Source organism: Streptomyces sp. NPDC029216 (assembly GCF_040648015.1).
Taxonomy (GTDB): Bacteria; Actinomycetota; Actinomycetes; order Streptomycetales; family Streptomycetaceae; genus Streptomyces.
The window spans coordinates 1-57,671 of record NZ_JBEZWL010000001.1; the positions used below are offsets into that span (position 1 = coordinate 1).

Annotated in this window: 48 protein-coding genes, 2 tRNA genes and 1 pseudogene (1 of these 51 running past the window's edge); 20 read left to right on the forward strand and 31 right to left on the reverse strand. The window is 70.7% G+C overall.

The window, feature by feature from the left end; translation table 11 throughout:
* The coding region (locus AB0F18_RS00005; RefSeq protein ID WP_362052662.1) for an NB-ARC domain-containing protein at positions 1–1,477 on the reverse strand (1,477 nt) is incomplete at its 3' end.
* A 275-nt stretch (positions 1,478–1,752) separates the two neighbouring features.
* Between AB0F18_RS00005 and AB0F18_RS00010 the strand changes: the two genes are divergently transcribed.
* Positions 1,753–4,812 (forward strand): BTAD domain-containing putative transcriptional regulator, encoded by a 3,060-nt coding sequence (locus tag AB0F18_RS00010; protein ID WP_362052665.1) that lies wholly within the window; start codon positions 1,753–1,755, stop codon positions 4,810–4,812.
* A 72-nt stretch (positions 4,813–4,884) separates the two neighbouring features.
* Here the strand turns inward: AB0F18_RS00010 and AB0F18_RS00015 are convergent, their stop codons facing one another.
* From AB0F18_RS00015 to AB0F18_RS00025, 3 genes are all read right to left on the reverse strand, one after another.
* The gene (locus tag AB0F18_RS00015; protein ID WP_362052668.1) at positions 4,885–5,046 is read right to left on the reverse strand and encodes a hypothetical protein; all 162 of its coding nucleotides are present in this window, start codon (positions 5,044–5,046) and stop codon (positions 4,885–4,887) included.
* Between the two features lie 164 nt (positions 5,047–5,210).
* Positions 5,211–6,083 carry a hypothetical protein gene (locus tag AB0F18_RS00020; protein ID WP_362052671.1) on the reverse strand — a complete coding sequence of 291 codons (873 nt, stop codon included), beginning with the start codon at positions 6,081–6,083 and terminating at the stop codon, positions 5,211–5,213.
* A 265-nt stretch (positions 6,084–6,348) separates the two neighbouring features.
* A tRNA-Ala gene (locus AB0F18_RS00025) sits at positions 6,349–6,421 on the reverse strand.
* A 162-nt stretch (positions 6,422–6,583) separates the two neighbouring features.
* On the opposite strand from AB0F18_RS00025, the gene AB0F18_RS00030 reads away from it, so the two are divergent.
* Positions 6,584–7,132: a DNA-binding protein gene (locus tag AB0F18_RS00030; protein ID WP_362052674.1), complete on the forward strand. Its 549-nt coding sequence runs from the start codon at positions 6,584–6,586 to the stop codon at positions 7,130–7,132.
* A gap of 238 nt (positions 7,133–7,370) precedes the next feature.
* Here the strand turns inward: AB0F18_RS00030 and AB0F18_RS00035 are convergent, their stop codons facing one another.
* The 10 genes from AB0F18_RS00035 to dnaA form a co-directional block, all read right to left on the reverse strand.
* A complete protein-coding gene (locus tag AB0F18_RS00035) occupies positions 7,371–7,505 on the reverse strand; it encodes a DLW-39 family protein (protein WP_208809277.1) in 135 nt (44 codons plus the stop codon).
* 144 nt (positions 7,506–7,649) lie between these two features.
* Positions 7,650–7,723 (reverse strand) — tRNA-Ile (locus tag AB0F18_RS00040).
* 117 nt (positions 7,724–7,840) lie between these two features.
* Positions 7,841–8,515: a DUF3566 domain-containing protein gene (locus AB0F18_RS00045; RefSeq protein WP_362052677.1), complete on the reverse strand. Its 675-nt coding sequence runs from the start codon at positions 8,513–8,515 to the stop codon at positions 7,841–7,843.
* A gap of 3 nt (positions 8,516–8,518) precedes the next feature.
* Positions 8,519–11,131 (reverse strand): DNA gyrase subunit A, encoded by a 2,613-nt coding sequence (gene gyrA, locus AB0F18_RS00050; RefSeq protein WP_362052680.1) that lies wholly within the window; start codon positions 11,129–11,131, stop codon positions 8,519–8,521.
* 41 nt (positions 11,132–11,172) lie between these two features.
* Positions 11,173–13,194 carry a DNA topoisomerase (ATP-hydrolyzing) subunit B gene (gene gyrB, locus AB0F18_RS00055; RefSeq protein ID WP_362053115.1) on the reverse strand — a complete coding sequence of 674 codons (2,022 nt, stop codon included), beginning with the start codon at positions 13,192–13,194 and terminating at the stop codon, positions 11,173–11,175.
* A 321-nt stretch (positions 13,195–13,515) separates the two neighbouring features.
* Positions 13,516–14,043, reverse strand: a complete 528-nt coding sequence (locus AB0F18_RS00060; protein ID WP_362052683.1) for a DUF721 domain-containing protein — start codon at positions 14,041–14,043, stop codon at positions 13,516–13,518.
* On the reverse strand, positions 14,040–15,176 hold the full coding sequence (gene recF / locus AB0F18_RS00065; RefSeq protein WP_362052686.1) for a DNA replication/repair protein RecF: 1,137 nt from the start codon (positions 15,174–15,176) through the stop codon (positions 14,040–14,042). Before recF ends, AB0F18_RS00060 begins: the two co-directional genes overlap by 4 nt.
* Positions 15,177–15,239: 63 nt before the next feature.
* The gene (gene gnd, locus AB0F18_RS00070) at positions 15,240–16,115 is read right to left on the reverse strand and encodes a phosphogluconate dehydrogenase (NAD(+)-dependent, decarboxylating) (RefSeq protein WP_362052689.1); all 876 of its coding nucleotides are present in this window, start codon (positions 16,113–16,115) and stop codon (positions 15,240–15,242) included.
* Between the two features lie 195 nt (positions 16,116–16,310).
* On the reverse strand, positions 16,311–17,441 hold the full coding sequence (gene dnaN, locus AB0F18_RS00075) for a DNA polymerase III subunit beta (RefSeq protein WP_079428605.1): 1,131 nt from the start codon (positions 17,439–17,441) through the stop codon (positions 16,311–16,313).
* 863 nt (positions 17,442–18,304) lie between these two features.
* Complete coding sequence (gene dnaA, locus AB0F18_RS00080; RefSeq protein ID WP_362052693.1) at positions 18,305–20,098, reverse strand: chromosomal replication initiator protein DnaA; 1,794 nt, start codon at positions 20,096–20,098, stop codon at positions 18,305–18,307.
* A 358-nt stretch (positions 20,099–20,456) separates the two neighbouring features.
* Between dnaA and rpmH the strand changes: the two genes are divergently transcribed.
* The 9 genes and pseudogenes from rpmH (at position 20,457) to AB0F18_RS00125 (ending at position 26,892) form a co-directional block, all read left to right on the forward strand.
* Complete coding sequence (gene rpmH / locus AB0F18_RS00085) at positions 20,457–20,594, forward strand: 50S ribosomal protein L34 (protein ID WP_007265229.1); 138 nt, start codon at positions 20,457–20,459, stop codon at positions 20,592–20,594.
* A gap of 21 nt (positions 20,595–20,615) precedes the next feature.
* Positions 20,616–20,990: a ribonuclease P protein component gene (gene rnpA / locus AB0F18_RS00090; RefSeq protein ID WP_362052696.1), complete on the forward strand. Its 375-nt coding sequence runs from the start codon at positions 20,616–20,618 to the stop codon at positions 20,988–20,990.
* Positions 20,987–21,241: pseudogene (yidD, locus tag AB0F18_RS00095) on the forward strand (membrane protein insertion efficiency factor YidD); the annotation flags it as partial. The gene rnpA and the pseudogene yidD, both read left to right, overlap by 4 nt.
* Before the next feature lie 30 nt (positions 21,242–21,271).
* A complete protein-coding gene (gene yidC / locus AB0F18_RS00100) occupies positions 21,272–22,378 on the forward strand; it encodes a membrane protein insertase YidC (RefSeq protein WP_362052699.1) in 1,107 nt (368 codons plus the stop codon).
* A 14-nt stretch (positions 22,379–22,392) separates the two neighbouring features.
* Positions 22,393–22,905, forward strand: coding sequence for a R3H domain-containing nucleic acid-binding protein (locus AB0F18_RS00105; protein WP_362052702.1), 513 nt, complete (start codon positions 22,393–22,395; stop codon positions 22,903–22,905).
* A gap of 116 nt (positions 22,906–23,021) precedes the next feature.
* A complete protein-coding gene (gene rsmG / locus AB0F18_RS00110) occupies positions 23,022–23,738 on the forward strand; it encodes a 16S rRNA (guanine(527)-N(7))-methyltransferase RsmG (RefSeq protein ID WP_362052705.1) in 717 nt (238 codons plus the stop codon).
* A gap of 255 nt (positions 23,739–23,993) precedes the next feature.
* The gene (locus AB0F18_RS00115; RefSeq protein WP_362052708.1) at positions 23,994–25,082 is read left to right on the forward strand and encodes a ParA family protein; all 1,089 of its coding nucleotides are present in this window, start codon (positions 23,994–23,996) and stop codon (positions 25,080–25,082) included.
* Positions 25,079–26,182 (forward strand): ParB/RepB/Spo0J family partition protein, encoded by a 1,104-nt coding sequence (locus AB0F18_RS00120; RefSeq protein WP_362052711.1) that lies wholly within the window; start codon positions 25,079–25,081, stop codon positions 26,180–26,182. The genes AB0F18_RS00115 and AB0F18_RS00120 overlap by 4 nt, the downstream gene beginning before the upstream one ends.
* Before the next feature lie 86 nt (positions 26,183–26,268).
* On the forward strand, positions 26,269–26,892 hold the full coding sequence (locus tag AB0F18_RS00125; protein ID WP_362052714.1) for a GNAT family N-acetyltransferase: 624 nt from the start codon (positions 26,269–26,271) through the stop codon (positions 26,890–26,892).
* Positions 26,893–26,989: 97 nt separating this feature from the next.
* Here AB0F18_RS00125 and trxA read toward each other — a convergent pair whose 3' ends face one another.
* The 7 genes from trxA to AB0F18_RS00160 form a co-directional block, all read right to left on the reverse strand.
* Positions 26,990–27,331 (reverse strand): thioredoxin, encoded by a 342-nt coding sequence (gene trxA, locus AB0F18_RS00130; RefSeq protein ID WP_362052717.1) that lies wholly within the window; start codon positions 27,329–27,331, stop codon positions 26,990–26,992.
* 49 nt (positions 27,332–27,380) lie between these two features.
* A complete protein-coding gene (gene trxB / locus AB0F18_RS00135; protein WP_362052720.1) occupies positions 27,381–28,340 on the reverse strand; it encodes a thioredoxin-disulfide reductase in 960 nt (319 codons plus the stop codon).
* A gap of 147 nt (positions 28,341–28,487) precedes the next feature.
* Entirely contained in the window at positions 28,488–29,438 is a 951-nt protein-coding gene (locus AB0F18_RS00140) for a hypothetical protein (RefSeq protein ID WP_362052723.1), read from the reverse strand.
* Entirely contained in the window at positions 29,435–30,136 is a 702-nt protein-coding gene (gene sigM, locus AB0F18_RS00145; RefSeq protein ID WP_362052725.1) for an RNA polymerase sigma factor SigM, read from the reverse strand. Before sigM ends, AB0F18_RS00140 begins: the two co-directional genes overlap by 4 nt.
* A gap of 25 nt (positions 30,137–30,161) precedes the next feature.
* On the reverse strand, positions 30,162–31,877 hold the full coding sequence (locus AB0F18_RS00150; protein WP_362052728.1) for a protein kinase family protein: 1,716 nt from the start codon (positions 31,875–31,877) through the stop codon (positions 30,162–30,164).
* Between the two features lie 117 nt (positions 31,878–31,994).
* The gene (gene murJ, locus AB0F18_RS00155; RefSeq protein ID WP_362052731.1) at positions 31,995–34,169 is read right to left on the reverse strand and encodes a murein biosynthesis integral membrane protein MurJ; all 2,175 of its coding nucleotides are present in this window, start codon (positions 34,167–34,169) and stop codon (positions 31,995–31,997) included.
* Positions 34,170–34,215: 46 nt separating this feature from the next.
* Complete coding sequence (locus AB0F18_RS00160) at positions 34,216–36,483, reverse strand: DUF6049 family protein (protein ID WP_362052734.1); 2,268 nt, start codon at positions 36,481–36,483, stop codon at positions 34,216–34,218.
* Between the two features lie 197 nt (positions 36,484–36,680).
* On the opposite strand from AB0F18_RS00160, the gene AB0F18_RS00165 reads away from it, so the two are divergent.
* Positions 36,681–38,156, forward strand: a complete 1,476-nt coding sequence (locus AB0F18_RS00165) for a CCA tRNA nucleotidyltransferase (RefSeq protein WP_362052737.1) — start codon at positions 36,681–36,683, stop codon at positions 38,154–38,156.
* A gap of 62 nt (positions 38,157–38,218) precedes the next feature.
* On the opposite strand, the gene AB0F18_RS00170 is transcribed toward AB0F18_RS00165, so the two are convergent.
* From AB0F18_RS00170 to AB0F18_RS00180, 3 genes are all read right to left on the reverse strand, one after another.
* Positions 38,219–39,502 (reverse strand): MFS transporter, encoded by a 1,284-nt coding sequence (locus AB0F18_RS00170; protein WP_362052740.1) that lies wholly within the window; start codon positions 39,500–39,502, stop codon positions 38,219–38,221.
* A 115-nt stretch (positions 39,503–39,617) separates the two neighbouring features.
* The gene (locus tag AB0F18_RS00175; RefSeq protein ID WP_362052743.1) at positions 39,618–40,700 is read right to left on the reverse strand and encodes an inositol-3-phosphate synthase; all 1,083 of its coding nucleotides are present in this window, start codon (positions 40,698–40,700) and stop codon (positions 39,618–39,620) included.
* A 50-nt stretch (positions 40,701–40,750) separates the two neighbouring features.
* The gene (locus AB0F18_RS00180) at positions 40,751–41,353 is read right to left on the reverse strand and encodes a helix-turn-helix transcriptional regulator (protein ID WP_358891489.1); all 603 of its coding nucleotides are present in this window, start codon (positions 41,351–41,353) and stop codon (positions 40,751–40,753) included.
* 272 nt (positions 41,354–41,625) lie between these two features.
* Here AB0F18_RS00180 and AB0F18_RS00185 point away from each other — a divergent pair, with 272 nt between their 5' ends.
* Both AB0F18_RS00185 and AB0F18_RS00190 read left to right on the forward strand, forming a co-directional pair.
* Entirely contained in the window at positions 41,626–44,193 is a 2,568-nt protein-coding gene (locus AB0F18_RS00185; protein ID WP_362052747.1) for a transglycosylase domain-containing protein, read from the forward strand.
* Positions 44,194–44,279: 86 nt separating this feature from the next.
* Entirely contained in the window at positions 44,280–45,767 is a 1,488-nt protein-coding gene (locus AB0F18_RS00190; RefSeq protein WP_362052750.1) for a glycosyltransferase 87 family protein, read from the forward strand.
* Positions 45,768–45,791: 24 nt separating this feature from the next.
* On the opposite strand, the gene AB0F18_RS00195 is transcribed toward AB0F18_RS00190, so the two are convergent.
* The 3 genes from AB0F18_RS00195 to AB0F18_RS00205 all read right to left on the reverse strand — a co-directional run bounded on the left by AB0F18_RS00195 (position 45,792) and on the right by AB0F18_RS00205 (position 48,419).
* On the reverse strand, positions 45,792–46,823 hold the full coding sequence (locus tag AB0F18_RS00195) for an alanine racemase (RefSeq protein ID WP_362052753.1): 1,032 nt from the start codon (positions 46,821–46,823) through the stop codon (positions 45,792–45,794).
* 34 nt (positions 46,824–46,857) lie between these two features.
* Entirely contained in the window at positions 46,858–47,976 is a 1,119-nt protein-coding gene (locus AB0F18_RS00200) for a peptidoglycan bridge formation glycyltransferase FemA/FemB family protein (protein ID WP_362052755.1), read from the reverse strand.
* Between the two features lie 131 nt (positions 47,977–48,107).
* Entirely contained in the window at positions 48,108–48,419 is a 312-nt protein-coding gene (locus tag AB0F18_RS00205; protein WP_362052757.1) for a hypothetical protein, read from the reverse strand.
* Positions 48,420–48,671: 252 nt separating this feature from the next.
* Between AB0F18_RS00205 and rpsF the strand changes: the two genes are divergently transcribed.
* From rpsF to rplI, 4 genes are all read left to right on the forward strand, one after another.
* A complete protein-coding gene (rpsF, locus tag AB0F18_RS00210; RefSeq protein ID WP_004950685.1) occupies positions 48,672–48,962 on the forward strand; it encodes a 30S ribosomal protein S6 in 291 nt (96 codons plus the stop codon).
* A 72-nt stretch (positions 48,963–49,034) separates the two neighbouring features.
* Positions 49,035–49,622: a single-stranded DNA-binding protein gene (locus tag AB0F18_RS00215; RefSeq protein ID WP_362052760.1), complete on the forward strand. Its 588-nt coding sequence runs from the start codon at positions 49,035–49,037 to the stop codon at positions 49,620–49,622.
* Between the two features lie 44 nt (positions 49,623–49,666).
* The gene (gene rpsR, locus AB0F18_RS00220; RefSeq protein ID WP_005315025.1) at positions 49,667–49,903 is read left to right on the forward strand and encodes a 30S ribosomal protein S18; all 237 of its coding nucleotides are present in this window, start codon (positions 49,667–49,669) and stop codon (positions 49,901–49,903) included.
* Positions 49,904–49,921: 18 nt separating this feature from the next.
* Positions 49,922–50,368 (forward strand): 50S ribosomal protein L9, encoded by a 447-nt coding sequence (gene rplI, locus AB0F18_RS00225; protein WP_362052763.1) that lies wholly within the window; start codon positions 49,922–49,924, stop codon positions 50,366–50,368.
* A 111-nt stretch (positions 50,369–50,479) separates the two neighbouring features.
* On the opposite strand, the gene AB0F18_RS00230 is transcribed toward rplI, so the two are convergent.
* Complete coding sequence (locus AB0F18_RS00230) at positions 50,480–51,817, reverse strand: MATE family efflux transporter (RefSeq protein ID WP_362052766.1); 1,338 nt, start codon at positions 51,815–51,817, stop codon at positions 50,480–50,482.
* Positions 51,818–52,268: 451 nt separating this feature from the next.
* On the opposite strand from AB0F18_RS00230, the gene dnaB reads away from it, so the two are divergent.
* On the forward strand, positions 52,269–53,732 hold the full coding sequence (dnaB, locus tag AB0F18_RS00235) for a replicative DNA helicase (protein WP_362053117.1): 1,464 nt from the start codon (positions 52,269–52,271) through the stop codon (positions 53,730–53,732).
* Positions 53,733–53,867: 135 nt separating this feature from the next.
* Positions 53,868–55,265 carry a serine hydrolase domain-containing protein gene (locus tag AB0F18_RS00240; RefSeq protein ID WP_362052769.1) on the forward strand — a complete coding sequence of 466 codons (1,398 nt, stop codon included), beginning with the start codon at positions 53,868–53,870 and terminating at the stop codon, positions 55,263–55,265.
* 31 nt (positions 55,266–55,296) lie between these two features.
* Here AB0F18_RS00240 and AB0F18_RS00245 read toward each other — a convergent pair whose 3' ends face one another.
* The 3 genes in view from AB0F18_RS00245 to AB0F18_RS00255 are tightly spaced (at most 54 nt apart) and all read right to left on the reverse strand, a layout consistent with a single transcriptional unit that may run on beyond the window.
* The gene (locus AB0F18_RS00245; RefSeq protein WP_362052772.1) at positions 55,297–56,475 is read right to left on the reverse strand and encodes a winged helix DNA-binding domain-containing protein; all 1,179 of its coding nucleotides are present in this window, start codon (positions 56,473–56,475) and stop codon (positions 55,297–55,299) included.
* A 54-nt stretch (positions 56,476–56,529) separates the two neighbouring features.
* The gene (locus AB0F18_RS00250) at positions 56,530–56,982 is read right to left on the reverse strand and encodes a GNAT family N-acetyltransferase (protein WP_362053120.1); all 453 of its coding nucleotides are present in this window, start codon (positions 56,980–56,982) and stop codon (positions 56,530–56,532) included.
* A gap of 26 nt (positions 56,983–57,008) precedes the next feature.
* On the reverse strand, positions 57,009–57,671 hold the 3' portion of the coding sequence (locus AB0F18_RS00255; RefSeq protein ID WP_362052775.1) for a GNAT family N-acetyltransferase. It continues 219 nt past the right edge of the window; the window shows 663 of its 882 coding nt (coding positions 220–882); its start codon lies beyond the right edge, outside the window — the gene reads right to left on this strand; the stop codon is at positions 57,009–57,011.

A 57,671-nucleotide genomic window follows, 5' to 3' on the forward strand; every position in this document is an offset into this window, starting at 1 on the left:
CGGTGCCGTGGGCACGGCCGCTGCTGCGCCGGATCGCCGTCTCCGGACGGCCCTCCGTGGACTCGGTGGTGTACGAGGGCGCGGCCGCCGCCGCGTCCTGCTCGGGCTGGGCCAGCGCGAACGCCCGTACCACCGGCGGCAGTCCGTACTGGCCCGGCAGGTCGGACGGCGCGAGCAGACCCGCGTCGAGCAGGCTCTCCAGCAGGTCCTCGACCGGCTCCGCGGACCGCTCGACCGAATGGACCAGCGCGTCCGCGCACTCGTACACCACCGAGTCCACGGAGGGCCGTCCGGAGACGGCGATCCGGCGCAGCAGCGGCCGTGCCCACGGCACCGCCGACCGGTAGGCGGCGTCGAGACGCCGGCTCAGGCTGTCGTCCCCGGCCCGCAGCCGGGACAGGAACAGCCCCGGCGCCTGCACGCCCTCGCCGAGCAGCTCCGCGACGCAGTCCTCCAGCATCCACTCGGGCCGGGCCGCGATCCGCCGGCCGGCCAGGTTCAGCGCGGCGGGCAGGTCCCCGCAGGCCTCCGCGAGGCGCAGGCAGGCCCGCGGCTCGGCGCCCACCCGCTCCTCGCCCAGCAGGCCCGCCAGCAGGTCCACCGACTCGTCCCGCTCCAGGGCCGGCAGCCGCATCCGGTCGACCCCGTCGAGGCCGAGCAGCCGCGAGCGGCTGGTGACGATGATCCGGCTCTCCGGCGCACCGGCCAGCAGCTCGCGCACCTGGCGCTCGTGCTGCACCCCGTCGAGGACCACCAGGACCCGGCGGCGGGCCAGCAGCGAGCGGTACAGGCCGAACCGCGGCCCGGTGTCGTTCGGGATGCGGTCGGCGGGCATGCCGAGCGCCTCCAGGAAGCCGCCCACGATCCCGTGGGCGTCCTTGCGCCCGTCGGCGGCCGCGTCGAGGTCGACGTACAGCTGCCCGTCCGGCAGGTCCGCCGCCAGCTCGTGCGCGAGCCGCAGCGCGAACGCCGACTTGCCCACACCGACCTGACCGGTGATCACCAGCGGCCTCGGCACGGCCCGCTCGCCGTCCCGGGACGCGGTCAGCACCCGGGCCCGCTGGAGCAGATGACCCCGCCCCACCAGCCGGTGCGGCTCCATCGGCAGCTGCGCGGGCGGCGGCACCGCGGCCCGTACGGCGGCGGCGCGCAGCTCCGCCTCCTGGTGCTGCTGCACGCTCTTGGCGGCCGGACGGGACACCCCTTCGGCGCCCTCCGCCCCGGCGGCCTCGCGCCAGCGGCGCTCCCAGGTCGCCCGGTCCCCGCCGCAGGCCTCCGCGAAGGCGAGGGCCACCTGGAGGGTCGGGAGCCGGTATCCGGCGGCCGCGTCGGAGAGCACCGACGCGGAGAACATCGCCCGGTTGGCCATGTCGCGGTAGCCGGGGCTGCCCGCGGCGGTCCGGAGCCTGCGCAGCTCCCGGGCGAACGCGGTGACGGGTCCCGCGTCCGGGGCGAGGGGTCTCTCCAGTCTGCCCACCTTCTGCTCCTTTGCCGCTCGCTGTGTCAAATGCGCCTGTGCCGTCGGTCGTTGTCGCCGGTCCCTTCGGCTGACACAGCCTCCGCATTCCCCTTCCCGTTCCCTTCCCGGAGCCTTACCGCCTCACAGGGGAACCGCCTATGATCCCGTTGGCAAAGGCCCCGACCTGGGGATTTGTTGGGCTGGGGGGGGATCGGCTGTCGATGACCGCGACAGAACCGGGGTCCGCAGGAAGAGGCGAGGGGATTCCCCAAGGGAATTCCCTCCGCTTCAACATGCTCGGATCCCTTGAGAGTTGGGCCGCCGGGGGGCGGCTGAGGCTGGGCGGGGCCATCCAGGAACGGGTCCTGTCCATGCTGCTGCTGGAGTCCGGCCGGGTGGTGACCGTCGCCCGGCTGGTCGAGGCCGCGTGGGAGCAGGATCCACCTGCAACGGCCGCGCACCAGGTCCGCAAAGCCGTCGCCGACCTGCGACGACGCATCCCGGACGGCAGTGCGGTGATCGTCACCGACGGCCCCGGGTACCGGGCCGCCGTGACGGCAGGGCAGCTGGACCTGCTCGAATTCGACGGACTCGTCCAGGCGGCGGGGCAGGCGGCGAAGGAGGGCCGCATGACCACGGCCGCCGAGCACCTGGCCTCCGCCCTGGCCCTGTGGCGGGGTCCCGTGCTGTCCGGCGCCGGCGGCTCGGTGATCGACACCGCCGCGACCGCGCTGGAGGAACGGCGGCTGTCCGCCGCCGAGCAGTACTTCGGCCTGCGGCTCACGCTGGGGGAGAGCGGCGAGCTGGTGTCCGGGCTGCGCGCGCTGATCACCGAGCACCCGCTGCGGGAGACCCTGCGCGGGCAGCTGATGCTGGCCCTGTACCGCACGGGACGGCAGGCCGAGGCGCTCCAGGAGTACGGGCGGGTGCGCGAGCTGCTCGTGGAGGAGCTCGGCATCGACCCGGGGCCGCAGCTGGCCAAGCTGTACGAGGCGATCCTGCGCGACGGCCCCGAACTGGCCGCGCCGGAGCGCCCGGAGCCGCCGGCCCCGCAGCCGGCGGCCCGCACGGACCCGGAACCCGCGCCGGCCCCCGTATCCGTACCCGCGCCCGAGGCGGCGCCCGCACCGCCGGCCGAGGCCCCCTGCACGCTCCCCTACGACCTGCCCGACTTCACGGGCCGCACCAAGGAGCTGAACGAGCTCTTCGAGTTCGTCCGGGAGGGCGCCCCGGGCCAGGAACGCTACTCCCGCATCGTCGCCATCGACGGCATGGGCGGCATGGGCAAGACCTCCCTCGCCGTCCGGGCCGCCCACCGGCTGGCCGACCGCTACCCGGACGGCCAGCTCCTCATCGACCTGCGCGGGTTCACCCCGGGCGAGACCCCGGTGACCCCCGCGTCCGCGCTGGACGGCCTGCTGCGCACCCTCGGCACGCCCGGCGACCGGATCCCCGAGGACCTGGAGGGCCGCGCCGCCCTGTGGCGGGCCGTCCTCGACGGCCGGCGGATCCTGCTGCTGCTCGACAACGCCGTCGACGCCGCGCAGATCCGGCCCCTGCTGCCGGCCTCGCCGGGCTGCCTCGTGCTGGTGACGAGCCGGGCCCGGCTGCTGGACCTCGACGGCGTCGAGTGGGTCTCCATCGACCTGATGAAGCCCGAGGAGAGCACCGACCTGATGACGCAGACGCTCGGCGCGGCCCGCGTGGCCGCCGAGCCGGAGGCGGCCGCGGAGCTGGCGGAGCTGTGCGGGCACCTCCCGCTGGCCCTGCGCATCGCCACCGCCCGGCTGCGCAACAGGCCGCGCTGGACGGTCCGTTACCTGGTCGAGCGGCTGCGCGACGAGACCCGCCGGATGGACGAGCTGAGCTCGGGCGAGCGCAGCGTGGCGGCGACGCTGCGGCTGTCGTACCTGGCGATGGACGAGAAGCACCGCACGGCCTTCCGCATGCTGAGCCTGCACCCGGGCGCCGACATCGACGTCCACGCGGCGGCCGCGCTCCTCGGCACGACCCTCCGGGACGCCGAGGACACCCTGGAGTTCCTGCTCGACGTGCACCTCGTCCAGCAGCCCGACATCGGCCTGTACACCTTCCACGACCTGGTGCGCAGCTTCGCCCAGAGCCTGCGGGTCCCGGCGACGGAGGCGGCCGACGCGGCGGCGGTCGAGCGGCTGCTCGGCTACTACCTGACGGCCACGGACGAGGCCTGCGAGGTGCTGTTCCCGGGCCGCAACTACCGCCCCACCGGCATCCCGCCGTACGCGGGCGAGCTGCCCGCGCTGGGGCGGGCGGACCTGGCGGGCCGGTGGTTCGACCAGGAACACGACGGCCTGCTGGCGGCCGTCAGCCTCGCGGACCGCCGCGGCCACGACCGCTACACCGCCTGCCTGAGCCGCAACCTGGCCTTCCACCTGCACGCACGCGGGCAGTTCGACGAGTTCTGGAGCCTCGGCCGCCTCTCCGTAGCGGCCGCCCGCCGACTCGACGACCCGGGCCTGCTCAGCGTCAGCCTGTCCAACCTGGGCGCCGCCTGCTGGAAGCTCGGCCGCTTCGAGGAGGGGCTGGAAGTCGCGGCCGAGGGCCGGGACACCGCCGTCCGGCTCGGCGACCGGCACATCGAGGCCCACAGCGAGTCGACCATCGGCCTGCTGCTCAGCATGCTCGGGCAGTACACGGCCGCGCTCCCCCTCATCGAGCGGGCGATCGGCATGGCCGGGGAACTCGGGGCCCTCCGTGAGGAATCCGAAGCCCTCACCATGCTCAGCTCGTTGCACGCGGCCTGCGGCCGCTACGCCGAGGCGGAGGAGGCTGCACGCCGGGCGCTGAGGATCAGCCGCGGCCTCGGATACCGGGGTGGTGAGACGACCGCCCTGACGGACCTGGCCGTCGCCCAGGCGGGCCGCGGCGCCTACGAGGAGGCGTACGCCTGCCTGCGCACCACCCGCGACCTGTGCGACTGGGACAGGGAACAGGCGGACGGCGCCCTGCTCCTCGCGCTGTCCGCCGAGGTCGCGGACCGGATGGGCAAGGAAGCGGAGGCCTCGGACTTCGCGGAGAAGGCCCTGACCCTGGCCCGGGGCGGCAGTACGCCGATCCGCCTGGCCAAGGTGGAGAACCTCCTCGGGCGACTGCGCGTGCGCCGGGGGGAGTACGAGGCCGCAGGGACCCTGCACGGCCACGCGTACACGATCGCCGCAGGGATGCGGCTGCGTCCGGAGGAGGCCGACGCGCTGATCGGCCTCGCTCTGGTCGCCGAGGCGTCGGGCGACCTCGCGACCGCGTCCGAGCACCGGGCGAAGGCCGCCGAGCTGTTCGATCTCATGGGAATGCCCGAGCAGCATCGCGGACACTGACCCTCACGCGGATGTGCCCCGCACCGGATACCGGTGCGGGGCACATCCGCGTGAGGGGTGCCGGTTCGGCCGTCACGGCGTGGGAGCGGGGGACGCAGACGCCGGGCCGCGGTCCTCGGCAAGCACCTGGGACCCGGTGGACGGGCCGGCGTCCGAGGACTGGACGGCGACGCCGAGTCCGAGAACCACAGCCGCGGCGAAGATCCCGACGAGTCGAACCAGCTTGCTGTTCATGTGCCCATCCCCCTGATGTCTGCGGTGTGCGGCCCCCCGTTGTGCGGTGGGCCGCTTTCGACATCACTGAGACTGGGCTACGCCGATCCCGAACCGTTCCCTTCCAGTTCCTTGCTCAACTCCCTTGCGGGAATGGCCGGTTACCGCTGTCCGGTAACCGGCCGTCAGGCGCCGTTCCCGTTCCCCTCCGCGGCCGTTCCCGGCTTGCCGTACGGTTCCCGCGAGGCCGCGATCCGGGATCCCCGGGCGGTGATCAGGACGTCCGTACGGGTGGTCCCGGACTCGTACCCGGCCAGGTCCAGCAGGGCCCGTACGACCGCCCGGACACCGGCCCGGTCCTCGTCGGAGAGGGGCTCCGCGTGGCCCTCGGCGGTGATGCCCGCGACCAGGTGCATCCCGTCCACCGAGAAGGTCTCCACGCTGAACTGCGGCCCGGTCAGCAGCTCCTCGACGAGGTGCGGCCCGGGGTACCGGCCGGCGACGGCCCGCCCGGCCCAGTCCGTGAGGGCCTCGTGGTCCCGCACCAGGGCGGTGTGCCACACGCCCGTCCCGTCGGCGGACTTGATCACCACCGGCAGTGGGAAGGCCTCGGCCAGCGCCCGGGCCTCGGCGACGGTGGCCGCCTCCTCGGCGCGCACGGCCGAGATCCCGCTGGCGTTCAGCACGCGCCGCATGGCCACCGCGTCCGGCAGACCGCCGGCCGCTCCCTCCCGGTCCTCCGCGAGCTCCCGGGCCACCGACTCGGCGGCGGCCGAGGCCCCGCCCGTCAGGGCTCCGGGGAGGTAGAGGATGTGCCCGATGCCGTGGTGACGCGCCGTGTCCGTCAGGACCGCGCGCAGCTCGGCCGCGTCCGCGAAGTCCACGCGCAGGATCCGCTCGGGGGGCAGCTCCGACCTGAGGTCCCGCTCCACCTCCAGCGTGTGGTCCAGGGCCGCCCAGACCTCCAGGCCCGCTGCGCGGGCCGCCCGCACGAGCCCCGGTCCGGGCATCACCAGCAGGGCCCGTCTCGCCCGCTGTGCCGTCTGGCTGTCACTCACCGTGTCCCCCTTCTCGGACTTCCCGGGAGATAGTGACGCGAGCCCTTCCCGTTCAGATCCCTCCGTGATCCTGAACGGCAGACGTCTTTTCCGGACTGTCCCGATACGCACCGGCCGGGGGTCCTGGTCCGTCCAGCGGTGCGCGAGACGTCCTCCGGAAATCCTTGAGGGGGGCCCGACCGCGGCGTGCGCGGGGCCCGCCGGGCGGGGCGGGAACGCAAAACCCCCCGACCGGCGTTTCCGCAGGTCAGGGGGTTTTTGGGAGTGGAGCCTAGGAGATTCGAACTCCTGACATCTGCCTTGCAAAAGCAGCGCTCTACCAACTGAGCTAAGGCCCCGTGCGTCCGGACGCGCGCCCTCCCCAGGGAGGGAGTGTCCGTTCCGCAGGACAGAGTACCCGGTGCACCCCCTCATCCCGCAAAATGATGGGGACTCCCGCCCCGCGACCACGCTCCGTAAGATGCTCGCGAGGTTCGCACCAGCGAAGGGGAGTAGTAAGAGTGGACGCAGTACAGCAAGAGGCCACGGCCAGAGCCAGGGAACTTCAGCGCAGTTGGTACGGGGAGCCCCTCGGCGCCCTGTTCCGACGGCTCATAGATGACCTCGGCCTGAACCAGGCCCGCCTCGCTGCCGTCCTCGGACTGTCGGCGCCGATGCTGTCCCAGCTGATGAGCGGACAGCGCGCCAAGATCGGCAACCCGGCCGTCGTCCAGCGGGTCCAGGCCCTTCAGGACCTCGCCGGGCAGGTGGCGGACGGCAGCGTCAGCGCCGCCGAGGCCACCGACCGGATGGACGAGATCAAGAACACCCAGGGAGGGTCCGTCCTCAGCAACAGCGCTCAGAGCGCCCCGAGTTCCGGCGCCCCCACCGTCAAGCGGGTCGTCCGTGAGATCCAGTCGCTGCTGAGGTCGGTCTCCGCGGCCGGCGACATCATCGACGCGGCCAACGCCCTCGCCCCCAGCCACCCCGAACTGGCGGAGTTCCTCCGCGTGTACGGCGCCGGGCGCACGGCGGAGGCGGTGGCCCACTACGAGGCCCACCAGAACTGACACACCGGGCGACGGGGGGCGGGCCGCGAAGCCGTCCCCGCGCCGCTGTGGGGGGCCATCACACATCCCCCGCACCCCGAATCCCCGAAACCGCTCCCAGACCGCCACAGGGGCACACAAGGCCCTTGCCGTGCCTACCCAGTTGCTCCGCCCCGCGGGCACACGGCGCAGGCGGCCGGAACAGCACGAAGCCCCGGCAGCAGCGGCAGCCGGGGCTTCATGAGATCAAACGTGGGGCTCACACGCCGGAACCAGAGGGCACGGAGTCGGTTGCCTCCGTCCACAGGTCCTGCTCGGCGCGGTCCGCCTGGATCTGGCGGTACACGAGGAGCCCGCCGATGGCGGCCAGTGCGACCAGGAGCAGCTTCTTCACCGCGCGACCTCGTCTTTCGTTGACGTTGGGGACTTCTGGGCGCCAACAATACACACCGACCGATACCGATCGGTTATCTGGGAGCCCCCGGACGGCCCAACGGCGAAGACCCCCAGGCCTGGGGCCTGGGGGTCTTCGACTCTGTGGGGCTAACAGGATTTGAACCTGTGGCCTCATCCTTATCAGGGATGCGCTCTAACCAACTGAGCTATAGCCCCGTCGCGCCTGCGCGCTGACTCCTGAAGATTAGCGCACAGACGCAGTGGAACCCAAATCCCCCGGGGCGGAGCCCCTGACGTCACCGTCGCGGGGCTTTCCCGCAGGTCAGTCGGCGGTCATTCGTCCTCGGCCAGCGTGAGCTCCACGCCGCCCACGAAGCCCGCGGACAGGTTGTAGATGAACGCGCCCAGCGTCGCCAGGGCAGTCATCAGCACGACGTCGATCACCGCGATCACCGAGGTGAAGATCAGCACGCGCGGCAGCGACAGGAACGACTGGAGGTCGAAGCCGTTGCCCTCGTTGGAGCCGGTGGCCTCGCTGATCGTGCCGCCGACGGTCGAGAAGATGCCCATGGCGTCCATGACCATCCACAGCACCGCGGACGCCACGATCGTGCAGACGCCCAGCGCGATGGACAGCAGGAAGCTGACCTTCATCACCGACCACGGGTCGGCCTTGGCCACCCGCAGCCGCGCCTTGCGCGTCCTGGGCGTCGTACGGACCCCCGGCACGGGTCCCCGCTGCGTGCCCGGCTTCTTGGGGGCCGCGTACGCCTGCGGGGGGTGGTAGGGCTGCTCGGCGGCGTCCTTGGCCGCGCCGGGCTTCTGCTTCTGCTTCTGCTTGGACTGGGACTGCGGCTTCGCCTGCGGCTCGGGCTGCGGTCCTCGGGTGTCCGTCACGGTTCCCCCCCTGCCTTCGGCGGGCTCGTCCCCACCCTGGGATTCCGCGGCAGGGCCACGGGCACCGTTCGCTCCAGTCTTGGCCGGTCCGGCGCCCGTGGCTCCACTCACGACTTACTCCTCGTGCTCCCGATCCGGGGACGTCTCGTCCCCGGCGGCCTCGGCGGCCGTTCCCTCGGCTGCCGCGGCCTCGATCCCTGTCTCGATCTCGTCGACCTCGTCAGCTTCCTGACCGGCCTCGGCGTTGCGGGCGATGCCCACCACGGCATCCCGCTTGCCCAGGTTGATCAGCTGGACGCCCATGGTGTCACGGCCCGTCTCCCTGACTTCGTTGACGCGCGTACGGATCACACCGCCGCCGAGCGTGATGGCGAGGATCTCATCCGATTCATCCACCACCAGCGCGCCGACGAGCGACCCGCGGTCCTCTACGATCTTGGCAGCCTTGATGCCCAGACCGCCGCGTCCCTGGACGCGGTACTCGTCCACCGCGGTCCGCTTGGCGTAGCCGCCGTCGGTCGCGGTGAACACGAACGTACCCGGCCGCACAACGCTCATCGACAGCAGTTCGTCACCCTCGCGGAAGCTCATGCCCTTCACGCCCGAGGTGGCGCGGCCCATCGGGCGCAGCGCGTCGTCGGTCGCCGTGAAACGGATCGACTGCGCCTTCTTGCTGATGAGCAGCAGGTCGTCCTCGGCGGACACCAGCTCGGCGCCGATCAGCTCGTCGTCGCTGCCGTCCTCGGTCTCCCGCAGGTTGATGGCGATGACGCCACCCGAACGGGGCGAGTCGTAGTCCTTGAGCGCCGTCTTCTTCACCAGGCCGGCCTTCGTGGCCAGGATCAGGTAGGGCGCCGCCTCGTAGTCGCGGATCGCGAGGATCTGGGCGATCTTCTCGTCCGGCTGGAAGGCCAGCAGGTTCGCCACGTGCTGCCCGCGCGCGTCACGGCCGGCGTCCGGGAGCTCGTACGCCTTGGACCGGTAGACGCGGCCCTTGTTCGTGAAGAACAGCAGCCAGTGGTGCGTGGTGGACACGAAGAAGTGGTCGACCAGGTCGTCCTGCTTCAGCTTCGTGCCGCGCACGCCCTTGCCGCCGCGCTTCTGCGAGCGGTAGTCCTCGGTCTTGGTGCGCTTGACGTAACCGCCGTGCGTGATGGTGACGACGATGTCCTCTTCGGCGATCAGGTCCTCGATGGACATGTCACCGTCGAAGGGCACCAGCTTGGAGCGCCGGTCGTCGCCGTACTTCTCGACGAGCGCGGCCAGTTCCTCGCTGACGATCGAGCGCTGCTTCTCCGGCGAGGCCAGGATCGCGTTGTACTCGTCGATCTTCGCCTGGAGCTCGTCGTGCTCGGCGACGATCTTCTGGCGCTCCAGGGCGGCCAGGCGGCGCAGCTGCATCTCCAGGATGGCGTTCGCCTGGATCTCGTCGATCTCCAGGAGGCCCATGAGGCCCTCGCGCGCGATCTCGACGGTGTTGCTGCGCCGGATGAGGGCGATGACCTCGTCGATGGCGTCCAGCGCCTTGAGCAGGCCGCGCAGGATGTGGGCCCGCTCCTCCGCCTTGCGCAGGCGGAAGCGCGTACGGCGGACGATGACCTCGATCTGGTGCTGCACCCAGTGGCGGATGAACGCGTCGATCGACAGGGTGCGCGGCACCCCGTCCACCAGCGCCAGCATGTTCGCGCCGAAGTTCGTCTGCAGGTCGGTGTGCTTGTAGAGGTTGTTCAGCACGACCTTGGCGACGGCGTCGCGCTTGAGCACGATCACCAGGCGCTGGCCCGTCCGGGACGAGGTCTCGTCGCGGACGTCGGCGATGCCGCCGATCTTGCCGTCCTTGACCAGGTCGGCGATCTTCTGCGCGAGGTTGTCCGGGTTGGTCTGGTACGGCAGCTCCGTGACCACCAGGCACTGGCGGTTCTGGATCTCCTCGACCTCGACCACGGCGCGCATCGTGATGGAGCCGCGCCCGGTGCGGTACGCCTCCTCGATGCCCTTGCGGCCCACGACCAGGGCGCCCGACGGGAAGTCCGGGCCCTTGATCCGCTCCAGCAGCGCGTCCAGGAGCTCCTCGTGCGAGGCCTCCGGGTGCTCCAGCGCCCACTGCGCGCCGGCCGCGACCTCGCGCAGGTTGTGCGGCGGGATGTTGGTGGCCATGCCGACCGCGATACCGGCACTGCCGTTGACCAGCAGGTTCGGGAAGCGCGCCGGCAGGACCGTCGGCTCCTGGTTGCGGCCGTCGTAGTTGTCCGTGAAGTCGACGGTCTCCTCGTCGATGTCCCGGAGCATCTCCATGGCCTGCGGCATGAGCTTGCACTCGGTGTAGCGCATCGCGGCCGCCGGGTCGTTGCCCGGGGAGCCGAAGTTGCCGTTCGAGTCCACCAGCGGCATGCGCATCGACCACGGCTGGGCCAGGCGGACCAGGGCGTCGTAGATGGAGCTGTCGCCGTGCGGGTGGTAGGTGCCCATGACGTCGCCGACGACGCGGGCGCACTTGTAGAAGCCCTTCTCGGGCCGGTAGCCGCCGTCGTACATCGCGTACAGCACCCGGCGGTGGACGGGCTTGAGGCCGTCCCGTACGTCGGGCAGCGCGCGGGAGACGATGACGGACATCGCGTAGTCGAGGTAGGAGCGCTGCATCTCCGTCTCGAGCCCGACGGGCTCGATGCGCAGCACGGGCTGCTCCTCCGCGGCGTTCTCTGCGGTGGGGGTGGTTTCGTCGGCCATGGCCGGTCAGGAATCCTTTCGGGCGGTCAGCGGGGGCCGACTCAGATGTCGAGGAAGCGGACGTCCTTGGCGTTGCGCTGGATGAAGGAGCGCCGCGCCTCGACGTCCTCACCCATCAGCACCGAGAACAGGTCGTCGGCCTGCGCCGCGTCGTCCAGCGTGACCTGGCCGAGCACGCGGTGGTCCACGTCCATGGTGGTGACGCGCAGTTCCTCGGCGTTCATCTCGCCCAGACCCTTGAAGCGCTGGATCGAGTCTTCCTTGATCCGCTTGCCGTTCTGCTTGCCGAGTTCGACCAGGGCGTCGCGCTCGCGGTCCGAGTACGCGTACTCGAAGTCGTCGCGGCCCCACTTGATCTTGTACAGCGGCGGGCGGGACAGGTACACGTGCCCGGCCTCGACCAGCGGCCGCATGAAGCGGAACAGGAAGGTCAGCAGCAGGGTGTTGATGTGCTGGCCGTCGACGTCGGCGTCCGCCATCAGGATGATCTTGTGATAGCGGAGCTTCTCGATGTCGAAGTCCTCGTGCACGCCGGTGCCGAAGGCGCTGATCAGCGCCTGGACCTCGGTGTTCTGGAGGATCTTGTCGATCCGGGCCTTCTCGACGTTCAGGATCTTGCCGCGGATGGGCAGGATGGCCTGGTACATCGGGTTGCGGCCGGACTTCGCGGAGCCGCCGGCGGAGTCACCCTCGACGATGAAGATCTCGCACTTGGTGGGGTCGTTCGACTGGCAGTCCGAGAGCTTGCCCGGCAGCGAGGCGCTCTCCAGGAGGCCCTTGCGGCGGGTGAGGTCGCGGGCCTTGCGGGCCGCGACGCGGGCCGTGGCGGCCTGGATCGCCTTGCGGACGATGTCCGCGGCCTCGACCGGGTTGCGGTCGAACCAGTCGTTGAGGTGCTCGTGGACCACCTTCTGCACGAAGGTCTTGGCCTCCGTGTTGCCCAGCTTGGTCTTCGTCTGGCCCTCGAACTGGGGCTCGCCCAGCTTGACCGAGATGATCGCCGTCAGACCCTCGCGGATGTCCTCGCCGGCGAGGTTGTCGTCCTTCTCGCGGAGCAGCTTCTTGTCCCGCGCGTAGCGGTTGACCAGGCCGGTCAGCGCCGCGCGGAAGCCCTCCTCGTGGGTGCCGCCCTCGTGCGTGTGGATCGTGTTCGCGAAGGAGTAGACGCCCTCGGTGTACTGCGAGTTCCACTGCATCGCGATCTCGACCGAGAGCATGCGCTCCTTGTCCTCGGCCTCGACGTCGATGACGGTGGGGTGGATCAGCTCGCCCTTGCGCGAGTTGAGGTACTTCACGAAGTCGACGATGCCGCCCTCGTAGTAGTACTTCACCGTGCGGGCCTGCGGCTCGGCCGTGTCCGCGTCCGGGTCGTCCGCGCCCGCCGTGGCCTTGGCCGACTCGCGCTCGTCGGTCAGCGTCAGGGTCAGGCCCTTGTTGAGGAAGGCCATCTCCTGGAAGCGCCGCGACAGCGTCTCGAAGGAGTACTCGGTGGTCTCGAAGATGTCGCCGTCGGCCCAGAACGTCACCGACGTGCCGTGCTCGTCGGTCTCCTCGTTCTTGGCCAGCGGGGCCGTCGGCACGCCCAGCTTGTAGTCCTGGGTCCAGCGGTGGCCGTCCGTCTTGACCTCGACCGCGACCTTGGTCGACAGGGCGTTCACCACGGACACGCCGACGCCGTGCAGACCGCCGGAGACCGCGTAGCCGCCGCCGCCGAACTTGCCGCCCGCGTGCAGGACCGTCAGGACGACCTCGACGGCCGGCTTCCCCTCGGACGGCACGATGCCGACCGGGATGCCACGGCCGTTGTCGATCACGCGCACCCCGCCGTCGGCGAGGATGGTCACGTCGATGGTGTCGGCGTGCCCGGCCAGCGCCTCGTCGACCGAGTTGTCCACGACCTCGTAGACGAGGTGGTGCAGACCACGCTCACCGGTCGAGCCGATGTACATGCCTGGCCGCTTGCGGACGGCGTCCAGGCCTTCCAGGACCTGGATCGCACTGGCGTCGTAATTCTTCTCGTTGGAGTCGCCGGAATCGGCCACGAAGCGCCCTTTCTGGCACAGCGCAGCCCGTGCTCCGGACCAGCAAGTGCACCGGCGGGAGCGGCCGCGTCGATCTGCGTTGTCTGCGTGTGTCGCTGTCACCCCGCGGACAGGCGGGATTATCTCCAGTCTACCGGTACCACTGACATGAATGGGGGTTTGCGGGTGCCTGAGTCCGCATGTGCCGCCCTGAACCTCCTCTCTCCGACTCCCCATATCCGGGGAGGGGCTCAAAGAGGCTCACGCGGGCGTCCAGCGCTTCGGCCTGTCAACCCACGGCTACCGTGAGGGACGCCGCATTCCCGGCCTCCGCGAAGCGGGGCCGGCATGCGCAGCCGGGCCCTATCCCCAGGTGTCCCCAGGACCGGAGCTACCGGGCGCCCGCAACGGCCCGTACCGCTTCGGCCGCCCGCCGGGCCCCTGCACCTTGATCAGCCGCACGGTGCCCTGCCCCAGCTCCGCGTTGAGCCGCGCCACCAGCTGCGGCGCCAGCAGCTTCAGCTGGGCCGCCCAGGCCGAGGAGTCGCAGCGCACCAGCAGCTCACGGTCCTCGTACCGCTCCGGCTCGCAGTGCGCGGCGATCTCCGGGCCGACGATCTCCGCCCAGCGCTCCATCACCCCGGCCACCGCGATCGGCATCTCCCAGCCGCGTTCGGTGCGCAGCCGGTCCAGCGCCGCCATCAGCGGCATGGGGTCCCGGCCGTCGGCGCGCGCGCCCGAACGCAGCCCGGGCTGCGGCCGGCCCTTCTTCCCGCCCACCGCGTTGCCCCGCGCCCGGGCCTGCTCGCGCGCGGCCGCCAGGGCCTGGCGGGCCAGGTCGACGCCGGAGGGCTCCGGGGTCTTCCGCTTCTGCTGCTCGCCCTCGTTCACAGCCGGGTCACCTCACCGCCGGACACCGCGAAGCGCGTCCCCGACAGCACGTCCGGAACGTCGTCGTCCACCGCTGCCGTCACCAGGACCTGCTCGCCCGGAGCCACCAGTTCCGCGAGCCGCTCGCGGCGGCGGGCGTCCAGCTCCGCGAAGACGTCGTCCAGGATCAGCACCGGCTCGTTGCCCTCCGAGCGCAGCAGCTCGTACGAGGCCAGCCGCAGCGCCAGCGCGTACGACCAGGACTCGCCGTGGCTGGCGTACCCCTTGGCGGGGAGCTCGCCCAGGCGCAGGAGCACGTCGTCGCGGTGCGGCCCGACCAGGGTGACGCCGCGCTCGATCTCCTGCTTGCGCACCTCGGACAGGCCCGCGAGCAGGACCTCGTAGAGCGCCTCGCGGGTGCGGGCCTCGCCGGTGTCGACGTCCTCGCCCGCGGAGGACTTGTAGGCGAGCCCGAGCGGGCCGCCGCCGGGCGCGAGCTGCTCGTAGGCCTTGTCGGCCAGCGGCAGCAGGGTCGCGAGCAGGTCGAGGCGGTGGGCGAGCAGCTCGGCGCCCGCGCGCGCGAGGTGCTGGTCCCACACGTCGAGGGTGGACAGGTCCATGGAGCGGCCGCCGTGCCGGCGGGCCATCGCCGCCGACTTCAGCAGGGTGTTGCGCTGCTTGAGCACCCGCTCGTAGTCGGAGCGGACCGCCGCCATGCGCGGGGAGCGGGCGGTGACGAGCTCGTCCAGGAACCGCCGCCGCTCGCCGGGGTCTCCCTTGACCAGGGCCAGGTCCTCGGGGGCGAACAGCACGGTCCGCACGATCCCCAGCACGTCCCTGGGCCTGACCTGCGAGGACCTGTTGATACGGGCACGGTTGGCGCGGCCGGGGTTGAGCTCCAGCTCGACCAGCTGCTGGCGCTCGCCCTGGGTCACGGCGGCCCGGATGACGGCGCGGTCGGCGCCCATCCGGACGAGCGGGGCGTCGGAGGCCACCCGGTGGCTGCCCAGGGTGGCCAGGTAGCCGACGGCCTCGACGAGGTTCGTCTTGCCCTGGCCGTTGGGGCCCACGAAAGCGGTGACGCCCGGGGCGAGGGGTACCTCGGCCCGGGCGTACGAGCGGAAGTCGGCCAACGAGAGATGCGAGACGTGCATACGGCGCCGACCTCCCCCGGCTTCCTGCTGTCCTGCTCTGTGGTGCTGTGGAGCGGTTGTGGATTACTTCTTCTCGACCGCGTGGCCGCCGAACTGGTTGCGCAGCGCCGCGATCATCTTCATCTGCGGGGAGTCGTCCTGGCGGGACGCGAAGCGGGCGAACAGCGAGGCGGTGATCGCCGGCAGCGGCACCGCGTTGTCGATCGCCGCCTCGACGGTCCAGCGGCCCTCGCCCGAGTCCTGGGCGAAGCCCTTGAGCTGGTCGAGGTGCTCGTCCTCGTCCAGCGCGTTCACGGCGAGGTCCAGCAGCCAGGAGCGGATGACCGTGCCCTCCTGCCAGGAGCGGAAGACCTCGCGGACGTCGGTGACCGAGTCCACCTTCTCCAGCAGCTCCCAGCCCTCGGCGTAGGCCTGCATCATGGCGTACTCGATGCCGTTGTGGACCATCTTCGCGAAGTGGCCCGCGCCGACCTTGCCCGCGTGCACGGCGCCGAAGTCACCCTCGGGCTTGAGGGCGTCGAAGACCGGCTGGACCGCGGCGACGTGCTTCTCGTCGCCGCCGTACATCAGCGCGTAGCCGTTCTCCAGGCCCCAGACGCCGCCGGAGACGCCGCAGTCGACGAAGCCGATGCCCTTGGCCTTCAGCTCCTCGGCGTGCTTCTCGTCGTCCGTCCAGCGGGAGTTGCCGCCGTCGACGACGATGTCGCCGGGGGAGAGCAGCTCCGCCAGCTCGTCCACGGTGGACTGCGTCGCGGCGCCGGCCGGGACCATGACCCACACCACGCGGGGGGCCTGGAGGCTGTCCACAAGCTCCCGGAGGCTGTGGACATCGGCGAGGTCCGGGTTGCGGTCGTATCCGATGACGGTGTGGCCGGCGCGGCGGATGCGCTCGCGCATGTTGCCGCCCATCTTGCCGAGACCGACGAGACCGAGCTCCATCAGGTGGGTTCCTTAAGCGTTGGGGCCGTCTGTATCGGGGCTCCCCGGGGACCGGTGGTTTCCGGCCGTTTTCTCCTGGGTCGCCCGCCGGGTCCGAGCCTACGCCGGGCCGTGGCGGGAGGCCGCTCCGCATGGCGCCGGGCCCGGTCCTCGCTGGTGCGGGACCGGGCCCGGTGCCGGCGTACGGGAGCGGGGTCAGCCGGAGAGGCGCACCGGCATGATCAGGTACTTGTAGGCCTCGTCCGCCTCGGCGTCCACCGCCGGGCGGCCGCTGAGCAGGGCGGGCTTCGTCGAGGTGGTGAAGCTGAGCTGGGCCGCCGGGGAGTCGATGGCGCTCAGGCCGTCGAGCAGGAAGGTCGGGTTGAAGGCGATCGAGATGTCGTCACCCTCCAGCGTCGCGTCGACGCGCTCCACAGCCTGTGCATCGTCGCTGGATCCGGCCTCCAGGATGAGCACGCCCTGCTCGAAGCTGAGGCGGACGGGCGTGTTGCGCTCGGCGACCAGGGCCACGCGCTTGACGGCCTCGACGAACGGGGCCGTCTCGATCACGGCGACCGAGTTGAACTCCGTCGGGAAGAGCGTGCGGTACTTCGGCAGGTCGCCTTCGAGCAGGCGGGTGGTGGTGCGGCGGCCCGCGCCCTCGAAGCCGATGAGGCCCTCGCCCTGGCCGGAGCTGGAGAGCGCCAGGGTGACCGTGTCACCGCTGGTCAGGGACTTGGCGGTGTCGAGGAGGGTCTTGGCGGGCACCAGGGCCACGGCCGAGGCGTCCGGGTTCTCCGGCTTCCACAGGAACTCGCGGACCGCGAAGCGGTAGCGGTCGGTGGAGGCCAGGGTGACGCGGTCGCCCTCGATCTCGATGCGGACACCGGTCAGCACGGGCAGGGTGTCGTCGCGGCCGGCGGCGATGGCCACCTGGGCGGCGGCGGAGGCGAAGACCTCACCGGGGACGGTGCCGGTGGCGGTGGGCATCTGCGGCAGGGCCGGGTACTCCTCCACAGGAAGGGTGTGGAGTGTGAATCGCGAGGAGCCGCAGACCACGGTCGCCCGTACACCGTCTGTGGAAATCTCCACCGGGCGGTTGGGGAGGGCGCGGCAGATGTCGGCGAGGAGCCGGCCGGAGACGAGGACGGTGCCGTCCTCCTCCACGTCCGCCTCGACGGAGACGCGGGCCGAGACCTCGTAGTCGAAGCCGGAGAGGGACAGGGTCCCGTCCTCGGCCTTGAGCAGCAGGCCCGCGAGCACGGGCACGGGCGGCCGGGCCGGGAGGCTGCGGGCAGCCCAGGCCACCGCCTCCGCGAGTACGTCGCGCTCCACCCGGATCTTCACCGGAACCGCCTCCTGCTGTTGCTCGCTCGTCTGCCGGCCTTCGTCGTCGGTCGTCGATGCCTCGACCGATGCCGGGGACCAGTCTGACGTACGGCGCCGACAGTCGTTGCGGCTGGCGGTCAAGTCGGGAGCGCGGCGGCGGGACGGCCGTCCGGCGAGTTGTGCACAGGACCTGCTTGAAAACCGAATCCACGCTAACTGTCTATGGGGGTAGTAGTAGGGCCTGTGGAAACGGTGGAAAAGCTCGTTGCCGCAGGTCAGCCCCTGTTTTTTATCCCCACACCCTGTGGGTGGCACCGGTGGACAACACGGTGTCTCTGTGGAGAAAGGAAAGTTCTGCACAGGTCGTCCCCAGGGGACCCTCACTACTCCACAGCTGTGTCCCCAGTTTTTCCCCAGAAGTCCACAGCCCAAACGTCGACATCCGTGTGACGGCTTTCACTCTTGACGGTGACGGGAGGGGTCCGGTTGCCGAACAGTGGACAACCGTGTGGAGAACCCTCGGGAACCTGTGCACAGGATGCAGGAACCTGTGAGTCGGCGGTGGACAGAGGAGTGGACGAGCCTGTGGATGATTTTTCTGTCCACAGCCTGTGGATGGGGCTTGCGCACAATTCCACAGCTGCCTGACCTGGGCTGATGATCCCTCAACCGGTACCCCTGTGGACAGATTGTGGGCGGGGATGGCTGTCCTCAGGCTGTGGACGGAAGAAAGTTGTGGAATCTGTGGACAACTGCCGCTCCCGGGGGCGTATTCGAACAGAGCAGGGGCGCACGAACGACGAAGGGCGCCCCCGGCTGGATCCGGGAGCGCCCTGTGGCGGGGTTTGAGAGGCCCCTGACGCGCCGGCCGGGGGCCGTCGTCAGCCGTTCTTGATGCGGTTGGTGAGCTCCGTGACCTGGTTGTAGATGGAGCGGCGTTCCGCCATCAGGGCGCGGATCTTGCGGTCCGCGTGCATGACGGTGGTGTGGTCACGCCCGCCGAACTGGGCCCCGATCTTCGGCAGGGACAGGTCGGTGAGCTCGCGGCACAGGTACATGGCGATCTGCCGCGCCGTCACCAGCACCCGGCTGCGCGAGGATCCGCACAGGTCGTCCACGGTGAGCCCGAAGTAGTCCGCGGTGGCCGCCATGATGTCGGCGGCCGTGATCTCGGGCGCGCTGTCCTCGCCGCCGGGGATCAGGTTCTTGAGGACGTCCTCCGTCAGGCCCAGGTCCACCGGCTGCCGGTTGAGGCTCGCGAACGCTGTGACCCGGATCAGCGCACCCTCCAGCTCGCGGATGTTGCGCGAGATGCGGGAGGCGATGAACTCCAGCACCTCCGGCGGGGCGTTGAGCTGCTCCTGGACGGCCTTCTTGCGCAGGATCGCGATGCGCGTCTCCAGCTCGGGCGGCTGGACGTCGGTGATCAGGCCCCACTCGAAGCGGTTGCGGAGCCGGTCCTCCAGGGTGACGAGCTGCTTGGGCGGCCGGTCGGAGGACAGCACGATCTGCTTGTTGGCGTTGTGGAGCGTGTTGAAGGTGTGGAAGAACTCCTCCTGCGTCGACTCCTTGCTCGCGAGGAACTGGATGTCGTCGACGAGGAGGATGTCCATCTCGCGGTAGCGCTTGCGGAACGCGTCGCCCTTGCCGTCGCGGATGGAGTTGATGAACTCGTTGGTGAACTCCTCCGAGCTCACGTACCGCACCCGGGTGCCGGGGTAGAGGCTCCGCGCGTAGTGCCCGATGGCGTGCAGCAGGTGCGTCTTGCCCAGGCCCGACTCCCCGTAGATGAAGAGCGGGTTGTACGCCTTCGCCGGCGCCTCGGCGACGGCCACCGCGGCGGCGTGCGCGAAGCGGTTGGAGGCGCCGATGACGAAGGTGTCGAACAGGTACTTCGGGTTCAGCCGGGCGGTCGGCTCCAGCGGGCCCGAGGTGGAACCGCCGGACGGGGCCGACGGCGGCGGCGCGGGCGTCGGCCGGCCGGGCGCCGGCCGGGGGGCGGGCTGCTCGTACTGCTGCTGTTCGTAGGACTGCTGCTCGTACTTCTGGGGCTCGTACTTCTGCGGCTCGTACGGCTGGGATTCGTACTTCTGCTGCTCGTACTTCTGCTGCTCGTAGCCGCCCTGGTCGTAGCCGCCGGGCTCGGACTGCTGGAGGTAGCCGGGCTGCGGGGAGGCGTACGGGTCGCGCTCGGGGAAGCGCTGCTGCTGCCAGCCGTAGTCGTCCTGGCCGCCGCGGGGCCAGGCGCCGGGCTCGGGGCGCTGCTGCTGGTACTCCGGGTACGCGGGACGCGCGGTGGGGAGCTGCTCCTCGCCGGGGCCGGCGCCGGGGCGGGGACCGCCGTACGGCTCGTAGGCCTCACGGGAGGGGGAGGCGGGCGGGGCGGGCGGTGCGGGCTCGCCGGCGGAGTCGTCCACGGTGATGGCGATCCGGATCGGGCGGCCGCACTCGCGGCTGAGGGCGTCGCTGATCAGCGGGGCGAGACGGCCCTCCAGGACCCGCTTGCCCCATTCGTTGGGGACGGCGAGCAGGGCGGTGTCGGCGACGAGGGCCAGCGGCTGGCAGCGTTCCACCCACTGCTTGTCCTTCGGCTCGATCCCCTGCTGACCCTCCCCGAGCAGCTTCTCGAGCACGCGTGGCCACACTGCGGCAAGATCGGCAGGTACGTCAGCCACAGAGCACGCTCTCTCACAGGTCCCTCGTCCCACGAATGTGTGGTTCTTTGGGACGGTCGGGACAAAAAACAGGGATCAGACAACGGTAGTCAGCCCGGTGGCTGCGGTTCAAGTCGTTGTCCACAGCCTGTGCACAGTGTGGGGCAGAGGCGCTCGGTTTGACCGGATGGCGTAGCCCCGCGTACCGTAGCGAGGTCGAGTTGTCGATGGCTGCTGCCGCCTGCCTACCGATGGGCGAAGATCACTAATCGTGATCATTTAGCGGTGTCCACTCGGGCGAACACGCGAGTTCCTCGTGGGCGCACGGTGACAGCCAGGCGATGTACCGCCACAACGATTCATTCTCTGGAGCCCCCGAGTGAGCAAGCGCACCTTCCAGCCGAACAACCGCCGTCGTGCCAAGACCCACGGCTTCCGCCTGCGTATGCGTACCCGTGCCGGCCGCGCCATCCTGGCGAACCGCCGCAGCAAGGGCCGCTCCGCCCTCTCCGCGTAACCACGCGCAGGTCGTGACGTCGTGCTGTCTCCCGAAAATCGGCTGAGGCGGCGCGAGGACTTCGCGAGCGCGGTACGTCGAGGCCGTCGGGCTGGTCGCCCGCTCCTCGTCGTCCACCTACGTACCAGCGGTGCCACGGACCCGCACGAGCCGGGGGAGACTGATCCCTCGCCGCGTGCGGGTTTCGTCGTCAGCAAGGCCGTCGGCATTGCGGTCGTCCGTAACCGGGTGAAGCGCCGTCTGCGCCACCTCGTCCGCGACCGGCTGGCCCAGCTGCCCGCCGGTAGCCTGGTGGTGGTGCGGGCTTTGCCCGGAGCGGGTGACGCCGGCGTCGACGAGCTGGCCCGTGACCTGGATGCCGCCCTGGCGCGGCTGCTGGGAGGCGTGGCTCGATGAAGTACCCGCTGCTCGCTTTGATCAAGCTGTACCAGTGGACGATCAGTCCGCTGCTCGGGCCGGTGTGCCGCTATTACCCCTCGTGCTCGCACTACGGGTTCACGGCCATCGACCGGCATGGTGCGGTGAAGGGGACGCTCCTGACCGCCTGGCGGATCCTGCGGTGCAACCCGTGGTCCCCGGGCGGTGTGGACCACGTCCCACCCCGTAAACGCCCGCGTTGGCACGAGCAGCTGCGCAGTGCGTTGCGTAGATCTCGCAATGCTCAAGGAGCCTGATTAGTGGACACGATTGCCAGTCTGTTCAGCTTTATCACCACACCCGTGTCGTGGGTCATCGTCCAGTTCCACAAGCTGTACGGGGCGATCTTCGGCGCGGACAGTGGATGGGCCTGGGGTCTGTCCATCGTGTCCCTGGTGGTCCTGATCCGTATCTGCCTGATCCCGCTCTTCGTCAAGCAGATCAAGGCCACGCGCGGCATGCAGGCGCTCCAGCCGAAGATGAAGGCGATCCAGGAGCGCTACAAGAACGACAAGCAGCGTCAGTCCGAAGAGATGATGAAGCTGTACAAGGAGACGGGTACCAACCCGCTCTCCTCGTGCCTTCCCATCCTGGCGCAGTCCCCGTTCTTCTTCGCGCTGTACCACGTGCTCTCGGCCATCGCCAGCGGCAAGACCATCGGCGTGATCAACCAGTCGCTGCTGGAGAGCGCCCGTCAGGCGCACATCTTCGGCGCCCCGCTGGCCGCCAAGTTCATGGACAGCAGCGAGAAGGTCGCGAGCCTCAACGCCTCGATCACCGACGTGCGCATCGTCACCGCCGTCATGATCGTCCTGATGTCGCTGTCGCAGTTCTACACCCAGCGTCAGCTGATGCAGAAGAACGTCGACCTCTCGGTCAAGACGCCGTTCATGCAGCAGCAGAAGATGCTGATGTACATCTTCCCGCTGATCTTCGCCTTCATGGGCATCAACTTCCCCGTCGGTGTCCTCGTCTACTGGCTGACCACCAACGTGTGGACCATGGGCCAGCAGATGTACGTGATCAACCAGAACCCGACCCCGGGCAGCAAGGCGCAGGACCAGTACCTGACCCGCCTCCTGAAGCACGTCTCCACCCACGGCAACGTCAAGGGCCGGGGCAAGAAGAAGATCGTCGCGGCCATCGTCGCCAAGGGTCCGGACCGCAACGACAACGAGCGCAAGTTCATCACCGCGCTGTCGAAGCAGGGCATGGCCGCGCAGGCGGACGGCTCCGTGATCAGGAGTTCTGAGGCCACCGCGGATTCGGACGCGGCGAGCGGTGGTGTCGCGACGAAGCGGCAGCAGCCCAAGCGCCAGCCGAAGTCGAAGCGTCAGACGCCCCCCAGCAAGCCCTCCAAGAAGTAGAAGGAGTCCCTCCCGTGACGGAAGGCACCACCACCGCCGCCGCTGAGAGTGGCGACACCCTCACCCGCCTTGAGCAGGAGGGCGAGATCGCGGCCGACTACCTTGAGGGGCTGCTGGACATCGCCGACCTGGACGGCGACATCGACATGGACGTCGAGGCCGACCGTGCCTCGGTGTCGATCGTCAGCGACTCGGGCAGCCGCGACCTGCAGAAGCTCGTGGGCCGCGACGGTGAGGTCCTGGAGGCCCTCCAGGAGCTGACCCGCCTCGCGGTGCACCGGGAGACCGGGGACCGCAGCCGGCTGATGCTGGACATCGCGGGCTTCCGGGCGAAGAAGCGCGCGGAGCTGGCCGCCCTGGGCGCCCAGGCCGCGGCGGACGTGAAGGCCTCGGGCGAGCCGCTGAAGCTCGCTCCGATGACCCCGTTCGAGCGCAAGGTCGTCCACGACGCGGTGGCGGCCGCCGGCCTCAAGAGCGAGTCCGAGGGCGAGGAGCCGCAGCGCTTCGTCGTTGTGCTTCCGGCCTGACCGGAATGATGTGAGTCGGCCCCGCCTGTGTCGCAGGCGGGGCCGATGTTTGTAAGCCTGGCAGTTGAACGACCGCGGTTTTGGCGTGAGCGGTTCTGTACGGAAGGACGGTCCCCGTGACGGAGGCAGCAGAGCTTCCCCCGGCGCCTGAAGAGGCGCGCGCGGTGTTCGGTGAGTTTTTCCCGGAAGCTGTGCGGTATGCGGAGATGCTCGCGGATGCGGGTGTCAAACGCGGCCTCATCGGGCCCCGTGAGGTCCCCCGGCTGTGGGAGCGGCACCTGCTGAACTGCGCGGTGCTCTCCGAGGTGGTGCCCGCCGGCGTCACCGTGTGCGACGTGGGCTCGGGTGCCGGCCTGCCCGGTATCCCGCTCGCCCTGGTCCGGCGGGACCTGAAGATCACGCTGCTGGAGCCCCTGCTGCGCCGGACGACCTTCCTCCAGGAAGTCGTCGAGCTGCTGGGGCTGGACCACGTCACCGTGGTGCGCGGGCGGGCTGAGGAAGTGCTCGGCAAGGTCCAGCCGGTGCACGTGGTCACGGCGCGCGCGGTGGCCCCCCTGGACCGGCTGGCGGGCTGGGGCGTGCCGCTGCTGCGTCCCTACGGCGAGATGCTGGCCCTCAAGGGCGACACGGCCGAGGAGGAGCTGGTCTCGGCGAAGGTCGCCCTCAGCAAGCTCGGTGTGGTGAAGACCTCAGTGCTCCAGGTCGGCGAGGGCGTGGTCGACCCCCTGTCCACGGTGGTCCGTGTGGAGGTCGGGGAGAGCCCCGGCGGGGTGCGCTTCGCGGCCAAGCGGGCGAAGGCGGCCCGGGTCGGGCGGACCCGGCGACGCCGCTGACATCTGCGGAGAAGGCGCGATGCGGGGCGGTTTAACCCCTATAGGTATGGATTTCGGAGTGTCGTAGCGGGCTGAAGACTCCGTCCCGGCATCGTGTTTCACGTGAAACGTCGCTCTCTGCTGCACGGAATCATCAGCCGCGGCCGGGTTGCCGCCGCCCCCCGTCCCCGCCAGGAGGCGGGGGTGACGGAGTTGTCCACAGCGGTGGATTCATCCACAGGAGCACGGGCCCCGCTGGTTCACGACCCCGGTGGCATGGCAGGCTCTGTTCATCGCGAGCCCGCTGCCGAGGAGAGTGACACCGTGCGGTCCGACGCCAACCTCGCGGGGCCGATGGCCGATCCGGTCCCCGGTCCCCGCTCTGAACCAGCAGAGACATCGTCGCCCCTTGTGGACAACGAGGACGTTGAGAACATCGAGGACACCCCGATCGGCCGGGCCGCCCAGCTGGCGGTCGAGGCCATCGGGCGTTCCGGCGTCCCTCTGCCCCGGCCCGCACAGACCCGGATCATGGTGGTCGCCAACCAGAAGGGCGGCGTGGGCAAGACCACGACGACCGTGAACCTGGCGGCCTCCCTGGCCCAGCACGGTGCGCGGGTCCTCGTGATCGACCTCGACCCCCAGGGCAACGCCTCCACGGCGCTGGGGATCGACCACCACGCGGACGTGCCCTCCATCTACGACGTGCTCGTCGACAGCCGGCCGCTGCTGGAGGTCGTCCAGCCGGTGGTGGACGTGGAAGGCCTCTTCTGCGCCCCGGCCACCATCGACCTCGCGGGTGCCGAGATCGAGCTGGTCTCCCTGGTGGCCCGCGAGAGCCGGCTCCAGCGCGCGATCCAGGCGTACGAGCAGCCGCTCGACTACATCCTGATCGACTGCCCCCCCTCCCTGGGCCTGCTGACCGTGAACGCCCTGGTGGCGGGCGCGGAAGTACTGATCCCGATCCAGTGCGAGTACTACGCGCTGGAGGGACTGGGCCAGCTCCTGCGGAACGTCGAGCTGGTGCGGGCCCACCTGAACCCGACCCTGCACGTGTCCACGATCCTGCTGACCATGTACGACGGCAGGACCCGGCTGGCCTCGCAGGTGGCGGAGGAGGTGCGCACCCACTTCGGCAAGGAGGTGCTGCGCACGAGCATCCCGCGGTCGGTACGCATTTCGGAGGCCCCGAGCTACGGGCAGACGGTCCTCACGTACGACCCGGGTTCCAGCGGTGCCCTCTCCTACATGGAGGCGGCGCGTGAGATCGCGCTCCGCGGAGCCGGCATCCATTACGACGCCCAGAGCGCCCACACGGGCGCGGGCATGAACAGCACGCAGAGTATGGCGGAGGGGATCCAGTGAGCGAGCGACGTAGGGGTCTGGGGCGGGGGCTCGGCGCGCTGATCCCGGCCGCTCCCCAGGAGAAGACGCCGGTGGTGGGCGGCGGATCGACGTCCCCGTCGGCGGTGCCGGTACTGACGTCGGAGCGGGGCATCGCCGCGGCGAAGCTCGCCGCGCTGTCCCAGGCAGGGGCACCCCCAGCGGTGGCCGGCGATGTTTCACGTGAAACATCGATGCCCGCGGAGCCGGTGGCGGCGCAGCCGGAGGCGGCGGAGACGGCCGGGGCGACCTTCGCGGAGCTTCCGCTGGACGCCATCACGCCCAACCCGCGCCAGCCGCGCGAGGTGTTCGACGAGGACGCCCTCGCGGAGCTGGTGACCTCGATCCAGGCGGTGGGTCTGCTCCAGCCGGTGGTCGTCCGGGAGGCGGGGTCCGCCGGCCGGTATGAACTGATCATGGGTGAGCGGCGCTGGCGCGCCTGCCGCGAGGCCGGGCTGGAGCGCATCCCCGCGATCATCCGGGCGACGGACGACGAGAAGCTCCTTCTCGACGCCCTCCTGGAGAACCTGCACCGGGCGCAGCTGAATCCGCTGGAGGAGGCGGCCGCGTACGACCAGCTCCTCCGGGAGTTCAACTGCACCCACGACCAGCTGGCGGACCGGATCGGGCGCTCGCGTCCGCAGGTCTCGAACACCCTGCGGCTGCTGAGGCTCTCGCCCGCGGTACAGCGCCGGGTGGCCGCCGGGGTGCTGTCGGCGGGCCACGCGCGGGCCCTGCTGTCGGTGGAGGACTCCGAGGAGCAGGACCGTCTGGCGCACCGGATCGTGGCCGAGGGTCTCTCGGTGCGCGCGGTCGAGGAGATCGTGACCCTGATGGGCTCGGAGCCGTCGAGCACCGTGAAGCCCAAGGGCCCGCGGGCCGGGGGCCGGGTGTCGCCGGCGCTCAGCGAGCTGGCGACGCGCCTGTCGGACCGGTTCGAGACGCGGGTGAAGGTGGATCTGGGCCAGAAGAAGGGCAAGATCACCGTCGAGTTCGCCTCGATGGAGGACCTGGAGCGGATCCTGGGGACCCTGGCGCCGGGCGAGGGCCGGGTGCTGGAGCAGGGCCTCTCCGGGGAGTAGCCCTTCTGCTCATGTTTTCTCACTGCCCCCTGTTTCTCGAGATGTCCACCCTCGAAGAAGCAGGGGGTAGTGGTTACGATGCCGTCATGGGTCGTCGGCTCGTACCGCTCACGCTGGACAACCTCCAGGACCTGCCCAGGCGTTGCCGGAGCTGCGTGTTCTGGGAGCTGGATCCCGTCACCGGCGATGCCGCCGTGAAGGCGGGCACCGCGGAGCTGGAGAAGGAGGCCTGGATCTCCTCCGTCCTCCTCGACTGGGGCTCCTGCGGCCGGGTGGTCTACGTGGACGAGGTCCCGGTGGGGTTCGTCCTCTACGCCCCGCCCGCCTATGTACCGCGCGCCGCCTCCTTCCCGACGAGCCCCGTCTCCCCGGACGCGGTCCAGCTGATCACGGCCTGGATCATGCCGGGCTATCAGGGGCAGGGCCTTGGGCGGGTGATGGTCCAGACGGTGGCCAAGGACCTGCTGCGGAGGGGCTTCAAGGCGATCGAGGCCTTCGGGGACGCCCGCTGGGAGAGGCCCGCCTGCCTGCTGCCGGCCGACCACCTGCTGTCGGTGGGCTTCAAGACCGTACGGCCCCATCCGGCCCATCCGCGCCTGCGGCTGGAGTTGCGCACGACGCTGTCGTGGAAGGAAGACGTGGAGCTGGCCCTGGACCGTCTGCTGGGCGGGGCGAGGGCACGGAAGGAACCGGCGCTGCGGCCGCTGTGAGGCTCACCGGATACGTGAAACGGGGCCGCTCCCTCAGGGAGCGGCCCCGTTTCTCCCCCAGCTACCGCTGGGGGGACCCCCAGTGAAACATCGACGATCAGGCGGTCTTGGCCACGATGAACTCGTCGAGGTCCCGCAGGATGGCGGCCTTCGGCTTGGCGCCGACGATGGTCTTGGCGACCTCGCCGCCCCGGTAGACGTTCAGCGTCGGGATGGACATGACGCCGTACTTGGCGGCCGTGCCAGGGTTCTGGTCGATGTTGAGCTTGACGATCTCGATCTGGTCGCCGTACTCGGCAGCGATCGCCTCCAGCGAGGGGGCGATCTGGCGGCACGGACCGCACCACTCGGCCCAGAAGTCCACGAGCACGGGCTTGTCGCTGCGCAGAACCTCGGTGTCGAAGTCGGCGTCAGTCACGTTCTTGAGGGTGCCGGCCACAGCGGCCTCCTTCTTTCCTGCGGGGTGGGGTGTAGGGGGTGGAGCTGGATCAGACGGTCGCGGCGGCGGGCTCGACGTCCGAGAGGGCCGCCAGGAAGCGCTCCGCGTCGAGGGCGGCGGAGCAGCCGGTGCCGGCGGCGGTGATCGCCTGACGGTAGGTGTGGTCCACGACGTCGCCGGCGCCGAAGACGCCGGTGACGTTGGTGCGGGTCGAGGGCGCGTCGACCTTCAGGTAGCCCTCGTCGTCCAGGTCGAGCTGGCCGGTGAACAGCTCGGTGCGCGGGTCGTGTCCGACGGCGATGAACAGGCCGGTCACGGGCAGCTCGGAGGTCTCACCGGTCTTGGTGTTGCGCAGGGTCAGGCCGGAGAGCTTCTGCTCACCGTGGATCTCGGCGACCTCGCTGTCCCAGGCGAAGCTGATCTTCGGGTCGGCGAAGGCGCGGTCCTGCATGGCCTTGGACGCGCGCAGGCTGTCACGGCGGTGGATGATCGTGACGGACTTGGCGAACCGGGAGAGGAAGGTCGCCTCCTCCATCGCGGTGTCGCCGCCGCCGACCACGGCGATGTCCTGGTCCTTGAAGAAGAACCCGTCGCAGGTCGCGCACCAGGAGACGCCGCGGCCCGACAGCGCGTCCTCGTTCGGCAGACCGAGCTTGCGGTGCTGGGAACCGGTCGTGACGATGACGGCCTTGGCGCGGTAGACCGTGCCGGCGGTGTCGGTGACCGTCTTGATCTCACCGGTGAGGTCCACGGAGACGATGTCGTCCGCGACGAGCTCGGCGCCGAAGCGCTCGGCCTGCGCACGCATGTTGTCCATGAGGTCCGGACCCATGATTCCGTCGCGGAAGCCCGGGAAGTTCTCGACCTCGGTGGTGTTCATCAGCGCGCCGCCGGCGGTCACGGCGCCCTCGAAGACCAGGGGGTTGAGCGAAGCGCGTGCGGTGTACAGGGCGGCCGTGTAACCGGCCGGCCCGGAGCCGATGATGATCACGTTTCGTACGTCGCTCACGGGTTCTTTCCTCGTCTCTGCGGACTTCGTGCTGCCTACCGGGGGCCGGTGCGGACTCTCACCCCACCCAACGGATCCTACGGCGCGCGCATTCCCCGGCCGTCACCCTCTGCCTCCGAAAGCGCGGGGCGCCGCCCGCCGATCCCTTCAGCCGCGCGGATACGTCCGGGTGAAAAGCGGCTTTTCGGGGGTCGCGGAGGGGTCCTCCACGCAGCCGGCGGGCACGAGGTAGGCGTCCACCAGGGCGGGGTCCTCCCCGTGGGGCAGGACGACGAGGTAGACGGGCGTGCCCTGGTAGCGGCCCGGTTCGGCGGCGAGGGCCGTCTCGGTGCGGCCGGTGGCCCGCTGCACGCAGGGGGGCACCGGGGCCGGGGCGGGTTCCGGGGAGCCCAGCCGCTCGGAGGGTGCCAGGCCGGGAGAGGCGTTCTCCAGCTCCATGGTCCGGTTCGAGTCGCCGGGAGCCGTCTTGGGCGTGTTCGCGGCCGGGCCGGCGGCCAGGAGCCGGTGGACGTTCTGCTGGAGTCCCTGGGCGGTGTACTCGCCGGGTGCGGCCGAGCCGGCGGCCCGGGTGGTGTTGTTGTCCGTGGCCGTGGAGTGGGGGCCGGAGCTGCCGAGCCCGTTGAAGAGGAGGACGCCGAGGACGCAGGCGGCCGCCCCGGCCAGACCGGTGAGGACGGCGATCCTCCGGCGGGCACGACGACGGCCGGGGCCCGTTGAGCCGGACGGGTGACCGGCCGGCCGACGGGCGTCGGTGCGGTCCGGAACCGCTCCTGCCCCGGCGTCGCCGTCGGCGCGCGGCCCGGGAGCGGAGAGGGCCTCGGTCCGTGAGGCGGTGGAGTCGAGGAGGGCCTCGGCGGCGAGGGCCGCGTCGATGCGCCCGGCGATGTCGGAGGGCATCCGCGGCGGTCCGGGAAGGGTGCCCAGCAGGGAGCGGATCTCCTCCAGGGAGGCGAGGACGTCGGCGCACAGGGCGCAGTCCCCGAGGTGGCGGCGGATCTCGGCGGTGCGGGAGGGGGAGAGGAGACCTTCGGTCAGGTCGGAGATCTCCGAGACCTCCGGGTGCCGGATCGTGCCGGCGGTGCCGGTTGTCGGGGTCACGGTCGTCCACCTCCGCCCTTCACAGGGTCTGGGTTCGGTTCTGGCTGCCTGGGGTCTGCCGCAGATGGGACGGGTGCCCCCGGCGTCCGGTTCCTTGCCCGCTCGGTGGTGGTGTTATCCCCGGCATTGGTGCGCAGATGAGTGAGGAGCGGGAGCAGTTTCGCCCGGCCGCGGGCGCACCGGCTCTTCACGGTCCCGACGGGTACGCCGAGGGCGGCGGCGGCCTCCGCGACGGGGTATCCCTGCATGTCGACGAGGACGAGGGCGGCCCGCTGGTCGGCGGGCAGGGTGGCGAGGGCGGCCAGCAGCTGGCGGTGGAGGTCCTGGCGTTCCGCGGGGGCCTCGGCGGACTCGTGGGGCTCCAGGAGGCGCTCCAGGCGGTCCGTGTCGTCCAGGGGGGCGGTCCGGCGGGAGGCGGCCTTGCGGGCCCGGTCCAGGCAGGCGTTGACCGTGATCCGGTGGAGCCAGGTGGTCACCGCGGAGTCCCCGCGGAAGGTGTGGGCGGCCCGGTAGGCGGAGACCAGGGCGTCCTGGACGGCGTCGGCGGCCTCCTCCCGGTCACCGAGGGTCCGCAGCGCGACGGCCCACAGCCGGTCACGGTGCCGCCGCACCAGCTCCCCGAAGGCCTCGGGATCCCCGGCGACGTGCAGGGCCAGGAGTTCCTGGTCGCTGCGGTCGCAGGCTCTGGCTTCGTCCAACGGTCGGCCCCTCCCCTGCCGTGCGTCAGCCCTTGAACTTCACGTCCGTGATGCCCTGCTTGTAGCCGGTGCCGCTGTAGTTGTCGGGGCCCGAATGCGGCATGGCGGTGATCCATACGAGGACGTACCGCGTCTTGACCGGCTTCTCCACCGTCAGCTGGACGTTGTTGTCCTTGGTGGTCGTGCCCGCGATCTTCCTCTTCGGGTCGACGGCGTTCGCGGGGCTCAGCGAATCGGCCGCGTACAGCGTCAGGGTGGTGTGGTCCCCGCCGTACCTCAGCGCTATCGAAGCGACGCTGACCTCGTGCTCGGAGCCGAGGTCGTAGACGATGCCGAGACCGGGCTTGATGACGACCTGGGGGCCGTCGTCGAAGCTCTTGGTGCGCCAGTAGCTGGACGAATCCCCGTCGTAGGTCTTGGAGACGTCCCCGGCGTTCTGCGGGACACCGTCCGGGGCGTACTCCTTCGCGCCCTTGATGGAGAGGGCGGTGGGCTCCTTCTTCGCCGGGGCGGGGCCCTGCTGCTGGGGCTGGGGGGTCTCGCTGGTGTTCTGCTTGCCGTGGTCCAGGAGGGCGTCGGCCAGCTGCCAGCTGCCCAGGCCCAGGGCGGCGATCAGGAGGGCGGCGACGCCCCACTTCAGGGCACGGCCCGTCCGGCTCTGCAGCGGGGGCGGCGGGGGCACGGGTGCGGCGATCTTCGTCGTCGGCATGCCGACGGGAGCCGGACGGCCGTAGCTGCCCTGCTGGTAGGTGGTGTGCTGGTACTCCGGCGGCGCGGTGAAGGCGGGCTCCGGCGGCCGGATGCGGGGCATCGCGGCGACGGCCTTGGCCAGCTCCTCCGGGGTGGTGCAGGCGGGTTCCTGACGGGAGGCGGTGGCCCCGTCGTTGGCCAGGGCGCGCATGGCGAGCTCGCCGAGGCCCCGGTGGACGCCGGCGCGGACCTGGTCGGGGGCGAGCAGACCGACGCCCTTGGGCAGGCCGCGCAGGCCGTAGGCGTCGTTCTCGTACGGCCAGCGCTGGGTGAGGGAGGCGTACAGCAGCGCGCCGATGGCCTCCGTGTCCGCCCGCTGCGGGGTGTCGCTGGTGATGCCGCGCAGCGCGGCGTTCACGGCGAGGCCACGGATGCGGTACTGGCCCGTGGAGGTCCGCAGTATCGCGCTGGGGGTCAGGCGGAGGTGGGCCAGGCCCTCGCGGTGGGCGGCGGCCATGGCCTGGGAGACCTGGCTGACCAGCTGGTAGGCCTCGTGGGGTTCCAGCGTGGCGTCGGCGAGGACCGCGGTGAGCTCGGTGGCGTCGGGCAGCCACTCGTGGACGACGTAGACGAGGTCGTTCTCCTCGACGGCGTCGAGGACCTGGACGAACCGGGGGTCGCCGAGCAGCGCGGAGGAGCGCGCCGCGGCCAGGACGGAACGGGCCCGCGGGTGGTCGGCGGGCAGCAGGTGGACCCCGACGGCGCGGCGCAGTTTCTCGTCCATCGCGCGCCAGCTGCTGAATCCGTCCAGACGGGTGACGCATTCCTCCAGGCGGTAGCGGCGCGCGAGCTTGTGGCCGCTGTGGAGTTCCGGTGCGGCTGCGGGTGCCGCGACTCTGCGTTCGCCGTCCTTATCGGGCATGGGCTCGTCCGCGGCTCGTCCGTTCTGGGTGTCCACCCCGTCGGCCGTGGCCTTGGCCGCATCTGCGGCCAGCGGCTCGTCGCCGCTGTTGTCGGCCACGTCGACGGCAGCCGTGCTACGTTCCGCCACCGTCGTCCCTGCCTCCCCATCCGTTACGCGCTGTAGGCCAGTCTGCGAAGCCATGCCAATTGTGCCCACAGTCCGGCGCTATGCACGACACACGATGGGGGCCGACGGTTGTGCGCATCAGCGTCCCAGTCGGCCGCGGACCATTCCGACCATGGAGTTGAGCTCTTCGATCCGCATGCGCTTGGCCGCGAGGAGGAACACCGCGCCCAGGGCGATGCCTCCGGCGAGCAGGGCGGCGAGGGAACCGAGGGCTCCGCTGCCCAGGACCTTGGTGACCCCGTAGGCGGCGGCGCCCCCCACCGCGGCGGCCGGGACGCACGCGCCGATCAGGCGGGTGTAGGTGCGCATCACGTGGGCGCCGTCGAGGTCCCCGCCGAGACGGGCCTTGAGGCGGCGCCAGGCCACGCCGACACCGACCACGTAACCGAGGCCGTACGCGGCGGCCATGCCGACCACGGCCCAGCGCGCGGGCAGCACGAAGTAGGCGAGGGCGGAGACGCCGGCGTTGACCGCCGCGACGATGACGGTGTTGTAGAAGGGGGTCCGGGTGTCCTCGTAGGCGTAGAAGCCGCGCAGGACGACGTACTGGACGGAGTAGGGGATCAGGCCGAGGCCGAACGCCATCAGGACGTAGCCGATGTTCACGGCGTCCTTGCCGGCGCTGGCGTAGAGCAGGGTGGCCATCGGGACGCCGAGCGCGAGGAACGCGAAGGCGCAGGGCACGATGGCGACGGCCGAGGTGCGCAGGCCGTAGGAGATGTCGTCGCGGACCGCGGCGGCGTCGCCGTCGTGGGCGGAGCGGGAGATGCGCGGCAGGACGGCCGTCATGACGGAGACGGTGATGATGGCCTGCGGCATCTGCCAGAGCAGCAGGGCGTAGTTGTAGGCGGTGATACCGGTACCGCCGTGGCCCAGCTTCTCGGCGGCCGTGCCGGCCGCGGTGGCGAGCTGGGTGACGACGACGAGGCCGATCTGGTTGGCGAGGACGAAGAAGAACGTCCACTTGGCCAGGCCGGCCGCCTTGCCGAGGCCGTGGCCCTTCCAGTCGAAGCGCAGGCGCGGCTTGAAGCCGGCGTCGCGCAGGTAGGGCAGCATCGCGAGGGACTGGACGGCGAGGCCGAGCAGGGTTCCGATGCCCAGGAGGCGGACGCCCTCGGGGGTGATGGTCGCCTCCGAGACCCCGGAGGCGGTGAACCCGCCGAAGGCCCAGATGAAGGCGCCGAACGTGGTGATGACGACGATGTTGTTGAGGACCGGGGTCCACATCATCGCGCCGAACCGGCCCCGGGCGTTGAGGATCTGACCGAGCACCACGTGGACGCCCATGAAGAACATCGTGGGCAGGCAGTAGTGGGCGAAGGCCACGGCGACGTCGAGGCGCTTCGGGTCGCCGGCGATCGTCGGCGACATCATGCGGATGAACAGCGGGGCCGCGAGCACACAGACGGTGGTGACCGCGCCGAGCAGCGTGATGACGAGGGTGAGCAGGCGGTTGGCGTAGGCCTCGCCGCCGTCGTCGTCGTTCTTCATGGCCCGGACGAGCTGCGGGATGAAGACGGCGTTGAGGGCGCCGCCGCCGACGAGGACGTAGATCATCGTCGGCAGGGTGTTGGCGACCTGGTAGGAGTCGTTGAGGGTGGCGACGCCGATGGCGCCGGCGATCACGAGGGTGCGGGCGAAGCCGGTGATGCGGGAGACGATCGTGCCGGCCGCCATCAGGGCGCTCGACTTGAGCAGGCTCGCGGCCTTGCCGGCCGGCTTGCTCGGCGCCGGGGCCGCGACGGGGGCCTCCTCGGCGGGGGCGCCGGGGGCCGCCTGCTGGTCCCGGTAGAGGTGCGTGAAGGCGTCGGGCTCCGGCTGCTCGTCCGAGGCGCTGGTCACCAGCGAGTCCACGCCGACGAACTGCGTCGTCGCCGCGTGGTCGCCGTAGGGCAGGTGGCGGGACGGGCCGTCCGGCTCGGGCGGCGGGGTCTGGGCCCACACGCGCGGGTCGGGGCCGTGCGAGGGCGCCTGGGGGGCGCCGTAGAGCGGACCGGGCTCCTGGTAGGTGCCGGGCGGCGGCGGGGGGTGCGAGGCGCGGTCGTAGAGGACCTCGGCGACGGGGTCCTGGGCCGACAGGTCCTGCGACCGGTACGGGTCGCGGTCGTAGGCGTCATGGACGTACGGGTCGTGGTCCGGCGCGGGCGCGGGCGGCGGAACCTGCCCGGGCACCGGAGTGCCGGGGGCAGTGCCCTGGGAGGGCCCAGGCCCACCAGCGCCCTGCGCGCGGTCACCGTCGTACGGCGCGTTCATCGCAACCCCACCTCATCGTCCCCAGGCCGAACGGCCACGGCATCGCTCAACGGTCCACTGTCTCACCCGTTCCGGACCCCTCTGTGCTTTGCGGTCCGGTGTCCGTGGTCCCGTCACTCGGCTGCGTGCTCTCCTCGGCGGCCGCCCGGGCGGCGACGCGCTTGCGGCTGGCGTACATCTTGATGCCCGCCAGGACCAGGAGGAGCACACCGCCGGCGATGACGAGCATGACGGTGGGGGTGATCTCGGTGGCCTCGACGGTGAACTTGCGTTCCTTGCCGTACGGCACGCCGTCCTTGGTGAACAGGCGTGCGGTGACCTCGACCGGACCACTCGCGGTGGCGTTGGCGGTGAACTTTACCGTCTGGCTGTGGCCGCCCTGAACGGTGACTTCCTGTTCCGATTCGCCGCTGTTGCCGAACATCAGGCGGGTCGGGTTGGCGGACTTCACCCTCAGTACCAGGTTGTGCACGTCCTGGACGAGGCTGTTCTGGACGCTGACCGGGATCGTCGCGCTATGTCCGGACAAGGTGGCGTCGGACTTGGGGATGACCTTGACCTTGTCGGTCAGCCCGATCAGGTAGGCCTGGACCTCGTCCCGGTAGCGGTCGGCCTCCTCGGGGCGGCCGCGCCAGGAGGTGGACATCTCCCGGTTGGTGGTGTTCCCGAAGGGGATCTCGACCCGGTCCGGTGCCGTGAGGATGACCTTGAAGTGGTCGAGGGTGTTCTGGGTGGTGCGGATCTTCTCGAACGCCGACACCGGGAGCTCCTGCTTGCTCAGGGCCTCCGGGTACTGGCCCGCGCCCGGGACCTGGGTCGCGGCGCCGGGGTCGGGCTTCGCGGCGGCCGCCGCCTCCAGGTCGGAGGGCTGGCTCCAGCGCGCGGCCTGGAGCCCCCGCAGGGCGGTGGCCATCGATTCCGCCTGGCTGGTGGAGGGCCGGCGCTGGGGCGCCACCACGTAGCTGCGCGGCTCGTCGCCGTTCTGCAGGTTCAGCGCGAGGCTGTGGGCGAGGAACCGCTGCACGGCGAGCGTGGAGTTCCCGGCGCTGGCCATGTCGCCCTCGAAGGCGGTGGACAGGTCGGCGTCCGCGACCACGGCGGTGGTGCCCGCGCCGATGGGACGGGCGGCGCTCGGCGTGTAGCCGAGGGCGCCGGTCTCCTGGAGGCTGTCGCTGCGGGTCAGTACGTTGTGGGCGCCGGCCGAGGTGGCGACGTTCACGATCGACGGGTCGATGGCGCCGTCCACCGGCCAGGAGAAGTCGGCGGACGGGGTGACGTGCAGCACCGTCTCGACGGCCTGCTTGGCCTTGTCGGTGGCGGGCCTCAGCTGGCCCAGGGTGCCGGAGACGTCCTTGCCGTGGTGGGCGAGGGAGGCGATGTCGGGGTCCGCGAACGGGAGGGCGACGACCTTCTTGCCCTGGACGGCGCTCTCCAGCGAGCTCAGCCACTGCTCGGCGACGGCCCTGTTCCGGCCCTGGACGGGCTTGCCGTCCGGGTCGGCGCTGCGCACCCGGTAGCCCTTGGTCATCGCGTCGACGGTGGCGAGCAGGTCGGGGTCGATGACCCAGGTGACGGGCAGGTCCTTGCCGAGCGAGACCATCCGCTCCAGGCGGCCGCCCGGTCGCAGCTCCTCCGCGAGGGAGTCGTCCATGAAGACCGGGGTCTGGACCTCGTCGGATCCGGTCTCGGCGGTGACGCGGGTGGTGGAGATCAGCGGCCAGACGTAGGTGAGGGAGGACCGCTTGCCCGCAGGGTCCGGCTGCCAGGGGAGGAAGGTCCGCTGGATGCCGAGCACCTGCTCCGACGGGCGGCTGTCGGTCGTACCGGACACGGAGACGCCCAGCTGGTAGACGCCGTCGGCGCCCAGTTCGAGCTTGTTGACCGGCACCTTGATCGTGAAGGGCTGGCCGACCTTCGAGGGCAGGGAATCGATCTTCACGGCGAAGGCCGAGTCGATCTCCCCCGGGTCCGCCCCCGGCCGGAAGCCCTTGCGGTCCGCCACCTCGTCGATGGCCGACCGGTCCCCCACCATGGGGCCGACCCGCAGCCCGACGTGGGCTCCCTTGATCGTCTCGCGGCCGTTGTTGACCACGGTCCCCTGGATGGTCAGCGTGTCGCTCTTGACCGGAGCGCTGGGCGACACCTCGGACAGCTGGACGTCCACGGAGGACTCCGCGGCCTGGGCCACGGGGGCGGGGGCGTAGATCAGGGCGGCCAGCGCCGGCGTCCCGCTCAGCAGGACGACCGCCCGCCGCAGCCATCGGCGCCGGGCAGGGGCGGTGGTCGCCCCCTGGATTTCTGCCGCCTCGGCCACGCGCTCACCAGTCCCTCGAAGTGTCAGTGGTCGTCGGTTCTGCGTCCACGCATGGTAACGAGGCGCGCTGTGCGCGAGTGCCGCGCCTTGCTCCACAAGATCCGTTCCGGATCGGTTCCGGTTCCCGGGTCCCGGCCGGTGTTCCCCGGGCGAAACCGGGCGGCCCCGACCGGGCGGGGCACGTACCCTTTTCTGTTGTGCCGAACGCCAATGAAGACAACCCCAGTGCCCTGAGTCAGGTGCAGCGCCGCGCGGTCAGTGAACTGCTGCGGGTCGCTCCTGTCGCCGACGAGCTCGGCCGCCGGTTCCAGGAGGCGGGCTTCCGCCTCGCCCTGGTCGGCGGGTCCGTCCGCGACGCGCTGCTCGGGCGTCTCGGCAACGACCTCGACTTCACCACGGACGCGCGTCCCCAGGACGTTCTGAAGATCATGCGGCCGTGGGCCGACTCGGTCTGGGACGTCGGCATCGCCTTCGGCACCGTCGGTGCACAGCGGGAGGCCCGCGTCGGAGACGCCGTTCGAAACTTCCAGATCGAGGTGACCACGTACCGCTCCGAGGCGTACGACCGCACCTCGCGCAAGCCCGAGGTCTCCTACGGCGACTCGATCGAGGAAGACCTCGTCCGCCGCGACTTCACGGTCAACGCCATGGCCCTGGCCCTGCCGGAGCAGGAGTTCGTCGACCCCCACGGCGGTCTGGAGGACCTGGCCGCCGGCGTGCTGCGGACACCCGGCACCCCGGAGGATTCCTTCTCCGACGATCCGCTGCGCATGCTGCGCGCGGCGCGGTTCGCCGCGCAGCTGGACTTCGAGGTCGCCCCCGAGGTGGTCGCCGCCATGAAGGCGATGGCCGACCGGATCGAGATCGTCTCGGCGGAGCGGGTGCAGGCCGAGCTGAACAAGCTGCTGCTCTCCTCCCACCCGCGCAAGGGGCTGGCGCTCCTGGTGGACACCGGCCTCGCGGACCGGGTGCTGCCGGAGCTGCCCGCGCTGCGGCTGGAGAGTGACGAGCACCACCGGCACAAGGACGTCTACGACCACTCGCTGATCGTCCTGGAGCAGGCGATCGCGCTGGAGGAGGACGGCCCGGACCTGGTGCTGCGGCTCGCGGCCCTGCTGCACGACATCGGCAAGCCGCGTACGCGCCGCTTCGAGAGCGACGGCCGGGTCTCCTTCCACCACCACGAGGTGGTGGGCGCGAAGATGACCAAGAAGCGCATGACGGCGCTGAAGTACTCCAACGAGATGATCAAGGACGTGTCCCGGCTGGTGGAGCTGCACCTGCGCTTCCACGGCTACGGGGACGGGGAGTGGACCGACTCGGCGGTGCGCCGCTACGTCCGCGACGCCGGCCCGCTCCTGGAGCGGCTGCACAAGCTGACCCGGTCGGACTGCACCACCCGCAACAAGCGCAAGGCCAGTGCGCTCTCCCGCACCTATGACGGACTGGAGGAGCGGATCGCGCAGCTCAAGGAGCAGGAGGAGCTGGACGCGATCCGCCCCGACCTGAACGGCAACGAGATCCAGCAGATCCTGGAGATCGGCCCGGGCCCGGCGGTGGGCAAGGCCTACGCCTTCCTGCTGGACCTGAGGCTGGAGAACGGCCCGATGGGGCACGATGCGGCGGTGGCGGCCCTCAAGCAGTGGTGGGCGGAGCAGGCTCCCCAGGGCTGAGGGGGAGTGCAGGTGTCTCTCCCCCCAGCTACCGCTGGGGGGGTGCCTCCTGTGAAACGTCGCTACGTTTCACGTGAAACATCGATCCCCTCGCGCCGCCGGCGGAGGAACACCGCCGTGGCGACGTAGATCAGGGCGGTGGCCAGGACCAGGGTCACGGACCGGCCGTCGGCAGGGAGCATCAGGGAGGACACCGCGGCCGCCCCCACGAAGGCCACGTTGAACAGCACGTCGTACACGGAGAAGACCCGGCCCCGGTAGTCGTCGTCCACCCGGGACTGCACCACCGTGTCCGTGGAGATCTTGGCCCCCTGCGTGGCGACGCCCAGGGCGAAGGCGGCGACGAGCATCGGCCCGGGTGCGAAGAAGAGGCCGAGGGCCGGCACCAGGACGGCCGATCCGGCCGCGCAGACGGTGATCCAGCCCAGCGGCCCGAGCCGGCCCACCATCCAGGGGGTCACCACGGCGGCCGCGAAGAACCCCGCTCCGGAGACCCCGACGGCGATCCCGAGCAGGGCCAGGCCATCGGCCTCGTTGTCGGACCACGCGTAGCGGCAGAGCATCAGCAGCGTCACGGTCAGGGCCCCGTACGCGAAGCGCATCAGGGTCATCGCGGCGAGGGCCCGGGCGGCCTCGCGCCGGCCGGCCAGGTGCCGCAGCCCCTCCGCCATGCCCCGGACGGTGAGGACGACCCCTTCGGCGACCGACGGGCGCATCCGGCCGGGCGGGTGGTCGGGCCCCAGGAGGCCGACGGCCAGCCGCAGCGCCACCAGGCCCGCGCACAGGTACAGGGCGGCGCCGACCAGGACGACGAGGGCGTTGGATCCCGAGGCGAGCAGCCGGACGAGGAAGGCCAGTCCTCCGCCCGCCACGGCCGCCAGCGTGCCGGCGGTGGGCGAGAGGGCGTTCGCGGTGACCAGCTCATCGGCTTCGACCACATGGGGCAGGGCGGCCGCGAGCCCGGCGAGCACGAAGCGGTTGACGGCGGTCACGGAGAGGGCCGAGGCGTAGAAGAGCCAGTCGGGGACGTGCGCGACGATCAGTACGGCGGTGACGCAGGCGAGGAGGGCCCGCAGCAGATTGCCGTAGAGGAAGACCTGGCGGCGGCGCCACCGGTCCAGCAATACCCCGGCGAAGGGGCCGATGGCGGAATAGGGCAGCAGGAGTACGGCCATCGCCGAGGCGATGGCGGCGGGCGAGGTCTGCTTCTCCGGGGAGAAGACCACATAGGTGGCCAGCGCGACCTGGTACACCCCGTCGGCCGCCTGGCACAGCAGCCGCACCGCGAGCAGGTTGCGGAAGTCCCTCCGGCGCAGGAGTACGCGCAGATCACGTACGACAGGCATGAGGGCAAGGGTCACATACACCGAGGGTCTCCGGACACATAGTCCGGAGACCCTCGGTGGAAGAACCGTCGAAGAGCTGGTGTCCCGGGGGACCAGGCCTCGACCGGCGCCGGTTCTAGCGCTCGACCTCGCCCTTGATGAACTTCTCGACGTTGGCCAGGGCCTCGTCGTCGAAGTACTGGACCGGCGGGGACTTCATGAAGTAGCTGGAGGCCGACAGGATCGGGCCACCGATGCCGCGGTCCTTGGCGATCTTCGCGGCGCGCAGGGCGTCGATGATGACACCGGCGGAGTTCGGGGAGTCCCAGACCTCGAGCTTGTACTCGAGGTTCAGCGGGACGTCGCCGAAGGCGCGGCCCTCAAGGCGGACGTAGGCCCACTTGCGGTCGTCGAGCCACGCGACGTAGTCGGACGGGCCGATGTGGACGTTCTTCTCGCCGAGCTCACGGTCGGGGATCTGCGAGGTGACGGCCTGCGTCTTGGAGATCTTCTTCGACTCCAGGCGGTCGCGCTCAAGCATGTTCTTGAAGTCCATGTTGCCGCCGACGTTGAGCTGCATGGTGCGCTCAAGACGGACGCCGCGGTCCTCGAACAGCTTGGCCATCACGCGGTGCGTGATGGTCGCGCCGACCTGGGACTTGATGTCGTCGCCGACGATCGGGACACCGGCCTCGGTGAACTTGTCGGCCCACTCCTTGGTGCCGGCGATGAAGACCGGGAGGGCGTTGACGAAGGCGACCTTGGCGTCGATGGCGCACTGGGCGTAGAACTTCGCCGCTTCCTCGGAACCGACCGGGAGGTAGCAGACGAGGACGTCGACCTGGCGGTCCTTGAGGATCTGGACCACGTCGACCGGGGCCTCGGAGGACTCCTCGATGGTCATGCGGTAGTACTTGCCGAGACCGTCGAGGGTGTGGCCGCGCTGGACCGTGACGCCCGAGTTCGGGACGTCGCAGATCTTGATGGTGTTGTTCTCGCTGGCGCCGATGGCGTCCGAGAGGTCCAGGCCGACCTTCTTCGCGTCGACGTCGAACGCGGCGACGAACTCGACGTCACCGACGTGGTAGTCGCCGAACTGGACGTGCATCAGACCCGGGACCTTGGTGGCCGGGTCGGCGTCCTTGTAGTACTCGACGCCCTGCACCAGCGAGGCGGCGCAGTTGCCCACGCCTACGATGGCTACGCGAACCGAACCCATTCCGGTTGCTCCCTGTTTGTTCTCGGAACGAGGCCTGCGAGATGCAGGTCTCACTTTGCTGTTTCGTCGGGCGGACCGGGTCGTCTCTGGTCCCGTCCCGCCCTCTCGCTCTCGATGAGCTCGTTCAGCCAGCGCACTTCACGCTCGACGGATTCCATTCCGTGCCGCTGCAGCTCGAGCGTGTAGTCGTCCAGGCGCTCCCGTGTGCGGGCGAGCGAGGCGCGCATCTTCTCCAGGCGCTCCTCCAGCCGGCTGCGGCGGCCCTCCAGCACGCGCATTCGCACTTCACGTTCGGTCTGGCCGAAGAAGGCGAAGCGGGCGGCGAAGGACTCGTCCTCCCAGGTGTCGGGGCCGGTGTGGGACAGGAGCTCTTCGAAGTGCTCCTTACCTGCTGCCGTCAACCGGTAGACGATCTTGGCGCGGCGCCCTGCGAGTGAAGCGGCGAGAGCGTCTTCCGGGGCGTTCCCCGGTTCTTCGATCAACCAGCCGTTGGCGACCAGCGTCTTGAGGCAGGGATAGAGAGTCCCGTAGCTGAACGCCCTGAATACCCCCAGCGAGGTGTTGAGCCGCTTGCGGAGCTCGTAGCCGTGCATGGGGGATTCGCGAAGCAGGCCGAGGACGGCGAACTCGAGGATGCCTGAGCGCCTGCTCATCCGCCTGCCCCTCTCTGCCTCTGAGTTTATGCCGAGCTGATGTATCGGCTCGATACATCCAGACCATAGATCGGGGGGCTCCCGGCGACAAGCCAAGACATGGTGACCGGCGTCACATCACCAATTCGTACGACGCAAGTTGCCTGATTTGGGGTGAACTTCGGCACTGATTGGGTTTTGACCGTGCGTAGTCTGTGCGGGAGGACCACCGGGGGGAACCGGAATCACCTGCCGCTTCCAGGCCACTCGCCTGCCCGAGGAGTAGTCGTTCGATGAGCGAGCACCGCCGCAAACCGCCGCAGCCCCAGGGCGGCGGCCGCGCCGCGTCCCGCAGGGCTGCCCAGCAGCGCCCCGGCCGGGGTGCCGGACCCGGACGGGACGTCCCCGGGGCTCCGCCCGGCGGACCCCACGCGGACCACAGCGCCCACGGCAGCCGCGCCGACGCCCGCCGGGCCGCCCAGCGGCCCGCCGCGGGCCGAGGACGCGCAGGTGGGAAGGGGGATGGCGGCCGCAAGCGGCTCATCGACTACCCCCGCGCCGGGAAGGCCGGCTGGAAGCGGTTCGTGCCCTCGTGGAAGCTGGTCAGCGGCACGTTCCTGGGCTTCTTCGCCGTGATCATCGCCGGGGCCGGCGTCGGCATCGCCATGGTGGGCACGCCCGACGCGAACAAGGCCGCCAAGGCGCAGAACAACGTCTTCCAGTGGGCCGACGGCACGCAGATGGTCGCCACCGGCGGGTCCACGAACCGCCAGATCGTCCCGATCGACCAGATTCCGGTCTCCATGCGGAATGCGGTGATCGCCGCCGAGAACGAGTCCTTTGAAACGGACAAAGGTGTCGACCCGATGGGTATCGCCCGCGCCGTGGTGAACATGGCCACGGGCGGTTCGACCCAGGGTGGCTCCACCATCACTCAGCAGTACGTCAAGAACACCTACCTCGACTCCGAGCAGACGCTCAAGCGCAAGGTCACCGAGCTCTTCATCGCGATCAAACTGGGCGCCACCGAGGAGAAGGACAAGGTCCTCGCCGGCTACCTGAACACCGCCTACTACGGCCGCGACGCCTACGGCATCCAGGCTGCGGCCCGCGCCTACTTCGGCAAGGACTCCAAGGACCTCAACCCGTCCGAGAGCGCCTTCCTCGCCTCCCTGCTCAAGGGCCCCAACCTCTACAACCCGGACGGCGGCATCGGCTCCGCGGCCACCCCCGAGGCCAACGAGAAGCGCGCCCGGGCCCGCTGGGCGTGGGTGCTCGACCGCGAGGTCGCCGTGCACCGCATGGAGCAGTCCGAGCGCGACAAGTACAAGGACTTCCCGGCCCGGGTCGACCTCGCCCAGGCCAGCGGCATGTCCGGCCAGACCGGCTACCTCGTCGAGGTGGCCAAGGGCTACGTCATGAAGACCGCCGACATCAGCGCCGAGAAGATGGCCCTCGGCGGCTACACCATCCGGACCACCTTCCAGAAGCCCAAGGTGGACGCCCTGTCCAAGGCGGTCGAGGACACCCGCAACGACTTCCTCGACGAGAAGAAGCGGCCCGAGTACGACACCTTCGTGCAGTTCGGGGCCGCCTCCGTCGACGTGAAGACCGGGGCGATCGTCGCCCTGTACGGCGGGCCCGGCTGGGACCACAAGTACTTCGCCAACAACGCCAACACCTCCGGCGTCCCGGTCGGCTCGACCTGGAAGCCGTACGTGCTCGCGGCGGCCATGGAGTACGGCACGCAGAACTCCAAGGGCTCGGGCATCTCGGCCAACAGCAAGTACAACGCCAACGACCTGACGGTCATCAACGACCGCACGGGCAAGCCGCTGCTCGGCCCCGACGGCCAGCCGTTCAAGCAGAAGAACGAGAGCGAGTACCCGTACGGCTACGTGACGCTGAACGAGGCGATGGAGAAGTCCATCAACGTCCCGTTCGCCCAGCTCGTCTTCGACGTCGGCCACAGCAAGGTCCGCCAGGTCGCGAAGTCCACCGGCATCCTCGACGAGTCGATGGACGAGAACAACAACGCCTCGTTCGCCCTCGGCACCTCGACGCCCAGCGCCATCCGCATGGCCGACTCCTACGCCACCTTCGCCGCGTCCGGCACCCACCACGAGCCCTTCTCCGTGCTGGAGGTCAAGAAGGACGGCAAGGTGGTGCCGGGCTTCACGCCCCCCAAGGAGTCCCGGGCCATGGACAACTCCGTGGCGGACAACATCACCAAGGTCCTGCGGAACGTCGTGGAGAACGGCACCGGTACCAAGGCCAAGAAGCTGGGCCGGCCCGCCGCCGGCAAGACCGGTACCACCGACCAGAACAAGTCGGCCTGGTTCGTCGGCTACACCCCGGAGCTGTCCACCTCGGTCACCCTCTTCCGCAACGACCCGAACTCCAAGGACAAGAAGCTCATGTCCATGAACCACGTGGGCGGTGTCGACTCCATCCACGGTGGTGACATCCCCGCGGTGATCTGGACCGAGTACATGCGCGAGGCCCTCAAGGGCGCCCCGGTGAAGGACTTCCCGGAGGCCGAGGACATCGGCGTGGTCGCGGACGCCGCCGGCGCCCCGTCGCCCACCCCCTCGGCGGCCGTGTCGCCCTCCGTCTCCCCGTCCACGTCCGTGTCGCCCTCGCCGTCCACGTCCGTGTCGCCCTCCCCGTCGGGCAAGCCGTGCAAGCCCAAGCCCTGGAACCTGGACTGCGACCCGCAGACCGCGGCCGGTACGAGTACCGGAGCGGGCGGCAGCACGACCGGCGGTACCACCGACTCGCCCACCTCGACCCCCACGGGCCGGCCGGGCCGCACGAGCGGGACCACCAGCTGGGGCAGCATCATGGGCACCCAGGGCTGAGCCCGTCCCACCCGCTCCACCGAGGGCCGTCGCACACCGTGCGGCGGCCCTCCCCCGTGCCCGGGCCGGTACGGCAGGATGGGCGCATGACCAAGGTGCACGAGGACCGGCCGCCCGTACTGCCCACCCAGCAGGACGAGGTCGCCGCCGCCGGCAGCGAGCTCATCGGCGGGCCGATCGGCCGGCGCGTCCGGCTGGGCGGCCACTGGCTGGCCCCCGTCCGCGTCGTGGTCCTCGTGGCACTCGGCATGTTCGCGCTCGGCATGGTGCAGAAGCTGCCCTGCTACGACTGGGCCTGGTTCCAGGGAGCGAGCTCGCAGTACACCCACGCCTGCTACTCCGACATCCCGCACCTGTACTCCGCCCGCGGCTTCGCCGACGGTCTCGTGCCCTACCACGACAGGTTCCCGGACCTGGCGACCGACCCGAAGTACGGCGGCATGCAGTACCTGGAGTACCCGGTGCTCACCGGGGCCTTCATGCAGGTGGCCTCCTGGCTGACCCCCTCGTCCGGGGCCATCCAGCACCGTGAGCAGATGTACTGGATGGTCAACGCGGGCATGCTGATGGCCTGCGCCGCGGTCATCGCCGTCTGCGTCGCCCGGACCCACCGCCGCCGCCCCTGGGACGCCCTGCTGCTCGCCCTGGCCCCCGCCTTCGCGCTCAACGCGACCATCAACTGGGACCTGCCGGCCGTCGCCCTCACCGCCGTCGCGATGCTCCTGTGGTCGCGCGGACGCCCGCTGCTCAGCGGTGTCCTCATCGGCCTGGCGACCGCGGCCAAGCTCTACCCGGTGCTGCTGCTCGGCGTGCTGTTCGTCCTGTGCTGGCGGGCCGGGAAGTGGCGGGCGTTCGGCGCCGCCGCCGCGGGCGCGGCCGTCTCGTGGCTCGCGGTCAACGTGCCGGTCATGCTCTACGCCTGGGACGGCTGGAAGCGGTTCTACGAGTTCAGCCAGGAACGCCCCATCGACTTCGGCTCCGTCTGGCTGCTGATCTCCCAGCGCACCGGCAACCCCCTGGAGGACGCCAACACGTACGCGACCGGGCTGACCCTGCTGCTGTGCCTGGGCATCGGACTGCTCACGCTGACGGCCCCCCGGCGGCCCCGCCTCGCCCAGCTGGCCTTCCTGGTCGTCGCCGCGTTCATCCTGGCCAACAAGGTCTACTCGCCGCAGTACGTGCTGTGGCTCGTCCCGCTGGCCGCGCTGGCCCGGCCGCGCTGGCGCGACTTCCTGATCTGGCAGGCCGCCGAGGTCGCGTACTTCCTGGGGATCTGGTTCTACCTCGCGTACACGACCAGCGGGGACAAGCACCAGGGGCTGCCGCTGGAGGGCTACCAGCTGGCCATCGCCGTCCACCTGCTGGCCACGCTCTACCTCTGCGCGGTCGTCGTGCGGGACATCCTGCTGCCCGAGCGGGACGTCGTACGGCGCGACGGTTCGGACGACCCCTCCGGCGGTGTCCTGGACGGGGCCGAGGACGTCTTCGTGCTCGGGGACAAGGCGAAGGCGCCGCGGTACGCGGCGCCTTCGGAGGGACAGCGGGTCGCCTGGGGCGTGAACCCCGGGGACTGACCGGGCCGGGTCCGGCCGGGTGGCTCAGGCGTCGAGCACCCGGTCGAACTGCGTCGTGGTGTGGCGCAGGTGGGCCACCAGCTCGTCGCCCACCTTCGGCTCGGTCGCGTCCGAGGGCACGAACAGGATCGACACCTGCATGTGCGGGGGCTCCGCGAACCAGCGCTGCTTGCCCGCCCACACGAAGGGCGAGAGGTTCCGGTTGACGGTGGCCAGGCCGGCCCGGGCGACGCCCTTGGCGCGCGGCATCATGCCGTGGAGGGCCTTGGGGGCCTCCAGGCCCACCCCGTGCGAGGTGCCGCCTGCGACCACGACCAGCCAGCCGTCGGAGGCGGCCTTCTGCTGCCGGTAGCCGTAGCGGTCCCCCTTGACCACGCGGGTGACGTCCAGGACCGTGCCCCGGTACTGGGTCGCGTCGTGGTCGCCCAGCCACAGCCGGGTGCCGATACGGGCCCGGAAGCGGGTCTGGGGGAACTGCTGCTGGAGCCGGGCCAGCTCCTCGGCCCGCAGGTGGCTGACGAACATGGTGTGCAGCGGCAGCCGGGCCGCGCGCAGCCGGTCCATCCAGCCGATGACCTCCTCGACGGCGTCCGAGCCGTCCGGGCGGTCCAGCGGCAGGTGCAGGGCGAAGCCCTCCAGCCGGACGTCCTCGATCGCCGACTGGAGCAGGCCCAGGTCCTGTTCGGAGACGCCGTGGCGGCGCATCGAGCTCATGCACTCGATGACCACCCGGGCGCCGACGAGGCCGCGGACCCCGTCCACGGAGGACACCGAACGGATCACCCGGTCCGGCAGCGGCACCGGGTCCTCGCCCCGCCGGAAGGGGGTGAGGACGAGCAGGTCGCCGCCGAACCGGTCCTTGATGCTCGCGGCCTCGTACGTCGTCCCGACGGCCAGGATGTCGGCGCCCATCCGGGTCGCCTCCTCGCACAGCCGGTCGTGGCCGAACCCGTAGCCGTTGCCCTTGCAGACGGGGATCAGACCGGGAAACTGGTCGATGATCGTCTTCTGGTGCGCACGCCAGCGCGCGGTGTCGACGTAGAGCGTGAGCGCCATGCCCGTCCGGAACCTCTCTCGAAAAACAGCAGGGTCAGCGGCGCGACATGTAGATGTCGAGCGCCTTGTGCAGCACCTTGTTGAGCGGGAAGTCCCACTCGCCGACGTACTCGACGGCCTCGCCGCCCGTACCGACCTTGAACTGGATCAGGCCGAACAGGTGGTCGTTCTCGTCCAGGGTGTCACTGATGCCGCGCAGGTCGTAGACGCTGGCGCCGAGCGCGTAGGAGTCGCGCAGCATGCGCCACTGCATGGCGTTCGAGGGCCGGACCTCGCGCTTGTGGTTGGCGGAGGCTCCGTAGGAGTACCAGACGTGCTGGCCGACCGTCAGCATCGTGGCGGCCGCGAGCGGTTCGCCCTCGTGCTTGGCGATGTACAGCCGCATGCGGTTGGGGTCCTCGGCGTTGAGGGCCGTCCACTGGCGCTGGAAGTAGCTGAGCGGGCGCGGGCGGAACTTGTCGCGCTCGGCCGTGATCTCGTAGAGGTACTGCCAGGTCGGCAGGTCCTCGTAGCCGCCCTGGACGACCTCGACGCCGGCCTTCTCGGCCTTCTTGATGTTGCGGCGCCACAGCTGGTTGAAGCCCTTGAGGACGTCGTCCAGCGAACGGTTCGCCAGGGGCACCTGGAAGACGTAGCGGGGCTGGACGTCGCCGAAGCCGGCGCCGCCGTCCTCGCCCTGCTGCCAGCCCATGCGGCGCAGCTTGTCGGACACCTCGAAGGCGCGGGGCTCGATGTACGAGGCCTCCACGTCACGCAGGCGCTTGACCTCGGGGTCCTGGATGCCGGCCTTGATGGCGGCGGAGTTCCAGCGGCGGATGACCACCGGCGGGCCCATCTTCACGGTGAAGGCGCCCTGCTGCTTGAGGTGCGCCAGCATCGGCTGGAGCCACTCCTCCAGGTTGGGGGCGTACCAGTTGATGACCGGGCCCTCGGGGAGGTAGGCGAGGTACCGCTTCACCTTGGGCAGCTGGCGGTACAGGACGAGCGCGGCGCCGACGAGTTCACCGGACTTGTCGAACCATCCCAGGTTCTCCGAACGCCACTCGTTCTTGACGTCGGCCCATGCCGGGACCTGGCAGTGGCTAGCCGAGGGCAGGCTCTGGAGGTACGCCAGATGCTGCTCTCGGCTGATGGTGCTCAGGGACAGGCTCATGCGGGGTGTCTCCTCGGGCGGCTTCGCTGCTATGGCGCGAAGCCTACTGCGACGGGGGCGCCACCCATCTGGGGGACGGGCCGTAGCCCGGGCCGACGGCCGGCCGGCGCCCCGTCGAGGAGATCCCCCGGTCAGCCCAGCCAGCCGCCGAAGAGGCCGCCGTGGGCCATTCCGAGGAAGAAGCCGATGCCAGACGCACCAAGGCCGATGATCAGTGCGAAGCGCTCGCGTGTCGTCGCGGAGATGAACTGTCCGTACGCGCCGGTCATGAGCCCGATCAGCCCCGTCCAGGAGCTGAGCAGGTGCAGATTGTGGAAGAACGCAGTGACGAACGCCACGGCGCCGAGGATCAGGGTGACCGCCACCAGGGTGTCCTGGAGGGGGTGGGGCTTGCCGTCGGTCGCGAAGAGCGAGATGCGCGGGCGATCCATTGCCTGTGCCATCGGAAGGCACCTCCTGGCTGACGCAGAGCGGTGCGACGGGGCGGCCGCCGGCCTGGGCCGGGGGCATAGCACCGAGCACACCCGATGCATACAGATTGTGGCCCCCTCCTGCCGGATTTCAACCGGAAGGAGTCGAGCAGGTAGTCTGTACGGTCTGCGCGGTGTCTGCTCTCAGACACCGTGCGGCACGCATCACGACCCTCCTGCCACGGATCGACCGTGGCCGCTGAGTCCAAAGGAGGTGGGTTCCACATGCGTCACTACGAAGTGATGGTCATCCTCGACCCCGATCTCGAGGAGCGCGCTGTCTCCCCGCTGATCGAGAACTTCCTTTCCGTCGTCCGTGAGGGCAACGGAAAGGTCGAGAAGGTCGACACCTGGGGCCGTCGTCGTCTCGCTTACGAGATCAAGAAGAAGCCCGAGGGCATCTACTCGGTCATCGACCTGCAGGCCGAGCCTGCGGTCGTCAAGGAGCTCGACCGCCAGATGAACCTGAACGAGTCGGTTCTCCGGACCAAGGTCCTTCGCCCCGAGACCCACTGAACTCCGGTTCAGCGGTAATCGGGATCGAGTAGTACAGCAGCCCAGCAGCAATCCCCGCCGAGAGGTTCATCCATGGCAGGCGAGACCGTCATCACGGTCGTCGGCAATCTCGTCGACGACCCCGAGCTGCGCTTCACCCCCTCGGGTGCGGCGGTCGCGAAGTTCCGTGTCGCGTCCACTCCCCGCACCTTCGACCGTCAGACCAACGAGTGGAAGGACGGCGAGAGCCTGTTCCTGACCTGCTCGGTGTGGCGGCAGGCGGCCGAGAACGTCGCCGAGTCCCTCCAGCGGGGCATGCGCGTCATCGTGCAGGGCCGGCTGAGGCAGCGGTCGTACGAGGACCGTGAGGGTGTCAAGCGCACGGTCTACGAGCTGGACGTCGAGGAAGTCGGCCCCAGCCTGAAGAACGCCACGGCCAAGGTCGCCAAGACCACCGGTCGCGGTGGCCAGGGTGGATACGGCGGCGGCGGTCAGCAGCAGGGCGGCGGCGGCTGGGGCGGAGCCCCCAGCGGCGGTCCCCAGGGCGGCGGAGCTCCCTCCGACGACCCGTGGGCGTCCAGCGCGCCGGCCGGTGGCCAGCAGCAGGGCGGCGGCGGGGGCGGCTGGGGCGGAAGCTCCGGCGGCTCCGGCGGTGGCTACTCGGACGAGCCCCCCTTCTAGGGCGGGCCCGTAACCCCACTTCTTGATCACACAGGAGAGACACAATGGCGAAGCCGCCTGTGCGCAAGCCTAAGAAGAAGGTCTGCGCGTTCTGCAAGGACAAGACCGCGTACGTGGACTACAAGGACACGAACATGCTGCGGAAGTTCATTTCCGACCGCGGCAAGATCCGTGCCCGCCGCGTTACCGGCAACTGCACGCAGCACCAGCGTGACGTCGCCACGGCCGTGAAGAACAGCCGTGAGATGGCGCTGCTGCCCTACACGTCCACCGCGCGCTAAGGAAAGGGTGACCGACCAATGAAGATCATCCTTACCCACGAGGTCTCTGGCCTCGGTGCCGCCGGCGATGTCGTCGACGTCAAGGACGGTTACGCTCGCAACTACCTGGTCCCGCGTGGTTTCGCGATCCGCTGGACCAAGGGTGGCGAGAAGGACGTGGCGCAGATCCGCCGCGCCCGCAAGATCCACGAGATCGCGACCATCGAGCAGGCCAACGAGGTCAAGGCCAAGCTCGAGGGCGTGAAGGTCCGTCTGGCCACCCGCGCGGGTGACGCCGGTCGTCTCTTCGGTTCCGTGACCCCGGCCGACATCGCCACGGCGATCGAGGCTTCGGGTGGCCCGAAGGTCGACAAGCGTCGCGTGGAGCTGGGCTCCCCGATCAAGACCCTCGGTTCGTACCAGGTCTCCGTGCGTCTGCACGCCGAGGTCGCCGCGAACGTGGGCATCGAGGTCGTCGCCGCCTAAGGGCAGCGCATGAAGGGCCGCACCCCGCTGGGGTGCGGCCCTTCGTCGTGTCCGGGCTGTGTTTCACGTGAAACCCGTTTCACGTGAAACCGTGTTTCACGTGAAACGGGCTCAGCGGGTCGCGCCCGCCACCAGCCACAGGCCCGAGCGGGCGCGCAGCTGGAGGGTGGCCATCCGTACCAGCATCATCAGCGTCATGGCCCACCAGAGCGTCGTCAGACCGCCGCCGAGGGTGGGGACGAGCAGGGCGGCGGGGGCGAACACCGCGAGGGTCAGCAGCATGGCCCGGGCGAGGTAAGGGCCGTCGCCGGCGCCCATCAGCACCCCGTCGAGGACGAAGACGACCCCGCAGACCGGCTGGGCCAGGGCCACGACCAGCAGCGCGGGCAGGAGGGCGTCCTCCACCACGGGGTCGCTGGTGAAGAGCGGGATGAACACGGGGCGGGCGAGGACGACCAGCAGGCCCAGGACGACGCCGGAGCCGATGCCCCACCGCACCATGCGGCGGCAGACGGCCCGGGCGCCCTCGGTGTCCCCGGCGCCCAGATAGCGGCCGATGATGGCCTGGCCGGCGATGGCGATGGCGTCCAGGGCGAAGGCGAGCAGGCTCCACAGGGACAGCACGATCTGGTGGGCGGCTATGTCGGCGTCCCCCAGCCGGGCCGCCACGGCGGTCGCGATCATCAGGATGGCGCGCAGGGACAGGGTGCGGACCAGGAGGGGCACGCCCGCCTGGGCGCAGGCGCGGATGCCGGCCGCATCGGGCCGCAGGGAGGCTCCGTGCCGACGGGCGCCCCGGACCACCACGCAGAGGTAGGCGGCGGCCATGGCGCACTGGGCGATGACGGTGCCCCAGGCCGATCCGGCGATGCCGAGCCCGGCCCCGTAGACCAGGGCCACGTTCAGGGCGCCGTTGAGGGCGAAGCCGCCGATGGCCACGTAGAGGGGCGTCCGGGTGTCCTGGAGGCCCCGGATGACCCCGGTGGCCGCCAGTACCACGAGCATGGCCGGGATGCCGAGCGCGGAGATCCGCAGGTAGGTGACCGCGTAGGGGGCGACGGCGTCCGAGGCGCCGAAGAGGGAGATCAGCGACGGCGCGGTGGGCAGGACGGCGACGACGACCGCCGCGCCGAGCAGGAGCGCGAGCCAGATGCCGTCCATGCCCTGGCGGATGGCGGCCCGCAGGTCGCCCGCGCCCACCCGCCGGGCGACGGCCGCGGTGGTGGCGTAGGCGAGGAAGACGAAGACGCTCACGGCGGTCGTGAGCAGAGCGGCGGCGACGCCGAGGCCGGCCAGCTGAGGGGTGCCGAGGTGGCCCACGATGGCGCTGTCGGCCATCACGAAGAGGGGCTCGGCGACGAGGGCGCCGAAGGCGGGCAGGGCGAGGGCGAGGATCTCGCGGTCGTGCCGTCTCGGGGCCGTCTTCTCAGCTGTGGGGGCCTGTGTCATGTGTCCAATCTAATCTTCCACAGGTAATAGACACAAGGGTCTATTAGTCCTTACTAAGCCGCTGACTTGGGTGTTCTCGGCGCCCCGTTGGAGGCGATCTTCGAGTGGCGGCCAAGAAATTTCTCCTCAGCCGTTCGTGGAGGAGGAAAGTGCAGGTCAGCGGGGTGCTGGGGGGTGTCGGGTGATTTTGTCCACAGCGTCGTCCCCCGGTCTGTGCACAGCTTCGGGCGACTTACCCACAGCATTGGCTCCGTCGTCCACATGTCATCCACACAGCCTGTGGATAACAAGATTGGCTGACGCCGCCCGCGGCCCTACCGTTGGGCGTTGCCCGACGCGCCGAGCGCCGATCCGGGTGTCCCAAATGTCAGAGCCGTGTCGTAGAAAGAGTGACATGGCGAGGTCCGCGTTGCGGACGGGAGGAGGCGGCCCGGTGAGCATGCCCGAGCCCATGGACGACCCCTGGGCCGACAGCGGTCCCAGTGACCGTCTGCCCACCCGTTCGCGCCGCAGCGGCGAGGGCCGCGGCCGCGGGGACGAAGACCGCGACCGGGGCCGCGAAGGCGGCTCCTGGGACGGCGGGGGCGGCGGCTTCGAGCGCGTTCCGCCCCAGGACCTGGACGCCGAGCAGTCCGTGCTGGGCGGCATGCTGCTGTCCAAGGACGCGATCGCCGACGTGGTCGAGGTCCTCAAGGGCCACGACTTCTACCGCCCGTCGCACGAGACGATCTACCAGGCCATCCTCGACCTGTACGCGAAGGGCGAGCCGGCCGACCCCATCACCGTCGGCGCCGAACTCACCCGGCGCGGCGAGATCAGCAAGGTCGGCGGGGCCTCGTACCTGCACACCCTGGTGCAGTCCGTGCCCACGGCGGCGAACGCCGAGTACTACGCGGAGATCGTCCACGAGAGGGCCGTCCTGCGCCGCCTCGTCGCGGCCGGTACGAAGATCACACAGATGGGGTACGCGGCGGACGGCGACGTCGACGAGATCGTCAACAGTGCCCAGGCCGAGATCTACGCCGTCACCGAGCAGCGGACCTCCGAGGACTACCTGCCCCTGGGCGACATCATGGAGGGCGCGCTCGACGAGATCGAGGCCATCGGGTCGCGCTCCGGCCAGATGTCCGGTGTGCCGACCGGCTTCACCGACCTGGACTCCCTGACCAACGGCCTGCACCCCGGCCAGATGATCGTCATCGCCGCCCGTCCCGCCATGGGCAAGTCGACGCTCGCGCTGGACTTCGCCCGCGCCTGCTCCATCAAGAGCAACCTGCCGAGCGTCATCTTCTCCCTCGAAATGGGCCGCAACGAGATCGCCATGCGCCTGCTCTCGGCGGAGGCCCGGGTGGCGCTGCACCACATGCGCTCCGGGACCATGACCGACGACGACTGGACGCGGCTCGCCCGCCGGATGCCCGACGTCTCGGCCGCCCCGCTCTACATCGACGACTCCCCGAACCTGTCGATGATGGAGATCCGCGCCAAGTGCCGCCGGCTCAAGCAGCGCAACGACCTCTCGCTCGTCGTCATCGACTACCTCCAGCTGATGCAGTCGGGCGGTTCGCGCCGTCCCGAGAGCCGTCAGCAGGAGGTCTCCGACATGTCCCGAAACCTCAAGCTCCTGGCCAAGGAGCTGGAGGTGCCGGTGATCGCGCTCTCCCAGCTGAACCGTGGCCCCGAGCAGCGCACCGACAAGAAGCCGATGGTCTCCGACCTGCGTGAGTCCGGCTCCATCGAGCAGGACGCCGACATGGTGATCCTGCTGCACCGCGAGGACGCGTACGAGAAGGAGTCCCCCCGCGCGGGCGAGGCGGACCTGATCGTCGCCAAGCACCGAAACGGTCCGACGGCCACCATCACCGTCGCCTTCCAGGGCCACTACTCGCGGTTCGTGGACATGGCCAACACGTAGCGGGATCAGGAGCGTCTCCGGGCCGGTCCGGTCCGACCCGGCGGGCTGGCTGCGCCCGGTCCCGGCCACGGTCCTGAGGGACCGGTGGGAGGGCCCCGGGAAGGGGACGGGCCGACGGGGTGCTAAGACGTGTGCATGGACGCACTCTCTGACGCACTCTCCGAAGACCTGCACCTCCTGCCCTCCACCCGGCGCGCGCTGAGCCACCGGATCGCCGTCGCGCAGAGCGAGGGCCGGGCCCCGTCCGTGGTGGCGGCCGTCGTACGCGGCGGGGAGGTGGTCTGGGAGGGGTCGCGGACCTCCGTCGACGGCCACGGCCCCGACGGGGACGTCCAGTACCGGGTCGGGTCGATCACCAAGACGTTCACGGCCGTCCTGGTGATGCGGCTGCGGGACGAGGGGCTGCTCGCGCTCTCGGACCCGCTGGGCAAGCACCTGCCCGGCACCGGCGCCGACGAGGTGACCATCGCCCAGCTCCTGGCCCACAGCGCGGGCCTGGCCGCGGAGACGCCCGGCGAATGGTGGGAGCGCACCCCCGGCGCACAGCGCCCCGGGCTGGCCGACGTGCTGGGTGAGGAGCCGTTCAAGCACGCCCCGGGCATCCGGCACCACTACTCCAACCCGGGGTACACCCTGCTGGGTTCGCTCGTCGAGGCGCTCCGCGGCAAGCCGTGGGAGGACGTGATGCGCGCCGAGGTGCTGGAGCCGCTGGGGCTGCACCGTACGAGCACGCAGCCGCAGGCCCCGCACGCGGGCGGCTGGGCGGTGCACCCCTGGGCGGACGTGATGATGCCCGAACCGGCCGAGGACCTGGGGCTGATGGCTCCGGCCGGCCAGCTGTGGTCCACGACCCGGGACCTGGCGCGGTTCGCGGACCTGCTGACGCGCGGCGACGACCGGGTGCTGAGCGCCGCGAGCGTGCGGGAGATGCGTACCTCGGCGACGCCCCCGGAGCCCGGGATCGCCGACTTCGGCTACGGGCTGGGGCTGCAGCTGTCGGACCAGCGCGGGCGGCGGCTCGTCGGACACAGCGGTTCGCTGCCCGGATTCGTCGCGGGCCTGTGGCTGAGCGAGGCGGACGACGTGGCGGCGGTGGTCCTGGCGAACTGCACGTCGGGGCTGCCGGCCGCGACCGTGGCCGCCGAGCTCCTCGGCATCGTGGCGGACGCCGAGCCCCGGTTCCCCGCGCCCTGGCGGCCGTTCAAGGAGGCCGACCGGGTCCCGCTGGAGCTCTGCGGCGTCTGGTACTGGGGCACCGCGCCCTACGCGCTGCGGCTGAGGTCGGACGGGTCGCTGGAACTGGGCCCGGTGGGCGCGCTGGGGCGCTCGGCCCGGTTCCGCAGCGGACCCGAGGGCACGTGGACGGGCCTGACGGGCTACTACGCGGGCGAGACCCTGCGTGCCGTACGGCGGGAGGACGGCTCCGTGAGCCACCTGGACCTGGCCTCGTTCGTCTTCACGCGCGAGCCCTACGACCCCCAGGCCCCGGTGCCGGGCGGCGTGGACCCGCAGGGCTGGCGCGGCATCGGCTGAGGCCCCCGGCCGTGTCCTCCGGGGTCCCGGGTCAGGAGACGAGCTCACGCTCCAGCGGGGTGCGGAAGCGCGGGGTGATCCGGGCGTCGCCCACCCAGGCGGCCAGCCGCGCGGCCTCGGCCCCGATCGCCTCCTCGGCGGCGCGGCCGGGGCTGCCCAGCAGCCGCCAGACCACCTCTCCGTCGGGGCGCTGGGCCCAGCCGCCGACGATCTCGCCGTTCCACCAGACGGTCGGACCGATGTTGCCCGCGTAGTCGAAGAGGGCGGGCCGGTGGGCCGGGTCGAGGTGGAACCCGCGGTCGGCCCAGCCCATGCCGCTGGGGTCGAGTGCCGGGAGCAGCGCCGCCCATGGCTCCGGGGCGGGTTCGGGCGCCGTGTCACCGGGGCAGACGAGCGCCGTGCCGCCGTCGTCGAGCCGGACCTGCTCGGGTCCCACGGCGGCCAGGGCCTTGCGCACGTCGGTGAGGGTCCAGCCGGTCCACCACTTGAGGTCGGCCTCGGTGGCCGGGCCGTAGGCGTACAGCCAGCGCCGGGCGATCTCGGCCCGGGCCTCGGCGGCGGGAACGGCGGGCCACGGCTGCGTGTGCACCCACCGGAACTGGCTGGAGGTCCACGAGCCGCGCGGCCGGTCCCGGCGGATCCGGCCGTCCGCGGCGAGGAGGCGGATCACACGGGTGGCGACGCCCGTCTCGGCCTCGTACTTCTTGCCCCGGCTGATGGTGATCTTCTGCCGGAGTGCGGGCACCGCCGCGGACAGCTGGGACCCGGTCGAGGCGCCCCGGGCGTCGAGGGCGTCGAGCGCGGCGGCCTCGGCGTGCGCCAGCCAGTCGGCGTCCAGGCCCTGGCCGTCCTCTGCGAGGTGCTTGAGCAGGGTCCGGCGTTCCTTCACCGCGATCGCGCGGGCGGTGGAGGAGTCGACGTAGGGGGCGAGTCCCGTGGACACGGCGAACAGCGTGTTGCGCATGCTGAGCATCCGGACGACGCTCACGTCCTCGTACAGGGCGCGCTCGATCGTCGCGGGGCCGTCGCTCCCGGCCAGGCGGGCGCGCGCGGAGAGGTAGACGGTCGCCGCGTCCGTGGCGTGCAGGGCGACGACCGCGTCCGCGGCCTCGCCGAGGGTGGCGGCGCGGGCCGAGGGGGCCAGGCGGTGCCGGCGGCCGAGCCGGTTGCGGCGGTCGGCGGTGGTGACGAGGGGCAGGCCGGTGCTCATCCTCCCGATCGTAGGCCGGGCCGACGACAGCGGCCCGGCCCCCGGCGGGCCCGGTCAGAGCTGGAGCTTGAACCCCACGTGGGAGGCGGTGAAGCCGAGGCGTTCGTAGAAGCGGTGCGCGTCGGTGCGGGTGGAGTCCGAGGTGAGCTGGACCAGTTGGCAGTTCTCCTGGCGCGACCGGTCGATGGCCCACTCGATGAACCGGGTGCCCAGGCCGGCGCCGCGTTCGTCGGCGTGGACCCGGACCCCCTCGATGATCGAGCGGGTGGAGCCCTTGCGGGACAGGCCGGGCACGATGGTCAGCTGGAGGGTGCCCACGACGCGCTCGCCGCGCACGGCGACCACGACGTGCTGGTGCGGGTCGTCGGTGATCCGCTTGAGGGCCGCGACGTACGGGGTCAGATCGCCCGGGGACTCGCGGGTGGCGCCGAGCGGGTCGTCGGCCAGCATGGCCACGATGGCGGGCAGATCGGCCTCGGCGGCGGGGCGGATGGCCAGTTCGGGGATCTCGGTCATGGCGGGCTGTCCTTCCCTCAGCCGGCGGCGACGGTGAGCGGGGCCCAGCGGCGGGTCCAGTCACCGGGGAGGCCGGGGATGTCTCGGGTCATGACCGCGTTGAAGGCCACGGATTCCAGGCCGCGCTCCTTGAGCCAGGAGACGAGCTCCTCGTGGCGTACGTCCACGTCAGTGCGCAGGGGCCGTTCGGTGGACGCGGCCAGGGCGGTCACCAGGGCCTGCGCGGTGGCGGTGTCCCGGGCGATGAGCGGGCCGACGACATGGGTCTCCATGTTGGGCCAGATGGCGGCGTAGCCGATGAGGGCGCCGGAGGCGTCCTCGGCCACGAGCAGCCTGTCCGTGAAGGCCGGCAGGCGCGTGATCATATGGGTCCGGTCGGTGCCGAACACCTCCGTGTCCAGCCGGATGATCGCGTGCAGGTCCTCGCCGGTGGCCGGCCGGACCGGGACGGCGGCGGAACCGCTCTGCTCGGGGAGGAAGGCGCCCCGGAGCATCTCCGCCCGGCCGGTGGTGTCGAAGCCGAGCTCCTCGTAGAGCGGGCGGCCGTACGGGGTGGCGTGGAGGGTGAGCGGGACCCCGGCGAGGAGGTCGTCGCAGACGTACTGCATGAGCCGGCGGCCCAGGCCCTGGCGGGCGAACCGCTCGGCGACGAGGACCATCCCGATGGCGGCGAGGTCCGG

Bases quoted from the DNA above. Each gene is read 5' to 3' on its own strand.
- AB0F18_RS00010 (WP_362052665.1), top strand. From the start codon at position 1,753: ATGCTCGGATCCCTTGAGAGTTGGGCCGCCGGGGGGCGGCTGAGGCTG.
- AB0F18_RS00015 (WP_362052668.1), bottom strand. From the start codon at position 5,046: ATGAACAGCAAGCTGGTTCGACTCGTCGGGATCTTCGCCGCGGCTGTG.
- gyrA (WP_362052680.1), bottom strand. From the start codon at position 11,131: ATGGCCGACGAAACCACCCCCACCGCAGAGAACGCCGCGGAGGAGCAG.
- recF (WP_362052686.1), bottom strand. From the start codon at position 15,176: ATGCACGTCTCGCATCTCTCGTTGGCCGACTTCCGCTCGTACGCCCGG.
- gnd (WP_362052689.1), bottom strand. From the start codon at position 16,115: ATGGAGCTCGGTCTCGTCGGTCTCGGCAAGATGGGCGGCAACATGCGC.
- AB0F18_RS00115 (WP_362052708.1), top strand. From the start codon at position 23,994: ATGGCAGGCTCTGTTCATCGCGAGCCCGCTGCCGAGGAGAGTGACACC.
- AB0F18_RS00125 (WP_362052714.1), top strand. From the start codon at position 26,269: ATGGGTCGTCGGCTCGTACCGCTCACGCTGGACAACCTCCAGGACCTG.
- murJ (WP_362052731.1), bottom strand. From the start codon at position 34,169: ATGAACGCGCCGTACGACGGTGACCGCGCGCAGGGCGCTGGTGGGCCT.
- AB0F18_RS00170 (WP_362052740.1), bottom strand. From the start codon at position 39,502: ATGCCTGTCGTACGTGATCTGCGCGTACTCCTGCGCCGGAGGGACTTC.
- AB0F18_RS00175 (WP_362052743.1), bottom strand. From the start codon at position 40,700: ATGGGTTCGGTTCGCGTAGCCATCGTAGGCGTGGGCAACTGCGCCGCC.
- AB0F18_RS00180 (WP_358891489.1), bottom strand. From the start codon at position 41,353: ATGAGCAGGCGCTCAGGCATCCTCGAGTTCGCCGTCCTCGGCCTGCTT.
- AB0F18_RS00185 (WP_362052747.1), top strand. From the start codon at position 41,626: ATGAGCGAGCACCGCCGCAAACCGCCGCAGCCCCAGGGCGGCGGCCGC.
- AB0F18_RS00190 (WP_362052750.1), top strand. From the start codon at position 44,280: ATGACCAAGGTGCACGAGGACCGGCCGCCCGTACTGCCCACCCAGCAG.
- AB0F18_RS00195 (WP_362052753.1), bottom strand. From the start codon at position 46,823: ATGGCGCTCACGCTCTACGTCGACACCGCGCGCTGGCGTGCGCACCAG.
- AB0F18_RS00200 (WP_362052755.1), bottom strand. From the start codon at position 47,976: ATGAGCCTGTCCCTGAGCACCATCAGCCGAGAGCAGCATCTGGCGTAC.
- AB0F18_RS00205 (WP_362052757.1), bottom strand. From the start codon at position 48,419: ATGGCACAGGCAATGGATCGCCCGCGCATCTCGCTCTTCGCGACCGAC.
- rpsF (WP_004950685.1), top strand. From the start codon at position 48,672: ATGCGTCACTACGAAGTGATGGTCATCCTCGACCCCGATCTCGAGGAG.
- AB0F18_RS00215 (WP_362052760.1), top strand. From the start codon at position 49,035: ATGGCAGGCGAGACCGTCATCACGGTCGTCGGCAATCTCGTCGACGAC.
- rpsR (WP_005315025.1), top strand. From the start codon at position 49,667: ATGGCGAAGCCGCCTGTGCGCAAGCCTAAGAAGAAGGTCTGCGCGTTC.
- rplI (WP_362052763.1), top strand. From the start codon at position 49,922: ATGAAGATCATCCTTACCCACGAGGTCTCTGGCCTCGGTGCCGCCGGC.
- AB0F18_RS00230 (WP_362052766.1), bottom strand. From the start codon at position 51,817: ATGACACAGGCCCCCACAGCTGAGAAGACGGCCCCGAGACGGCACGAC.
- dnaB (WP_362053117.1), top strand. From the start codon at position 52,269: ATGGACGACCCCTGGGCCGACAGCGGTCCCAGTGACCGTCTGCCCACC.
- AB0F18_RS00240 (WP_362052769.1), top strand. From the start codon at position 53,868: ATGGACGCACTCTCTGACGCACTCTCCGAAGACCTGCACCTCCTGCCC.
- AB0F18_RS00245 (WP_362052772.1), bottom strand. From the start codon at position 56,475: ATGAGCACCGGCCTGCCCCTCGTCACCACCGCCGACCGCCGCAACCGG.